The sequence below is a fragment of the Serratia sp. NCCP-200 genome (genome assembly GCF_059697885.1).
Genome location: NZ_BAAKUJ010000002.1, coordinates 575,616 through 632,196, shown reverse-complemented (window position 1 = coordinate 632,196; position 56,581 = coordinate 575,616). Strand labels below are relative to the sequence as shown.

Sequence of the window (56,581 nt, the reverse complement as noted above, 5' to 3'; positions counted from 1 at the left end):
ACCAGACTAAAATCGCCGATCAGCAGGCTTTCACTGGCCGTATGGTTGACCATGGCACTGGCCGCGGTGCGTAGGATTGCCAATTGTGAGTCTGGCGTTCCGGCCGCCGTGATCAACGGCAAACCCGGTACCGCAGCGGTACGGCCAATAATCTTCAGGCCAGCAACGGCTTGTGGCCGTGCCCGTTTCAACAGGGCAAAGCTGATGCAGTCGATGGCCGCAATATCCGCCTGCCCCTCCAGGATCATCTCTAGTGAGCGATAGTGGCTGCCAGAGGCGATCGCCTGACGGAAAAAATGCCCTTCCTGCGCCAGCGGTGCAATCAAGGCCCGCAGGCTGTTATACCCTGACTGTGAATCCTGGCTGTTATACGCCACCACGCGATCGCGGAAATCCTCCAGACGGTCAGCCGGTTCATCCTCACGCACCACCAGCCAACTGCTGTAGTTCGCCCCGCTGCACCCCTCCACGCGGTAATGGTAAGTCCCCACCAGCTGTACCTGTGGTAACACCGTCACCAATGGATAACCGCAGGTCTGGCTAAGTAGCAGATCCGGCCGTTGCCAGTGTTGCGGCAAATCCTGCGGCCAACTCAGCGTCTGGGGAACCTCCGCCATACCCAGTTGCCGCAGCTTATCGCGTAGCGCCTGCCAGAACGGTTCCACCTGTTGGTGGCTAACGCCGTACATCGGTAAAGAGACTATCGCCATGGAAGTTACCCCGCAGAAGATGAGACAGTCAGCCGTTGCTGGCGCCAGGCGGTGAGGTAGCGTACCCAGCGTTCGAACAGCATGTCGGTAATGATCGCCAACAACGCCACTACCACCGCTCCCTGGATCACATACGCCGTATTGAAGCCACTCAGGCCAATAATGATCGGCGTTCCCAGCGTTTTGGTGCCCACCGTTGAGGCTATGGCCGCCGTGCCGATATTGATAATCACCGAAGTGCGGATCCCCGCGACGATCACCGGTGCCGCCAACGGCAGCTCAACGCGCCACAAAATTTGCCAGCGGCTCATCCCCACCCCTTGAGCCACTTCACGCGTGCCCGCCGGAACCGACTCTATCCCGGTCAAGGTGCCTTGCAGGATCGGTAATAAACCATACAGCACCAGCGCAATAATCGCTGGCTGCTCACTAAAGCCCATTACCGGTACCGCCACCGCCAATACCGCAACCGGTGGAAAAGTCTGCCCAACGGCAACCACGGTCTCCACCAATGAGCGAAACTCCCTCCCGGCACCGCGAGTCACCGCAATGCCAGCGGTTACGCCAATCATTACCGCAATCAGGCTCGATACGGCTACCAGCGATAAGTGCGCAACAACCAGCGAGAAGAAGCTGTCCTGCTGATACACCGGCCGCTCCAACTGTGGGAACCAAGCGGCAAACAGGCCGTGCAGATGGTTCATGCCGAAGACCAACGCCACTAGCAGAGCAAATGTCCACGGTAGAGGATCGCGCCACCAGCGCGTGATATTCATGATAGCGCCTTGTGTGTAATCAAATCGCTGAAATGCAACACGCCAAGCGCTTGCCCCTGTTCGTCAACCACCGGCAAACGTTCGCAGCCTCGGGCAACAAACACCGACAGCGCCTCACGCAGGCTCATCATGGCCTGGATGGGTTCCCCTTCCGCCTCACCCGGCCGCACCCTTTCGGCTACCGTGCCCAACGCCAACAGCTTGATCCCCCTATCGCTGCGGCCAAAGAAGTCACGCACAAAATCATTCACCGGGTTGGTCAGCAACGCCAACGGAGTGCCCTGCTGCACCACTCGCCCCTGATCGAGCAGCACGATCCGATCGGCCAACCCCAGCGCCTCATCGATATCGTGCGTCACCAGTACGATGGTGCGGCCAGAAAGTTGATGAATACGGGCAATCTCAGCCTGCAACGAGGCCCGGGTCACCGGATCGAGCGCACCAAAGGGCTCGTCCATCAGCAACACCTCAGGATCGGCGGCCAGCGCCCGTGCCACCCCAACCCGCTGTTGCTGTCCGCCGGAAAGCTGATGTGGATAGCGTCGGCGGAACAGCTCCGGCTCCAGTTGCAGCAGCTCCATCAGCTCAGTCACCCGATCGCGGATCCGTGCTCTTGGCCACTTCAGTAACTGCGGCACCGTGGCGATATTCTCTTCTACCGTCCAATGGGGGAACAGGCCGATCGACTGGATGGCATAGCCCATTCGACGTCGTAAATCCTGCGGTTTGAACTTATGGATCTCCTCACCGGCGAACCTGATCTTGCCTTTATCATGCTCGATCAGGCGGTTGATCATCTTCAACGTGGTGGATTTGCCTGAGCCGGAAGTGCCGATCAGCACGGTAAACTCCCCTTCCGCCATGCTCAACGAGAGATCGTCCACCGCCGGTTTCCCCTGAAAAATCTTGCTTACCCGGTCAAAGTTAATCATCTGGCAGTCACTTCCAACATTGAAATTATGAATTTAAACAGCGAGTCGACGATCACCGCCATGGCGATCACCGGGATCACCCCGAGCAACACCAGATCCAGCGCGCTGCTGAGTAATCCTTGAAACACGATCGCGCCAAAACCTCCGGCACCAATCAGCGCTGCCACCACCGCCATTCCCACGGTTTGTACCGCCAGGATGCGCACGCCGGTCAGGAAAAGTGGCATTGCCAGTGGCAGCTGTACGCTAAAGAAAATCTGCCCGCGCGTCATTCCCATGCCGCTGGCGGACTCAATCACGCTGGCGGGCACGCTTTGCAAACCGGCGACCACGCTGCGCACCAGAGGCAACAGGGCATAGAGCACCAATGCCACAATCGCCGGGGCCATGCCGATACCGCTAATGCCTAAGTTCGCCAGCCAAGGTAGCGCCGCCGCCAGCCCGGCCAACGGGGCGATCAACAGGCCAAATAGCGCAATGGAAGGGACGGTCTGGATGATATTCAGCGTGGAGAAGATGGGACCCTGCCAGCGGGTTGAACGAAAACACAGCACGCCCAACGGCACACCAATCAGCAGAGCCGGTACCATGGTAGCCAGCAAGATGGTCAAATGTTGTAGTAATGCAGCGTCAAATACCTCTTGCCGGTTGTGGTACTCCTTCAGCAGGGAAAGCTGGTCCAACTGATGGGTAAACAGCAGCAGCGCGGCAGGTAGCAGCACCAAGACGTTACCCAGAATGCGCCACAGGTGCGAGGGGGTGATCCGCATCATCGCATCTGCGGCGATCAGGCCACTCAATGCTGCCATTAGCGCACAACCGCTGCTCCAGGAAGTACGTGCCAGCGGTGAGCCCTGCAATGCCAATTGCTGCGCGGTATAGCCGCTCAACCAAAAGATCATCGCCAATAGAACAGCGGCAACGCAGGCGGTCAGCCACGCCCGATTGCGCGTGGGGGTCAACAGGCTGAGCACGGCCAACGCCAATAATGGCAGCAGCAGCCACAGCGCGGGGCCATGCAACAGTGAAATCAGAGAGATACTCTTGCCAGACAGTAGGCGATTAGGAGCATAACTGAGGAACGGCAGGCCAAAGGCCGCAAGCAGCAGCAAAACAAACAGAGTCAGTAATACGCGGTTTTTCAAGACAATAATCAAAATCACTCCCCGGTACCCGGGTATCCCCTTGGTCTTTCAGGCGGTAATATTGCCGACTGGGTCGCTCACCGCTGCCCGGTCGGCGGGATCCAGGTTACTTAATCAACCCTTTCTGTTTCAGGTAATTGACCGCCACCTGTTTGGCATCCTGGCCTTCTACGGCGATCTGCGCGTTCAACTGCTGTAAGGTTGGGCCGTCGAGCATAGCGAATACCGGTTTGAGCAGTTCGGCGATATTGGCGTGCTGTTGCAGCGTTGCCTCACGAACAATCGGAGCCGGGGCGTAAATTGGCTGTACGCCCTGTGGGTCTTCCAACGTTTGCAGGCCCAGCGCGGCCACCGGGCCATCAGTCCCATACGCCATCGCCGCATTCACCCCAGAGGTTTGTTCCGCCGCCGCCTTGATGGTCACCGCCGTGTCACCGCCAGCCAGTGACAGTAACTGATCCTGATTAAGCTTGAAGCCATAAGCATTCTGGAAGGCCGGTAGCGCGTCCGGGCGTTCGATAAACTCTGCCGATGCCGCCAGTTTGAACTTACCTCCGTCGTTGATCCACTTGGCCAGATCTGCCAGAGTTTTCAGATGGTTGGCCTGCGCCACGTCCTGGCGAACGGCGATCGTCCAGGTGTTGTTAGCCGGGGCGGCATCCAACCAGACGATCTTGTTCTGGTCATAGTCGAGCTTTTTCACCTTCTCGAACCCGGCCTGAGCGTTTTTCCACGCCGGATCTTTTTCATCGGAGAAGAAGAAGGCACCGTTACCGGTGTATTCCGGGTAGATATCAATCTCGCCGGAAGTGATGGCACCACGTAATACCTTGGTGGTGCCCAATTGCAGTTTGTTGGTAGTTTTGATGCCGTTGGCTTCCAGCACCTGCACAATGATATTGCCAAGCAGCGAGCCTTCGGTATCAATTTTAGAACCCACGCGTACCGTATCGGCCGCCTGTGCAACACCGCAGGCTCCCGCCAGAACGGTCAAAGCCAATGCCAAAAAACGTGCGCGTAATGGGGTAATAGCCATGCTTTATCCTCTTTGATGATGCTTTCCGGCTATTTCGCCAGATCGATTGGAAAATCCTGCGCGGTATGGGTCCAGCCTATCACATGCTGCTTCTCGACTCTCTCCTGTTCAAACGGGTGTACTTCAACGGCAATCGGCGTCACGGCATGATCGACAAACCAGTTGCCATAGCCCTGCACCACAAACCCCTGGCTGCGTTGCCGGTAGGCCTGCTGCTCTGCCAGATAGACTTTTCGCAGCCCATACCAAGGCAAACCGGGTAAATCATGATGCACTAAATGATAGTTCAGATTGAGAAACAGCAGTCGCCAAGGCCAAGAGGCCTCATTAATAATAGAACGTGCCTGCGGAGCGTCCACCGCACGATGCTCATAAAACGAACGGATCTTGGTCAACCCCAGCGCCGGATAGCTCACCACCATCAGATAAAAGGTGGCAGAAATGCCCTGTGTTTGCAGCCAGGCAAGCAGAGTCACCAACAGTGCGCCGTGTACCAGCCACATCGACAAGGTCCGCAGATCTCCGGCCAGTATCGCTTTCAGGGCATTCGCCAGCGTAAAGGCAATATCCCATGCCGGGCCAAGCATGGCCCGCCCAACCAGGGTGTTACGCACCTTCGCCAACAGAGGCAGCAAAACAGGAAACCGTTGCCACTGCGCCCGGCTGAAATAGTAACTTTCCGGATCTTCGGCAGGTTGGGTCAGATGATCGTCGTGATGATGCTGAATATGGCTGTCGCGGTACAGCCCGTAGGGATACCACACCGCCAGGGGAAGCAGGCCGAACAGTTGGTTGAGCCGTGGCCAGCGAGTGGGATGGCCATGGATCAGCTCATGCTGCAACGAGAGATACCAGGTAGTCGCCAACGTCAGCAACGGTGCGCCCAGCCAGGGGCCGAGCTGCTGCCAGTAATGCACCACGCCGAACCAACTACTGTAAACCAGCAGCATAATGCCCCAGGTCGGCAGCTCCAACCGCCAGATCCATTGCCGGTTAAGTTGTTGGATCCAGACTCGTTGTTCGCCATGCAGATAGTGACTATGGGGTTTGGCTGAGGGCATTTTCCGGCTCGCTGAGGCTATTTTTCTCAGTATCAGCGATGCGGATCGGCGCTCAAAATAACAAAAGTGGTAAAGCAAAGTTAAAAATCAGCATCATGACGTTAGCTGCGTGGATGACAACCCTGGCGGGCAACAACAGGCTATGCGTTAACCTACCCTGCCTTGCCAACCTTCAGAGTCATTCCCCCGTCACGGCATAAGCTTGCAACCGCTCACGCCACCAGAGGCTGGCCAGCCCGCTGGCACTTTCTCGCCAGCCGAAGTAGGCGGTGTCGCTATCGCGCTCTGCCTCCACGCTTTTCGCGACCAACTGGCCGGTTTTCAGATAAGGTTCTGCCAGATAATGAGGCAGATAGCCACAGCCCAACCCGGCCAGCTGCGCCTGCAATTTGGCCTCAAAACTGAATACCGTCAGTTGATCCTGCTCATCCAGCACGTGCAGACTTTGCGGCGAATTCACCCGCGACGAGTCATGAACCACCACTGCGCGATGCTGGCGGATGCTGCTTTTCTGCAACGGTTCCGGCTGGGCTGCCAATGGATGGTGCGGGGCGACGGCAAACACATACTCCAACTGCCCTAGCGGGCTAAAAGCATAGCCCGCGCGCAAAGGCGGCTCACAAATCGCACCGATGATAATATCGGCACAGCCGTGTATCAGCGCCTCCCAGGAGCCAGCCAGCACTTCGTGGCTGAAACGCAGCCGGGTGTGGTGGTGATTACGGTAAAACTCATCAATCAGCGGTAGCAGCCTGGCAAAAGGGAACGATGCATCTACCGCCAGGGTGAGATCACTCTCCCAGCCACTTTCCACATAGCGCGCCTGCTGCTCCAGATCTTGCGCAGCGCGTAGCAATATCCGCCCCTTTTCCAGCATCAGCTTGCCGGTAGCGGTGAACTTGGCCCGGTGGCCGGATCGATCGAGCAGCGTGATCGCCAGATCGCTCTCCAGTTTCTGCACCATGTAGCTCAGGGCAGAAGGCGTTTTAAACAGCGCGGCAGCCGCTGCAGCAAATGACCCATGACGATCCAGTGCGTCCAGGATCAATAGCGCTTCCAGGTTTAGTCTCACCCCTTTCTCCCATAGATAAAAAAACTTAACAAGAAGGTAAAAATTCTACGCTATCTTTGAAAACGGCACCTACCTACCATTCATTCCATTGATACAGCGCATCCGTCTTATTCACGGTAATACAATTGGAAGGTACATTATGTCTAAGTTTCAACTGCTTGATCCGAAAAATTCCGCACTCATCTTTATCGATCATCAACCGCAAATGGCTTTTGGCGTGGCCAATATCGATCGCCAACAGCTGAAAAACAACGTGGTAGCGCTGGCCAAAGCCGGCAGCATCTTTAATGTTCCCACTATTTTTACCTCGGTCGAAAGCGAAAGTTTCAGCGGCTATATCTGGCCGGAATTGCTGGCGGTGCATCCAGAACTCACCCCTATTGAACGTACTTCAATGAATTCCTGGGAAGATGCAGCATTCGTTAAAGCCGTGGAGGCCACTGGCCGAAAAAAACTGGTGATCTCCGCCCTGTGGACCGAGGTCTGCCTGACCTTCCCGGCATTGATGGCACTGGAAGCCGGATATGAGGTTTATGTGGTTACAGACACTTCTGGCGGCACCTCGGTGGATGCTCATGAGCGCGCTATCGATCGCATGGTGCAGGCTGGAGCTGTTCCGGTGACCTGGCAACAGGTGCTGCTCGAGTTCCAACGCGATTGGGCACGCAAGGAAACCTACGATGCGGTGATGGATCTGGTACGTGAACACAGCGGTGCCTACGGGATGGGCGTTGACTATGCTTACACTCTGGTGCATCACGCTCCGGCTCGCAACGGCAAGTAAAACCGCGCAGGGCTCCCCTTGACTGACCGCAATACCCTCCCGGCCATGTGCCGGGATTTTTCAGGAGTTGGATCCATGTCCCATCAGCAACACGTTACGCTGGTGATCACTCACCATCTGGCACCCGGCCAGGAACCAGCCTATGAAGCCTGGTTAAAACGCATCATGCCCGATGCCGCCCGGTTTGACGGCCACCTAGGCGTTAACGTCATTCGCCCCTCCGGCAGTGAACAGGCTTATACGGTGCTGGTACGCTTCGATAATCTGGACAATTTATACCGCTGGATCCACTCGCCGCAGCGTCTGAAATATATCGAAGAAGTCACACCACTGCTGCTGGGGAGCGATCGTATTGAGATCCGCCCCGGAGCCGAGTTCTGGTTCACACCTGCCAGCGCCAACGTGCGGCCACCGGCCAAATGGAAACAGTTTTTAATCACCCTGCTGGTGATCTTCCCTTCGACCAATCTGGTGCCCTGGTTTTGGGGCAAGTTACTGCCGGGACTGAGCGGCACACTAGCCGGGCACTTGCTCAATGATGCCAGCGTTGTCGCCCTGGTGGTCTTCCTGTGGATGCCGTTGGTTACCCGTCTGTTTCACCAATGGCTCACCCGCCATTAAAGGAAAACGTTATGAGTCACACCGCATCATTGATCATCAGCAACGGTAAATTCCATACCGTCGATCGCGAAAATCCCACCGCTCAGGCCGTGGCGATCAAGGACGGTAAGTTTCTGGCCGTCGGTAGTGAGAGCGACGTCATGCAATACGCCGGGCCGGAAACCCAGATCATCGACCTACACGGCCATACGGCGGTACCCGGCCTGAATGATTCACACCTGCACCTTATCCGGGGTGGTTTGAATTACAACCTGGAGCTACGCTGGGAAGGCCTGCCTTCGCTCGCCGACGCCTTACGTATGCTCAAGGAACAGACGCTGCGTACGCCCAGCCCACAATGGGTCAGAGTGGTTGGCGGTTGGACCGAGTTCCAATTCGCCGAGCGCCGTATGCCTACGCTGGATGAAATCAACGCCGCCGCCCCAGACACGCCGGTATTTATTTTGCATCTGTACGATCGCGCCCTGCTTAACCGTGCTGCGCTGAAAGTGGTGGGCTACACCAAAGATACGCCAAACCCGCCAGGGGGCGAAATCCAACGCGACGGTAACGGCAACCCAACCGGGATGTTAATCGCCAAGCCCAATGCCATGATCCTCTACGCAACCTTGGCCAAGGGGCCGAAGCTGCCGCTGGAACAACAGGTAAACTCCACCCGCCAGTTTATGCGCGAACTCAACCGCCTGGGCCTGACCAGCGCGATTGACGCAGGCGGCGGTTTCCAGAACTATCCCGAGGACTATCAGGTCATCGCGGAACTGCACGATAAACAACAGTTGACCCTGCGTATCGCCTACAACCTGTTTACCCAACGGCCAAAGCAGGAGTTGGAGGAGTTCCAGCTGTGGACGGATATGCTCAAACCCGGCCAGGGAACGGACTTTTACCGCCATAACGGCGCGGGTGAAATGCTGGTGTTCTCGGCGGCCGACTTCGAAGACTTCCTGCAACCTCGCCCGGATTTGCCTGAAGGTACTGAGGATGAGCTGGAACGCGTGGTGCGCCATCTGGTGGAACACCGCTGGCCGTTCCGTCTGCATGCCACTTACGATGAATCCATCAGCCGGATGCTGAACGTGTTTGAGAAGGTTAACCGCGAGATCCCCTTTGCCAGTCTGCACTGGATTTTTGACCATGCAGAAACCATCTCAGAGCGTAATATCGAGCGGGTGAAAGCCCTCGGCGGCGGCATTGCCGTACAGCACCGCATGGCGTTTCAAGGGGAATACTTTGCCGAGCGCTATGGCATCGAAGCGACCAAACAGACGCCTCCGGTAGCTAAAATGCTGGCGGCAGAGTTGCCGGTTGGATTAGGCACCGACGCCACCCGCGTCGCCAGTTACAACCCTTGGACAGCGCTGTACTGGCTGGTTTCTGGCCGCACGGTCGGCGGTATGGCAATGTATGACGACCAGGCTCGTCTGGATCGTGAAACGGCATTGATGCTTTGGACACAGGGCAGTGCCTGGTTCTCTACCGAACAAGGCAAAAAGGGCCAGATCAAGGTGGGACAGCTGGCGGATATAGCCGTGCTGTCACAGGATTACTTCAGCGTACCGGAGGAGCAGATCAAGGGAATTGAGTCGGTCATGACCGTGGTGGATGGCAAAGTTGTCTATGCTGCGGGCAGTTTCTCGCCGCTCTCTCCGCCGCCGTTACCGATATTGCCTGAGTGGTCACCGGTGGTCAACGTATCGGGGCATTATCGCTCAGCACCGCCCGCAACCACCGGCAAGGTGGGTGCATTAAGCCAGGCACACCAGTGTTGCGGCCCTTGTGGCGTTCATGCTCACCAGCATGACATTGCCCGCCGTTCCAGCATTCCCATCGCCAACGAGAATGCCTTCTGGGGCGCATTCGGCTGTTCTTGCTTTGCGTTTTAATCGTTCAAGGGCCTTGCATGTTGCCTAGTGGGTGCAGCAAGCAAGGCCCTACGGGACAGCACCGCTAGCCGTCTCCCGGTAACAGAGTCAATCGCGATTGATATCCAGCCAGCGGCGCTGTTCGGCAGAGGCGGCAATCGCATCCAGCACGCAGGATACCTTCCAGCCTTCCTCAAAATCTGGCCACATCCGATCACCCGCGGCAATACCATTGACCAGATCGCGGATCTCCACCGTTTTCTGATCGTTAAAGCCGATGCCATGCCCGGCGCTGATACAAAACGCAGCGTAATCCGGGTGTTTCGGCCCTACCATGATGGTTTTGAAGCCCTGCCGCTCCGCCGGTTCGTCATGACGATACAGTTTCAGTTCGGCCATGCGTTCCTGAGTGAAACTCAGGGTGCCCTTGGTGCCGGTGACCACATAGGTCAGACCCATTTTGCGCCCGCAGGCAATGCGTGAGGTTTCTATGGTGCCCATCGCGCCATTGGCAAAGCGCACCAGCGCGCTGGCCTGATCTTCGTTTTCAACTTGGCACATCTTGGCCGGGTTGTGCGGATCGGGCCGCTGTTTGATCAGGGTTTGCATATCGCCCGATACCGCGACGATATCCCCCACCAGATAATGCGCCATGTTCACGATATGCGCCGCCAGATCGCCCAACGCCCCCAACCCAGCGGTGGCTTTGCGGCAGTGCCAGTCGATCGGCGTACGCGGGTCGGCCAGATAATCTTCATTATGCGTACCGTAAAAATGCACCACCTCGCCAATTTCACCGTTGGCGATGATTTCCCGCGCCAGCTGGCTGGTTGGGTTTTTCATATAGTTGAACCCAACCAGGGTTTTGACCCCTTTGGCGCGCGCGGCCTGCACCATCTCGGCGGCGTCTTGCGCATTCAGCGCCAGCGGCTTCTCGGAATAAACATGCTTGCCCTCTGCAATTGCCGCCAGGGCCATCTCTTTATGCAGGAAGTTCGGGGCACAGATATCCACCACGTCGATTGCAGGGTCGGCCACCAGTTCGCGCCAGTCACCGGTTGAACGAACGAAGCCAAACTCCGCCGCACGCTGAGCTGCCAGCTCGGGTGTGACCTCCGCCAACATCTCCAACACCAACTCCCCTTTCAGCGGGAACACCGTGCCAGCCTGTGCATAGGCGATAGCATGACAGCGGCCAATATAGCCGGTACCGATCAATCCAACGCGCACCTGTTTCATCGTTTTCTCCCTTGCCTATTTTTTGGAAAATAAAAATCATTATTTAGTTATATGAAATTTAAATTTCATTAACAAGCCGATAATCAACTTTGCCACGGATCCGTGACTGCCCTCATAAAACGCGGTGGATAAAGAACACAGGGTTAGCAAAATAGTGGGAAGGTACGGCTGGCATTAAGCTAAACCACGCTGCTATCATAAAGCCGAGCGTGTGGCCTTGATGCCACACTTTCGCCCCCTCAACAGAAGACTCCTCATGCCGCCGAAAATCTTGCTCAGTGCCTGCCTGGCCGGTTTCAACGTCCGTTATAACGCCTCCAGCAAAACCGTTATCGATACCACCTTACAACAGTGGCAAAAGGAGGGACGATTAGTGGTGTGCTGCCCCGAATTGGCCGCAGGTTTCTCTACGCCGCGCCCACCAGCAGAGATTGCGGCCGCAGCTAATGGCGCTGAAGTGATAGCCAACCGGGCCAGAGTGATCGACGCGCAAGGGAACGACGTTACCGACCAGTATCTGTTGGGTGCCCATCTGGCGCTGGATACCGCTCGCGTGCATGGCTGCCGCTTTGCCCTGCTGAGCGATCGCAGCCCTTCCTGCGGGAGCCAGACCATCTACAACGGCGCATTCAACGGCCAAACTCAACCTGGCAGCGGCGTCACCGCTGAGCTGCTACGCCAACATGGCATCGAAGTATTTTCCGAGCATCAGGTCGACGCGTTGATCGAGCGTGTCCGGCTAGTCGAGCTGGGCCAGGCGATGCGCTAGCCGCTGACGCAGATGGGCAATGCCCTGCGGGTGCCGCACAAATTCATCCGCAGGCATCATTTGCCAGCGCTGCCCCTCATTACCGAAGCGGATCGCCGCAATCTGTGCGAGGGTGATTTCCCCCACCATAAACCAGGTGGGCGGCGAACCAGGCGTGATCCCGGCGTAACGCTGCTGCCAGACAATTTGCAGTGCGGGCAATAGAATACCGAACTCCTCCTCGGTTTCCCGTTGCACACATTGCACCGGGGTTTCGTCCCCTTCACGTCCGCCGCCGGGCAAGTCCCAGCAGCCGGGCCAGGGGATTGCCGGGTTGTCATCGCGCAGGTAAACCAGCACCTGGCCGCCGTAGAGCAAGGCGATTTTCGCCCCGCCAAAGTCTTGGTCAATCATCTGCCCTGCCCCCTTTCAAACCGCAGCATACCAATATGCAAGATCGTTGAGGTATAGTGAAAACCTTCTTTGTCCTGACAGGCGAACAATAATCATGAACTCTGCTTTTTTAGTGACCGCGCAATGGCTTGAGCAACATATCAACGATGAGAATCTGACGCTGGTTGACGTGCGTATGGCGCCTGTCGGCCAGGTGCCGAAGCAAGACATGTTGGCCGAATTTGAGCGGGGCCATATACCCGGTGCGGTGTATTTCGATATTGACGACGTCGCGGATAAAAATACGACGCTGCCCCATATGCTGCCCACGGCAGAAGCCTTTGCCGCTGCCGTAGGTAAACTGGGCATCAATGACCAGCAGACCATTGTTTTCTATGATGGAGGCAATCAGTTCTCTGCCCCACGCGGTTGGTGGACGTTCCGTAATTTCGGCGCGCAGAACGTATTCGTGCTTGATGAAGGTTTGCAGGGTTGGACATCACGCGGTAACGCCTTGGAAACCGGCCCCGCGCAGCCTACTCCTGCCACCTTCCGCGCGCACTTTAATGCCGAAGCGGTGGTGGATATGCAGCAGGTGGAACAAGCGATGAACGACCAGTTGCAGATCCTCGACGCCCGAGCCGCACCGCGTTTCTATGCCCAAGCCCCGGAACCGCGCCCAGGCCTGCACCGTGGCCATATTCCGGGCAGCATCAATATTCCGTATGGCGATCTGCTGGAGAACGGACGTTTCAAATCACTCGAGGCGCTGAAAAAAACCTTCGATGAAAAAGGGGTCGATATCGACGCGCCCACCATCGTCAGCTGTGGTTCTGGCGTCACCGCCGCGGTGCTGGCCTTTGGCCTGCAATCACTGGGCGCCAAGCAGGTGAAACTCTATGACGGTGCCTGGAGCGAATGGGGTGCGCTGAGCGGCAAGCAGCCGATCGCCCAAGATGAGTCAACTGGTCACTAACAGAGAGGCTATCGTGTTCAGGATCCGTCAAGCGTTGCCCGCTGATTTAGCGACCGTGCGGGAAATCGGGATTGCCAGCTACCTCGCTCACTTTGCTGAACTTTGGCAAAACCAGCAGGAGTTGCAGGCGTTTCTGAGCAAGGATTTTGCCGAACAGGCGTTGGAGCCCTCATTGCAAGACCGCGATACCTGCTGGCTGCTTGCCTATGAGGGGGAGACGCCGGTAGGTTTTGCCAAGCTTAATTTCGACAGCCTGCATGCAACGACCGCAACCCTCGGGGCCGAGCTGCAGAAGATTTATTTCCTGCCGCAGTTTGCCGGACGCGGCTATGGGGAACGGCTATTTGCCGAAGTACAGCGACGAGCCGTTGAGAGAGGGCAACCCATCCTGTGGCTGGACGTGCTGAAAAGCAACGTGGCTGGCCAACGCTTTTATCAGCGGCAAGGCATGACGATCGTGGGTGAGGAGAGCTATACCAGCGTCAGCCAGTCCGTGGCCATGTGGGTGATGGCGAAAAACCTATAGCCACTTGGCGTTATGGGTAAAGGAGATAGTCAGCCAGCGGTGCGGGCTATCTTCACCAATAGCGTCGGCTATCTGGTCACGGATTTTATCCAGCTTGTGTACGCCGCTGTGTTCCATCTCTGGCGGGATCACGATGTGGATCTCAATAAACAGCCCACGGCCAACGCGGGTGGCGTAATTGGAATAATCCAGAAAGCCATACTCCAGCGTCAGCTGCGCCATGATGGATTCCACCTTGGCATCCAGGCTGTCCGGCGTCATCTGCAGCACTTCCTGAATGGCAGATTTTACCGTTTTGATCGGCACCGGGATCAAGACCAGCGTCAACAGTGCCAGCGCGACAGGGTCGGCATAGACGTTGAGGTATTCATAACGGGTTCCTTCCATTAGCCAGGAAAGAATAAAAGCCACCAATAACGCCGAACTGATGCAGGCCGACATCAGCCAGCTTTTGTTATCCAGCGCGATCAGTTCCGATTTAACCTGCTTATTCAGCCGGGTTTGCTTAACGTAGAGGGTAAAGCAGAAAAGGCTGACGGTAACGGCATAGACAATCGCCCAGCCCAACTCGAGTTCGCGCCCTCCGTCGGCAATGCCTTTGACAGCGTTCACAAAGGCATACAGACACAGCAACGTCAGTAAACTGCCATTAAATGCCAGCACCAGCGGTTCGACATGCCAGAACCCATACTGAAAACGGCGGCTATGGGGTTGCCCCAACAGGCGGGACACCAGCAGGGATAATGAACACATGCCCGCGTCCAACGCCGAGAACATGCCATCAAACACGATCGACATGGAACCGCAGACAATACCAAACACGATCCCGGCACTGGCGATAAACAACGTGCAGAAGATCGACCTGCGCAGTATTTTTTGTTCTATTGCCGTGCTGGTTAACACCGGTGGCAACGTGGTGGGTGCTGTCGTCATAATTCCCTTATTTCAGTCGGAAAGTTCGGGCATGTTTTACCGCCAGGCGGCATCATACTGAGTATGATCGACAAATGCAGGGGGCACAAAAAAAAAGCGCCCTCGATGAGGACGCCTGATGTCGTGATACGCAGGATTATGCGCCGCGTATGCGCTGGGTCAGCCCTTTCAGGAAGTAGCGCAGCATCTGATCGCCACATGGGCGATAGTTTTTGGTGCCTTCTTTGCGGAACAGCGCGCTCAGCTCAGGTTTGGAGATACGGAATTCCACCGCGGTAAAAATCTGGTGCAGATCGACATCTTTCAGTTCAAACGCCACACGCAGCTTTTTCAGCACCAGGTTGTTGGTGATCGGCAGCTCTACCGCCGGTGCCGGGAATTTATCGTCTTTGCCACGCTTGAAGAACACCAGGCCATTGAGGAAATGGGCCATCACTTCGTCGGGGCAGTTGGCAAAACCCGGCTCGCCTTCCTTGATCATGTAGGTCCCCATGGCTGCGACATCGACGTCAAAACCGTCCAGCTTGACGATCTCTACCATCTTCGCGTCATTAATAGCCAGCATGTAGCGCACGCTGCGCAGCACATCATTGTTAATCATGGAATAGCCTTTCGCTTGTCAATCAGGAGAGGCGTGCAGCGCTGCACACCTTGCATGGCGGCAGTATAGGGATCCGGCGGGGGTTTCTCAATGGAATTTCCACGGGTAAACCAGGGTTTACCCGCAGAGGTTAATGATTTTTCGGGTAAAGCGGAATTTCTTCGCCAACGATATATTTGTTACGCAGCATGGCAGAGATCTTGTCCATCAGCATCACGATCACCACCAGGATCAGGGTGATAAACATCACCACGTCCCAGTTCCACAGCCGCATGTTCTCGGCATAGACCAGGCCGATCCCCCCTGCCCCGACAAAACCGAGCACCGCCGCCGAACGGGTATTGGACTCGATCTGGTACAGGCTCAGCGCCAGGAAGGTCGGGAAGGATTGAGTGAAAATGCCATAACGGTGTTTTTGCAGCCCATTGGCACCCACCGCCGTCAGCCCACGGCTGGGGGATTTATCCACCGCTTCGTGGCCTTCGGCATACAGTTTGCCAAGCAGGCCGATATCCTGCATCACTATAGCCAGCACCCCGGCCAGCGGCCCCATACCAACGGCACGCACGAAAATCAGGCCCCAGATGGCCATATCGATGCCCCGCAGAATATCCAGCAGGCGGCGTACCAGCGTCGCAATTGGCCGTAGCACAGGCGAGGACATTACGTTGCGCGCGGCAAGAAACGACAGCGGTAAAGCGAGCAGCGTTGCCGTAATGGTGCCAGCAAACACGATCGCCAGGGTGATAAAGATCTGTTGGAAATAATAGCCAAACGGCCAGTTGGCAAAGTCGTGCCAGACAAACATACGCATAAAGTAGCGGCTAATCTGTTGGCAACCGTTGGCAAACTGCGGCCAGGAAATGCCAAACACCAGGAAGAAGAAGACGTAATACAACACAATCGCCACGGTAATCATGCCGAGGGTGCGCAGATAGCGCCCTTGGCGTGAGAAGATTTCCGGGTTTTGCTGCTTGAGTTGCTGCAAGTTGGTGGCAGAGATCGGCTGAACGGACATTAGGCTTTCCCCTCGACAACGCGTTTACGTAATTCACCGGAGGCGTAATCCAGCATCGAAACCACCACGATAATCAGCAGCAGCGTCATGCTGACCTGATCGTAACGATCGAGTTTGATATTGGTCATCAGTTCCTGACCTATTCCGCCCGCCCCTACCAGGCCGAGGATGGTCGACTGGCGGAAGTTGATTTCCAGCCGCATAAAGCTGTAGGACAGGAAGATGGGTTTGACTTGCGGCCACAAGCCGAAACGCATGCGCTGTAACGGCGTGGCCCCACAGGCGGCCAGCCCGCGCACCGGCTTATTGGAGGCGGTTTCGATCGATTCATAAAACAGCTTGGTCAGGCTGCCGATGGTGTGTAGCGCCAGCGCCATAAAACCGGGAATGGCACCGATGCCAAACGCCATCACAAACATCACCGCCCAGGCCAGCTCCGGCATGGTGCGCAAGAACGCCACCAGCGTACGAATGGCAAAGCGCAGCGTCGCCGGGCTGTGGGTATTATTGGCCGCCAGAAAGGCCAGCCCGCCCGCCACCAGCACGGAGAGGATGGTGGCCGCCAGCGCCAGCTGTAAGGTTTCCCAAATCAGCGGTAATTGGATATGCAACCGGTAGCCCCAATAGGCGAAGGAGCCTTCGGTATGGCCGTCGGCGAACAGCAGCGGCCAGTGCAGTACCGGGATGGTTTCTGCCAGATAGTCAAAGAAATGGGGGATCGACACCCAGACGGTATGCAGGTTGAACTCGGCAATATTGCCTGCGCCAAGATAAAGCGCTACCAGCCCGAGCGACCAGAGCAAGGTTTCACGCTTCTGCTTACTGCGGATCCGTTGGTAGTAGTGTGCAAAGTCGGTATTCAAAATCGCTTTCCATCTTCTTGTAGTGGAGAGTATTGTCCCCTCACCCCAACCCTCTCCCACAGGGAGAGGGGGCTAGCTCGGTGCTGTAATCAGGAACAGAGCTCGATCTTTGGCCCTTTCCCACGCAACTCGATTAGAAGTTGAAGGAACAGGTTCAGATATGCCATTCCCCTCACCCCAACCCTCCCACAGGGAGAGGGAGCTAGCTCGGTGCTGTAATCAGGAACAGAGCTCGATCTTTGGCCCTTTCCCACGCAACTCGATTAGAAGTTGAAGGAGCAGGTTCAGATATGCCATTCCCCTCACCCCAACCCTCCCACAGGGAGAGGGAGCTAGATCGGTGTTATGGGCAAGGATATGAAGCCAATCTGTAGCACGTCCAGGGTACATAATTAGCGACTCGGTCTGTCCCCTCTCCCTTTGGGAGAGGGTTAGGGTGAGGGGTCGGGAACGAAGTCGCCTCAGCGATCGCCCTTGGTCAGCTCACGCTTCATATCGATAATGGTCTGGTATTCCGCCAGCTTGACGTCACCAATGTGCTGCTTGCCGCCCATCGCCTTGATAAAGCACTGATGGTTGTCGGTATCCAGCTTCTTGATGGCGGTAACCACCTTGGCTTTGAAATCCGCAGGCAGGGAGTTGCTCACCAGGATCGGGCCATTCGGGATCAGCGGCGACTGCCAGATAATGCGGATCTGCTTCATCAAATCCGGATGATCCATACGGATCATCCGGTTGAAGGCTCCGCTGGTATAGCCGGTGTTGTAATCGCCGATCATCGAGGCCCAGGTGACCGCACCTTCAAACTGGCCGTTCAACACGCCAAGCACGTCCTGCTCATGGCCACCGGAGAAGGTGACGCTGGAGAAGAAGTTGTTGTATTTATTATCCGGCGTGCCGCCAAACAGCTTCTTGAACACCTGGTTTGGCACCAGGAAACCGGAGGTCGAATCCGGATCCGCAAAGCCGAAGGATTTCCCTTTCAGGTCTTCCAGCTTTTTGTAAGGGCTGTCGGCTTTCACCACCACCACTGAGTGATATCCGCGTGACTGATCGGTATCATCCACCGCGATCCCCACCAGATCGACCGCTTTGGGATCCTTGATATACACAGAAGCAAACGACGAAGGCGACATGCTCAACACCAGATCGATCTTGCCCCCGAGCAGGCCCTGGATCACGCCAGAGTAGTCGGAAGAGTTACGCAGCTTGGTGTCAACGTTCAGCTCTTTATCGAGAAAATCTTTCACACACTGGTTATCGCCAATCTGTTGGGTGGCGTTCTGCCCACCCAGGATCCCCAGGTTCAACTCTTTCGGCGCATCCGCTGCACCTGCATTAAATACCATCATTACGCCGGCCATCATGGTGGTCAGTGTGAATACTTTTTTCATTGCGCATGCCCTGTGTGTAAAGGTGACGTTCAAGTGATTAATGGATCTGATTGGCTTCTTCGCCATACAGCTGCTGCAAAATACGTTCGTTAAGCTGCGACGGGTGGCCGTCGAAAATGATTTTGCCCTGGGCGATACCAATCACCCGGGTGCAGTATTCCCTCACCAGTTCGACCGAGTGCAGGTTCACCATCACCGCGATATCGTTCTCGCTGACTTTCTGTAGCGCATCCATAATGCGGCGGGTGTTTTTCGGATCGAGAGAGGCGACCGGCTCATCGGCCAGCAGAATTTTAGGGTTTTGCATCAGCGCACGGCAGATGGCGACACGCTGCATTTGGCCGCCGGACAGGTTCTCGGCACGTTGCAGCGCATGCGGCAACATATTCAGCCATTGCAGCAGCTCGATAGCCCGCGCACGGTCAGCATCGTCGAACACTTTGAAGAAGGATTTCAGCGTCGAGGTGTGGCTGAGGCGGCCAAGCAGCACGTTGGTGATCACATCCAACCGGGGAACCAGGCAAAAATCCTGGAAGATCATGCCGCAGCGGGCGCGCCACTGGCGCATCTGGCGGGCCGAGAGTTGTGCGATATCCTGTGCCACCCCATCGTCCTCAAAATGCAGCATCTCGCCGCAGCTGGAAGGGATGGTGCCGTTAAGCGTATGCAGCAGGGTAGATTTACCGGCCCCGGAGCGGCCAATCACCGCCACAAACTCCCCGGCGTGCAGATCAAAATTGATGTCGTCGAGGACGCGTTGCTGAGATTGGTAAGCCTTACCCAGGCCTTTTACCGCCAATACCTTGCGTAGAGGGATTGGTTGCTGCCCTGGATAGTCGGTCGGTGCCAGTTTTAACAGTGCCTGCGCCATATGATTTCTCTGATTTCAGTGGCTAATCTTATGGGCACCTATTAACGAATAACTGTATGACACGCAGATGATGGTTTTATGGCCGGGAAATGACGTTCAACGCCATTTCCCGTGATTGGCAGGATTAATATAAAAGGGGGAGGTTTATCGGCGTTCTATTTCGCTCAATGCCGCACGCATCCCTTGGTCAAGAATAGCTTGCAGATCGGTGGTCACGGCAACAGTCAGCCCAGGAACGGCGTTGAGATTTTGTCCCCAGTGCGCCTCATCCGCCAGCACGTTTTCTACCAACGCCGCGAGCGTCATATCCCGGTGCTGAACCGCAGCCCACAGGGTTTCAAACCGCATCAGCCAATGGGCATCATCCTGCAACGCATAGCTACCCGCCTGTCGTTCGCCACGATAAAAGGCCAGCAACGCCGCCAAAGCAAAGGTCAACCGTTTCGGCAGCGCGGCATTTTTCTGTTGGCCTGCCAGCAGTTGCGGCAAAATACGCGTGCGGAATTTGGTCATGCCGTTCAGCGCAATCGACAGCAGCTGGTGCTGAATAAACGGGTTACGGAAACGGTTCTGTACCGCTTCGGCAAATGGCCGTAACTCTTCCTGCGGCAGATCGAGCACCGGCATAATCTCTTCGGCAATGGTGCGTGCCACATAGCCGCCGATCTGCTCGTCGCTCATGGCCTCGCCCACGGTATTCAAACCGGCCAGGAACGCCACCGGCACCAGCGCCGTATGTGCCCCGTTAAGGATCGCTACCTTGCGCTCTTTATAAGGTTTAATGTCATCGACGATGTGGACATTCAGATCCAACTTATCCAGATGCAGCTCTTGCGCCAGCCACTGCGGGCCCTGGATCACAAACAGATAGAAATGTTCCGCCGTGTCGAGGAAGCTATCTTGATACCCCAACTGCTGTTGCCACTGTTCTACTTCATCGCGCGGGTAGCCAGTGACGATACGATCGACCAGCGTTGAACAGAAGGTGTTGCAATCGTTCAGCCAATCGGTGAACGCCTGCGGTAACTGCCATTGCTGCGCATAGCGCAATACGTACTCTTTCAGCGCTTCGCCGTTGTAATCGATCAGCTCACACGGCAACAGCACCCAGCCCTTGTCTTTGGCACCGTCAAAATGGCTGAAACGCTCAAACAGCAGCCGCGTCAGCTTGGCCGGGAAACTGGCCGCCGGAGCGTCGGTAAACTTATCGTCTGGTAAATAACTGATCCCCGCTTCGGTGGTGTTGGAGAACACGAAGCGGATCGCCGGATCCCGTGCCAAGGCCAGATAGCTATCGTACTGGTGGTAAACGTTGATTTCCCGGTTGACCGAGCGGATCAGGCGCGGCTCGCAAACCGCTTCCCCCTGCTCGTTCAGCCCACGGATAATGGTGGTGTACAAGCCATCCTGAGTATTGAGCGAAGGCGGCTGCTGGCTGTCAATTGGCCGCACCACCACCACGCCGGCATTCAGCCCGGTATGCTGGTTTAGCAGATCGATTTGCCAATCGACAAAGGCGCGCAGGAAATTACCTTCACCGAATTGGATAATGCGATCGGGATACTGCGCGCCAGGAAATTCACTGCGATTGAGTTGTTTCATTATTGCTCCTTGCATCCGGTGATCCCCCAGGCCGTAAAATAATATCGGCAAGACCTGTGGAGTAATCGAGTTAGTTAAAATGAATCACGCCTTTAATCAGCTGTTTATTATTAATCACTTCCGCTTCATAAATATCTGCCAGCGTGGCAAATTCAAATTGATGGGAAAGCATCATCCCGGCCGTTATTTTTCCTGCAGCCATTAAGCGCCCAACTTTGATAAAGTCTTCTTTGGTCGCATTGCGGCTCCCCATCATGGTGGTTTCCTTTTTATGGAATTCCGGATCGGAGAACTGCAGATCGCCTTTGAACAGGCCGACAAAGGTAATGCTGCCACCATGGCGGATCAGGTTGACGCTATGGTTCATCGCATGCTGATTGCCGGTGGCATCAATGATTTTTGCCGCCAGCATGCCGGAGAATTGGGCTCTTAAAGCAGCATCAAAACCGGCGTCTGACGGATCTAACGTGGTCAGCCCAAGCATGTTTTCCACATGGTTCCGGCGCTCTGCGCTGGTATCAGCCACGATCACGGTTGCCCCGTCCGCCTTGGCGATAGCCGCGACTCCCAGGCCAATCGGCCCAGCGCCTACCACCAACAGATGATCGCCCTGTTCGATGGCCGCTCGGCGTACAGCATGGGCACTGATAGAGAATGGTTCAATCAGCGCCGCCGCTTGGGGCTCCACATCATCCACGGCCAGCAGGTTGCTCACCGGCACGCTTAAAAACTCGCTAAAACCGCCGTCTTGATGCACGCCAATCACCGAGATATTTTCACAGCAATTGGGCCTGCCGCTGGTGCATGCTCCGCAGTGATGACAGGAGACATAAGGGATCACCGCCACACGCTGCCCGACGCGCAATTCACTAACCTGGCTACCGACGCTGACAATCTCGCCGCATATTTCATGCCCCAGCACCCGCGGGTAGCTGAAGAACGGTTGCTGACCAGACCAGGCGTGGATATCGGTACCGCAAATGCCTACCGTCAGTATTTTCAGCACTGCCTCATCTGGCGCAGGTTGTGGCACCGGCCTCTGTTGGTAAACCAGCCGGGTCGGCTCCAGACAAACTAGCGTATTCATTGTGGTCATGATCCCTCCTCCTGTGATGTGGAGCTGTTATCCCGCAAAAAGAACAGGCGTATTGAGCTGATGTGGAGAATTTGTGAGTCAGCACAAATTAAACCGGTTTAAATGGGTTTTAAATACTTAAAAAACATCTAAACCCACAGAGGGATCTCATGAGCAGAACGCAAAACCTCCGCCAGAACGTGGTTAATCAGATGATCGACGGCATCATCAAGGGTCATATCCGCTCACCGCTGCCTTCCCAGGCGGGGCTGGCAGAAATGTATAACATCAGCCGCACCACGGTACGCCACATGCTTACGCACCTTCATCAACGTGGGGTTCTGGAGAAGGTCAATGATGATTATGTGATTGTGCGCATGCCGCTGGCGGAAGACGGTTTTGAATGCATGAGCCATTCGCTGGACGAGCAAGGCAAGCTGTTTGAAAAAGCGTTCTATCAGATGATTAACCAAAAACAGCTGCGCGCGGGGGATTCATTCACCGAATTGCAGCTTTCACGCACGGTTAACGTCAGCCCGGTAGTGGTGCGGGAATTCCTGCTGCGCTTCAGCCGCTTTGACCTTATCGACAACGTGCGCCGCGGCCAATGGAGCATGAAAAAGTTTGATTTGAACTATGCCGAGCAACTATTTGAGCTACGGCAAATGCTGGAAACCCACGCGCTGTCACGCTTTATCAACCTGCCCGCACAGGATAGCCGCTGGTTGCAGGCCAAGGAGTTGTTGAACCGCCATCGCGAGTTGCGCGACACCATCAGCGACAATTATCGGCTGTTCTCTCAGCTGGATCGTGACTTCCATACCCTGATCCTGTCGGCCGCCAACAATCCGTTTTTCAATCAGTCGCTGGAAATCATATCGGTGATTTTTCACTTTCATTATCAATGGGATGAAACCGACCTGAAGCAAAGAAATATTATTGCAATTGAAGAGCATATGGCCATTTTAAGCGCCCTGATCTGCCGCAGCGATCAGGAGGCCGCCCGTGAGCTGCACCGCCATCTTGATACTGCCAAACAGTCGATGATCCGTTCCATCAAACAGGATGCCTGCTGATTTTTATTGATAAAAAACCGATATAAACGGGATTTAAAACCGATTAAAAACAGCAAAATCGTAACCGCCGCACGGAACCGGTTAAAAAAAGCACCATGAGACATTTTCGCCGCCTAGGCTCAATGCCGAAAGACATACCGTTGTTAACACCGAACCTGGGCCATGCCCCGGAAGAATAATTATTATTAATACGGAATATAGAGGCGAGTGATGGAAAAGATAACCACCGTGAGCACTGGGAAAGAACCTGCGGACAGTTATTCAGATAGCATTAATCCTATACCCAAAGGCGGCATAGCGGAGCGCTCCGCAAGAATTAAAAAAATCCAGACGACGGCAATGATCCTGTTATTTTTTGCTGCCGTGATTAATTTTCTCGATCGCAGTTCTCTGTCCGTTGCCAACTCCACCATTCGTGAAGAAATGGGGCTGAGCGGCACCGAGATCGGCCTACTACTTTCCGCCTTTTCTCTGGCCTATGGGATTGCTCAATTACCCTGTGGACCGCTGCTGGATCGCAAAGGCCCGCGTATCATGCTGGGTCTGGGGATGTTTATCTGGTCTGCGTTCCAGACAATGTCGGGCATGATCCACAACTTTACCCAATTTATCTGGGTGCGTATCGGCCTGGGGATCGGCGAAGCGCCAATGAACCCTTGCGGCGTGAAAGTCATCAACGATTGGTTCAACATCAAAGATCGCGGCATGCCGATGGGGATCTTTAACTCGGCCTCCACCATCGGGTTAGCCATCAGCCCACCGATCCTCACCGCCATGATGCTAGTGTTAGGCTGGCGCGGGATGTTCATCACCATTGGTTTACTGGGCATTGCCTTGTCCATTGGCTGGTACATGCTGTATCGCAACCGTGAAGACATCAAACTCACCGAGCAGGAGCAAAGCTATCTCAACGCCGGTAGCGTCAGCGCGCGCCGTGAACCGATGAACTTCAAGGAATGGCGTTCGCTGTTCAAGAACCGCACCATGTGGGGGATGATGATCGGCTTTAGCGGCATCAACTACACCGCCTGGCTGTATCTGGCCTGGCTGCCGGGCTACCTGCAGACCACCTACCATCTGGATTTGAAAAGTACCGGTATGTTGGCGGCAATCCCGTTCCTGTTTGGTGCGGCGGGCATGCTGTCAAACGGCTTTGTCACCGACTTCCTGGTGCGCCGGGGCATGGCTCCGCTCAAGAGCCGTAAAATCTGTATCGTCGCCGGTATGCTGCTTTCCGCTGGTTTTACCTCCGTTGTGGCACAGGCCACCACCACCTCCAGCGCGGTGGCATTAATCAGTATGGCGCTGTTCTGTATCCACTTTGCCGGTACCTCCTGCTGGGGGCTGATCCACGTGGCGGTCACGTCCCGTATGACCGCCTCGGTGGGCAGCATTCAAAACTTTGCCAGCTTTGTGTTCGCTTCGTTTGCCCCGGTGATCACCGGCTGGATCCTGGATACCACTAATTCATTCAGCCTGGCACTGACCATTTGTTCCTGCGTTACCCTGATCGGGGCGCTGTCTTACGTGTTTATCGTCAAACACCCGATCACCGACAGCGCAGCCTGATCGTCAGACTTCCCCTCTCCAATCGGAGAGGGATACTCAATCCAAGGCAAAAAAATCCAGACCCAGAGCAGACTTGACCTGTGCCAAGGTGCCCTGGGTCACCTGGTTGGCCCTCTGGCTGCCCTCTTTCAGAATGCGCATCAGCTCACCCTTGTCGGCGCTGTACTCTGCCCGCCGGGTGCGGATAGGCTCCAGCAGCGTTTGCAGGCAATCCTCCAGCAGCCGTTTAATCTTCACGTCACCTAACCCACCCTGACGATAGTGATCCTTCAGCTGTGCCACCAGCGCCGCATCCTCGCAAAACGCGTCCAGATAGGTGAACACCATATTGCCTTCCACCTGGCCGGGATCGCTGACGTTCAGGTGGTTGGGATCGGTAAACATGCTCATTACCGCCTTGTGCACTTCGTCAGCGCTGGCCCCCAGCATGATGGTATTGCCGCGTGATTTCGACATCTTGCCCTGCCCGTCCAGCCCCGGCAGCCTTCCTACGAGGCTCAGCAACGGCTGGCACTCCACCAGCACCTCGCGATCGACGATACGGTTAAAGCGCCGGACAATCTCGTTGGTTTGCTCCAGCATCGGCAACTGATCTTCGCCGACTGGCACGTGAGTCGCCCCAAACGCGGTGATATCCGCCGCCTGGCTAACCGGGTAAATCAGGAATCCGGCAGGCAGGCTGCGTGTAAAGTCTTTCTCGATGATTTCGCTTTTCACCGTGGGATTACGTTCCAGGCGGGCAACGGTGACCAGATTCAGGTAATACATCGTCAGTTCTGCCAGCGCCGGAAGCGCCGATTGCAGACACAGCGTGGTCTTGACAGGATCGATCCCCACCGCCAGATAATCAGCCACCACGTTTAGCACGTTGGCACTGATTTTTTGCGGATTGCTACCGTTATCGGTCAGCCCTTGCAGATCGGCCACCATCACCGTTTGCTGATGATGATGCTGTAGCTCAACACGTTGGCGCAGTGAACCGACGTAATGACCCAAATGCAGTGAACCGGTGGCGCGATCGCCAGTCAGAATGGTGTAACTCATAGCCTTGCTCCTGGAAGTAAACAGACCGCCGGATCAACGCTATAAAAATGCCGCCAAAACCGGCGGCATTAAAAAAGAGGGATGAATACCCGTGCCGCCCTTAGAAAAGGCGCCACCAGCTAAAACAAGATGTGAACTGCGGGAAGATATTCATCCAGCTACGGTACACCCCGCTCAGAACCGCGTCAAGGGCGACATCTGGCTCAGAAACTCACTTCGGCTGTAGGCACGGCGCTGATCGCCACGCCAAAACTCTTGATACTCGACAAGGTGGCATTATGGTGAGCACGGATCTGTAGCCCACTGGCGTGGGGTTTGTCGTGGCTGGTATGTGCATCTGCCGCCAGCACCACCGGGTAACCCAGGCCAGCGGCCCGGCGGGTGGTGGTATCGACGCAGTAATCCGTGGAATAGCCGCAGATCACCAACTGTGTCACCCCTTCAGCAATCAGCAGTTTGCCCAGATTGGTACGTAAAAAGGAATCTGGCGTGGTTTTATCAACCCGGTGATCCCCCGGTTTTACCTGTAATCCCTGATGGATCTGCCAGGCTGCGCTGCCTGCTGATAGCTCTTCATGAGCTGTCTGATGCTGAATAAAAATCACCGGCACACCAGCCTGCCGGGCACGTTCACTCAGCTGATTAATCCGCGCGAGCACCTGCTCGGCCTCTGCTGGCGGGGGATTAAACAAGCCCTGCTGCACATCGATAACTAACAACGCTGACTTCATGGCTGGCTCCAAAAGCGATCGTTAAATAGACAGTACCCCGCCCTCGTTAAACGAGAGGTTGGCGTGGACGGAAGATATGGTCAACGCCCTGTTCACGCAGCCTTGTGACCAAATCGTGGCCACCGTTGGGCGTGGCCTGCGCCAATTCCCGCTCGGTGGCAAACACCGGGCTGGCCCAGAAAATATTCACCGTATCACCGTATTGTTTGGGCAATACCAAGTGCTCACTGTAGGGGTAAAATGACGAAGAGAGCACATAGCCTTCATAGCCCTGCGGAGCTACTGCCGACGCCAGCGTATGCCCTTCGCCAAACCAGGTGATGTTCGCCCAGGGCACATGGGCAAATCCCGCTAACGCGCTGGCCATCTGCACCGCGTTCTCTTCGGTCATATACTGCCCATCAATGGCGATTGCCATCTCCATCCGGCGGAACCTGGCGGCATCGTCGTTGAACAGAATCTCTACCCACGGCATCGGCCGGATGCTGGCACCCATGGTCAGGAAATAGTAAACCCCGTCGCGCTCATGCTGGGTGATGGCCATCGGCGGCCATTTGCCCTGATCGATAGCGTAATACTTCACCGAAGGGCCAAAGTGTTGTTCGTACTGTGCTTGGTAATCGCTCTGCATTTTTGGCCAAGGGTTACCCTCTTCCCGCTGCCAGCTACGCCAGAACTGCCGGGTATTTTCCGCCAGCGCATATTGCGTATTGGTAGATGCGGAGCCGAGCGGGTAGGCCAATGGGTTCTCTTTGATGCAGCTTGCCGAATAGCAGACCGAGTGATCGATATATAAACTCCAGCCGGGGATCACCGCTAGCAGTTGCCCGTGATACCACAGGGCAGCCCCGTCGTCGCTTTCCGTCCAGATCACCATCAGCCCTGCGGGATCCAATGGCGCTTCGCCTTCCAGATTACGGCAAAACTCGGCCGCCAACATGGGGGGAAGACCGGCTTCCATAGCGGCGCGATCTTCCTGCTGCGGAGCCGTAGCCAGGTTGCGCAGCCAGCAGGCGCGCACCTGAAAACGTTCACTGTACTCTTCCGTTGGGTAGATATAAAAATAGGCGGCCCGGCTATCTTGCTGAACCACCGCGACCAGCGTTTGATTCTCGTTATTCACTTCAGCAAGTACGTTTGACTCGTTCATATCACCTCAAGGGGTTGCTGGCGCACAAATAGGCTGCACGCTAAAAATAGAATATTTCTCTGGGCCAGTGTAGAACGCATCATCAATCGGGATCACGGGCAATAGTCTCAAAAGTGGCAGCGCTGGCTAACATTGCGCTGAAGCGCTCTTATTCATACGCCGCATCGCCCGATGGTAGGAGCCATTGCGTACCGAAGCCCGCAGCACCCACCCAACACCGCCAACGCCAATACGTACGCACCGCCGCCGGGTCACTCCAGGGGTAAATCCCAACTGTTGCTGTGCCCAATCCGGCAATAGATCGATCCCTGCCTGCATCACCAATGCACCGAATGGCCGCGCCAGTGCGCTGGGAGCCGGGGCCGCCAACAGAATGCGCGCCACTTCCAGCGTGCGTTCATCGCAGACCAACTGCGGGCGCATCTGTTGCAAATAATCTTCAACCGCCGCACAGGATTTTGGGACATCGCGCGCGCCCAAGGCTTCCGCGACGCGAGCCGCTTCACGGTAATAGGTATCCTGTTGAGCAAGAGACAGATGCGGATTGCGGTAACGCAGATGCGAGGCCAGGAAACGACTGCTTTCGGCGACATGGACCCAGGTGAGCAGATGCGGATCGCTGGCGGCATAAGGCTGGCCGTTATTGTCGGTGCCGTTGACCTGTAAATGGATGGCTTTGACTTTGGCGATCAGGCGTTGCGCCTCTGCACTGGGGCCAAACGTGGTGACAGAGATAAACTGGCTGGTACGACGCAGGCGGCCCAGCATATCCTCTCGGAAGTTGGAATGATCCCACACGCCCGCCAAGGCCAACGGGTGCAGCATCTGCAACAACAGCGCACTGACGCCGCCGCAAAGCATGGAGGTGAAGTCACCGTGCACTTGCCAGGTGACCGACTGCGGGCCAAACAGCCCCGGATCGCCAGCTGGATTTTCAAAATCAATCCCGCCGAGTGCCAGCCCGGTCAGGCTGAGCACCTGTTTCTCTATCGCTGCGCGTATCACTTCCATCCCCCCTGTCCACGGTCTATGGCGCAGTTTATCATAGTGAGGAGCTGAGACTGCTCAACTCGCTATGTGGATAGCTTAACGAACAATGACAATAGATTGAGAATTTCGATGATAACGATAAGAACACGCGTGGCTACAGATAACGCGCAGCTGGTAGAAATCTGGCAGCGTTCGGTGCGCGCCACCCATCACTTCCTGGCCGAAGAGGATATTGCGCGCCTGTATCCGCTGATCCTCAACGACTATCTCCCGGCGGTCAGCGTCTGGGTTGCCGAAGATGTTGGCGGGCAGCTATGCGGTTTTATCGGCCTGGATGGCAACAAAGTGGAAATGCTGTTTATTGATGCCGATCGGCGTGGCGAAGGTATTGGCAAGGCCCTGCTGGCTGAGGTTGAGCCCATGCATCAGGAACTGCTGCTGGACGTCAACGAGCAGAATCCGCAGGCATTGGCTTTTTATCAGCATTACGGTTTTGTGGTGACGGGCCGCAGCGAGCTGGATGGCCAAGGCAAGCCTTTCCCATTACTGCATATGATGCTTAATGGCTAGCAATCACACATGTCCGAACGTAGGGGCGCCGCATGCTGCGCCCCTTGTTTTCAGCCTGTTGGGCTTTCAACAGCCCCGATCAAACTTTATTGCCCACCTGGCTCAAACGCGGCCACACCATCATGGTGGTATCCAGCAACCGCAGCAGATCGTCACGGCTAGCCCCTTCACGCGCCTGGGCGGACATTCCGGCAATCATGCAAATAATGTACTTCGCCAATAACCCTGTATCCGTTTTTGCCAGCAACTCCCCCTGTTGTACCTTACGGTCAAAGCAGGCTTTCAGGCTGGTTTCCTGCGCAAAATGCTTGTTGCGCAGCATCTCGGCCAGATCGTTTGAAGAAGAGGACAAGGCGGCGTTGGCACAAACCATAAAACAGCCGCTAGGGTTTTCCGGATCGGTAAATACCTCTGCCGAGGTGCGCAGATAGGCTTCGACGATATCGGCGATCGGTAACTCCTGGGCCAGCAGGCGGTTGTAACATTCTACGTAGCGGCTCAGATAGCGCTCAACCGCGGCGCGAAACAGCCCCTCTTTGTTACCAAACTCCGCATACAGCGTAGGCGCTTTAGCCCCGGTCGCTTCCACCAGATCGGCCAACGAAGTGGATTCATAGCCATGGCGCCAGAACAGCTCAAGCGCCTGCTCAACGGCCTGATCGCGATCAAACTGCTTCGGCCTGCCGCGTGATTTCTTCGCGCATGCGTCTTCATTATTGATACTCATAGACCCCTCACTTTCCCGGTGGCCCAACACGGGCACAATCATTAAATTATCGATCGGTACAAAAAATAGTACGCCGCCGATGATAAGCGAGCAACTTTTAATTAGCGATCGGTAAGCAATGCGGCCAATGGCGCTCCTTACCGGGAAAAAAACAACATCCAATCCGGGTTGCGTCTGGCTACAAAGCAGGCGAGAGTCGTCACCCATATCAACTAAAAACATTAAATAACAATTAATTACATTAAAATAAAGCCATAAAACGCCTTACCCGGCAGCTTACGGCTTAAGTGGAATAGCACGAATTAATTAACGACCAATAAAAAAACATTTGCAATCGTTCGGGCTGGAGCCTAACATTAAGCTATCGACCGTTAAGTAATTAAACGAGATAACACAAAAACTTTTATTGCTCGTCTAGAGATAGGAAACCATTATGAAAAACCTGAAAATGACCCTCGCCGCCATCGCACTAGCTTCTGTCTCTTTCGGTAGCTTCGCCGCAGAGTTAGTCAGCAGCCAACCGGCCGATCTGCAACAATCAGGCGTGATCACCGTGAGTGGCGCTTCTGACCTGTCATCGCTGGAAAATAAACTGGCGGCAAAAGCGGATGCAGCCGGCGCCAAATCCTTCCAGATCATCGCAACAACCGGCAGCAACAAACTGCACGGCACCGCGATTATCTATAACTAATCGTTCAACGGTTTTATGCAAAGAGGCGGCCCTAGTGCCGCCTTTTGCTCGTCAGCCAAACCAGCCCAATAACTCGAACCACAGATAATCCAACGGGACCAACAGCCCAAAGGTTAACAGGGCCAGCAGCAGACACAGTTTCAGTCCTTCGCGCGGAGGAACTTTCCCCATCCCCATCGCCACCACAATCGGTGATGCCTGGTACGGCAGTAGCGGCGTGGCATAGCCAATCACCTGCGTCATCAATACCGTGGTTAGCGGTAAGCCGCTCCCCTCTGACAGAACCTGCGCCAGCGGCGTGAACAACGCGGGTACGCCATTGGCCGTCACCACAAAATTCAACAGCGTCGTAATACCGATCAACATGCCAAAAGCGGTAAATGGCCGATCCTGGGTTTGCGGTATGACGTTCAGCAATGCATTGCCTAACCAATCCCCCAACCCGGAGTGGCTCACCAAAGCCGTCAACCCAAGGATCCCCGCCACATAGAGACAGGTGCGAATGTTGACACCGGCCGCAAACTGCTCCCCCGTCAGGAAACCAATACGCGGCAACAGGCAAACGCAGGCAGCAGCCAGCCCCACCCAGGCGGGAGCGATGCCGTGCCAGCTGTCGGTGACCCACAATAGCACCGTGACGAGCAACAGAGCGATCAACCGCCACTCCGCCACGCTAAGTGCTCTCTGCTCGGCAGTTTTTTCCACCGGCTGCGGCTTGGCACGGAACAGCCAGCAGATGCATAACGTCAGCAATACGCCTTTTGCCACCCCCAGGATCGGCGCATGCAGCAGCAGGTAAGCCAGGTAGGTGAAGTGAATGCCATAGGCGCTTTCTGCCGCCCCGCTCATCACCAGATTAGGTACGTTGGCAGGCAAAATACTTGCCGAAAGCTGGAAGGTGCCAAACCCCACCGCCAACGCCAGGCCATAACGGCCACGCGATCCTTCCGCCAACCCGGCACGTTCGGCCAACGCCATGATGATCGGCATCAACAGGGTAATACGCCCCATATTCGACGGCATGACAAAGGCCAGCGCATAGCTAATGGCCACCACTCCGCCCACCAACCGCGGCCAGGATCCAGCCAGCAGCGGCAAAATACGATTGGCTAACCGATCGGCCAGCCCAGTAGAGCGAATGGCCGTTCCCAGCACAAAGCCGCTCAATACCAGCCAGAATGCCGATGAGGCAAAGCCGGAAAACACCACGGCCGTCGGCGCTAGCTGTAACACCATCACCGCAGCAAAAAACAGCAGCGCAACCAGATACTCCGGCAAACGCGACGTTGCCCATAAGGCGATCACCACCAAAGTCACCAGCGCGGAAACGCCCATCGGGTAATCCATCATCCCCACTCCCTGTCATCGTTAGTTTTTTGTTATCAACTGGTTATATCTTCACATATCGCAAACGCCCGAACGGTGAAACGGCTCACAGTTCACGGGCGGCGGCCAAATCGGCCATACTCTCCCCGCGCCAAGAGGCTACTCTGGTTGCAGGCTAACGCCACCTATTTTCCCTTTTGCCAAAAGTGGCCCATGCTTAGAGGGGTCGAGCATTTGGCACACGTTTACTGACGAACCGGGGTACTGACTGATGACGAAAAAGACCACGCTGTTACAGTTTTTCCATTGGTACTACCCGGATGGCGGCAAGCTATGGCAGGAGGTCGCCGAGCGTGCCCCTGCCCTGGCCGAGCTGGGCGTAACCGATCTCTGGCTGCCACCGGCCTATAAAGGGGCTGCGGGTGGCTATTCGGTGGGGTATGACAGCTACGATCTGTTCGATCTGGGGGAGTTTGATCAAAAAGGCACCCGCGCCACCAAATATGGCGACAAAGAGGCGTTGACGCAGGCCGTTAATAGCCTGCGCGAACAGCAAATCCGGGTGATCTATGACGTGGTGTTCAACCACAAGATTGGCGCCGATGAAAAAGAGCAGGTGCACGTCTATAAGGTAGATGAAGATAACCGTAACGATATCGCAGAGGTTGGCATCGACGCGCTGGCCTACACTCGCTTTACCTTCCCAGGGCGGCAAGGGACCTATTCCAAATTTATTTGGGACTACACCTGCTTTAGCGGCGTCGATTACATCGAGCAACCGGATGACAAAGGCATCTTCAAAATTGCCAATGACTACGGCGAAGAGGGTTGGAACGATCAGGTTGACGACGAAAATGGCAACTTTGACTATTTGATGGGCGCTAACGTGGAGTTCCGTAACCAAGCCGTCGTCGAGGAGCTAAAATACTGGGCACGCTGGTTGATGGAAATCCTGCCTTGCGACGGGTTCCGGTTGGATGCCACCAAACATATCCCAGCCTGGTTCTTTAAAGATTGGGCAGATCACGTGCGCGATGCGGCACAGCGCGATCTGTTTATCGTGGCCGAATACTGGTCACACGATCTGGCGGCATTACAACAGTATTTAGTACTGGTCGATGGTAAAGTGATGCTGTTCGACGTGCCGCTACAGCTGAAATTCCATCTGGCGTCAAAACAGGGCGATAGTTACGATATGTCGCAGCTGTTTACCGATACGCTGGTCGCCGTCGATCCTGCCCATGCGGTAACTCTGGTGGCAAACCATGACACTCAGCCGTTGCAATCGCTCGAAGCGCCGGTCGAGCCCTGGTTCAAACCGCTGGCCTACGCCCTGATACTGTTGCGTGAACAAGGCGTTCCTTGCCTGTTTTACCCGGATCTGTACGGTGCCAGCTATAGCGATCAAGGCGATGACGGCCAGGAATACCAGATTGACATGCCGGTGATTGCCGAACTGGAGAAACTGATCCAGGCGCGTCAACGCTTTGCCAACGGCGAACAGCACGACTATTTTGACGATCCGCACTGCATCGCCTTCAGCCGCAGTGGCACTGCCGAGCAACCGGGTTGCGTGGTGGTGATGACCAACGGGGCCGAAAGCAATAAAACCGTCGCACTGGGCGAAAATTTTGCGCATAAATCCTGGCGTGACTTCCTCGGCAACCGCGAGGACGATATCATGACGGATGAGCACGGCAGTGCAGCCTTCCCGGTCAACGGCGGCAGCGTTAGCGTCTGGGTCATGGCCGAAGCAGAGTAAGGACCTCCGGGGAGGCAATGTACCACCCCGGCGGCAAAACCCATTTTTGCCTTTTTGGTCTGATTTTTCATTAAGACCATAAGCAAATATTCACAGCGGAGCCTAAATAGGGTACAAGGCTGCATGAAAATTCCAAAACGACTCCAGCCATTGGTAGATGATGGTTTAATCGACGACGTCATCCGCCGTTTGAAAAGTGGCAAAGAAGCCGACGTATTTATCGTGCGTTGCGGTAAAGAGATCCGCTGCGCCAAAGTGTACAAAGAAGCCGATAAACGCAACTTCAAGCAGGCCGTGAACTACCAGGAAGGCCGCAAGGTGCGCAATAGCCGCGACGCCCGCGCCATGAGTAAAGGCTCCAAATTTGGCCGCCAACAGCAGGAAGAGGCCTGGCAGAATACCGAAGTGGACGCGCTATACCTGCTGGCCAAGGCCGGCGTACGTGTGCCACAGCCGGATATCTGCCTGGACGGTGTACTGCTGATGGAGCTGATCACTGATGAAGAAGGTCTGGTAGCCCCACGCCTGAGTGACGTCACGTTAACGCCTGAACAGGCGTTGAACGATCATGCCTTGATGATGAACTATGCCGTGCGCATGCTCTGTGTTGGGCTGGTTCACGGCGATCTGTCAGAGTTCAACGTGCTGATGGATAAAGACGGGCCGGTGATTATCGATCTGCCGCAGGTGGTAGATGCCGCCGCCAACAACCACGCCAAAAGCATGTTTGAGCGCGATATCAACAATATGACTCACTATTACGGCCAGTATGCGCCGCAGCTGCTGGGCAGCAAGTATGCCAAAGAGATTTGGGCGCTGTACCAGGAAGGCAACCTGACGCCGGAGACGGAGTTGACCGGTAAGTTTGTTGAAACCAGCAAGCGGGCCGACGTTGACTCGGTGCTGGAGGAGATCCAGGCGGCCAGTGATGAGCACCAGCGGCAACTGATGGCGCGTAACGAAGAAGAAGATTGATATTCAGCATCAAAATGACCCCTCACCCTAACCCTCTCCCACAGGGAGGGGGACCGTTCGAGCCACAGATTAATTCCTGTGCCTCACTTAGACTTTGTATTAGCGGAAACTTAAATCCCCACAGATTGACTTCTGAACCTGATTTCAACTCCGTCCAGCACCCTCTCCCTGTGGGAGAGGGTTGGGGTGAGGGGCCTCAAAGCCAACGCCTTACCCGACGGCAAAACGCCTCGTAGTCTAGCCCAAAGTTGGTACGTAGGAACGCCTCTTCGCGCGGGATCTGCACACGATCCAGGTAGGCAAAAAACAGCCCCCACCATAACCAGACGCCGATACCGCCCAGCAATAGCCCCCAGGCCGCCAACAGCAGGATCTGCCCCAGATACACCGGATTACGGCTGAAACGGAAAACTCCGTTAACCAGCAACGCGCTGACCCGCTGAAATTTTTGTGGATGCAACGTGGTGCCAGCCCGGTGAAAAGCATAACTGGCACTAAACATAATCATCACAGAAGATACCGCCAATACGCCTGCGGCCAAGAGAATAAGCAGGCTATCTTGCCAATCCCCCTCGGTTAGCCAGCGGGTTGCCGCCATCCCCGTAGCACAAACCGCCATCACCACCGGCGGCAAAGCCAGCCGCTGCAACCACGCTACCATTTTCCTATTCCCTCTCGACCACGCAATGCTATTTGCGCTATAACAAACTCTCCCCGTAACGACGCCAGAGAAGAGACGATGAGCCAATATGCCCCACAATTCTGGCGCGATGAACGCCTGCCGTTCGTTGAGGCCCGCGCCGTCGAAGATGGCCGCAAGCTCTGTTATGCGCTGCACAGCCACGAGTTCTTCTGTATTGGCACCATCACCGCCGGTACCAGCACCTATGTTAACGGCGACCAACACCTACAGGTTAAAACCGGTGACGTGGTGATCATCAACCCGCAGCAGGCGCACGGCTGCAATCCTATTGGCGACCAACGCTGGGCCTATACCATGTTTTATATTGACCAGCACTGGTTGGCAACGCTACAGCAGGACTCTGACGCAGGCTTCGTGCCGTTCAAGCAGATTATGAGCCAGGATAAGACACTGTTTAACGGCCTGAATCAGCTGTATGGGGTACTGACCGATCCGCTCTGTTGCCATCTGGAAAAGCAGATTGCCCTGGTGGATTACTTCAGTAACCTGCCACAGTTACTCGGCGAATCTCCGGTTCCACAGCAGGATATGACCCCTAAATTGGAAATAGCTGCGGCGTTTATCCGCACTCATTGTACCCAGTCGCTGACGTTAGAGGCGATCTGCCAAGCATCGGCCCTCTCCCCTTCTTACCTGATCCGCGCATTTAAGAACCGCTACGGTATGACGCCTCATGCCTACCTGGTCAATCAACGCGTCCAGCACGGCCAGCGGCTACTGAAACAGGGCTTCTCGATTGCCGCCGCCGCCAACGAAAGCGGGTTTGCCGATCAGGCGCACTTTCAGCGCACCTTCAAACAGCTGCTGGCAGCCACCCCCGGCCAGTATCAGATCCCCTCGGCCAGCAAGTAACAGGCGCTGAACGCCAGCAGCAGCGCCATCAAGCGGTTAAAACGCCGCAGATTGTGCGCCCGTTGCAACAAGCTGCTCAGCATAGCTCCGGCGTAGGCCCAACAGGCTATCGACAGGTAGCAAATCACAAAATAGAGCCCGGCAAATTGCCACAGCAGCCGCATCTCCCCATCACCGACAAAGGCCCCCATGCTGGCGACAGAAGCTAACCAGGCCTTGGGGTTCAGCAATTGCAGCAAGGCACCATACCAATAAGAAGGGGTTTGTTGCCGATTGCCCTGGCTCAGTTTCCCGTCATCCGCTGCGAGTTGATAGGCCATATAAAGCAGAAAGGCCACGCCGCCCCAGAGGATCGCAGTAGTCAGCCACGGCCATAAGGTAAGCACTTCATGCATTCCCAAGCCAATCGACACCAGTAATAACGTGAAACCCAAGGTCGCACCGGTTACATGCCGCAGGCTGGACGTAAAGCCGAACTGCGCCCCACAGCTAAGTGCCACGATGTTTACCGGACCGGGAGTAATAGAGGAGGCCAACGCAAAAGCGGCCATAGAAAGGTAAAGCGTCATAGTCAGCACCTGTAGAAGAAAATTACAGGTGCCAGCGTGCCGGGTTACAGCGGAAGTGTATTGAAGGAAATTGCCCTGCTGCGCTTTTAGAATCATCGTCATCATTAACCAGACTCATAGCATGGGGACTTAACAACAAATCACTCATCTATTTAAGCTTAACGGACATTTTTCCAAGTGATGCGCTTAATGTTTCCGCTTTCGAAATAACGTTATAAGGGTCAACAGAAGCCGCCCCTGAAGGGGCGGCAAAGTGAAGAGAGCAGAGTTGATGAGAAGCGACCACCGCTAAAGGTGAAATATTACTTAAACCAACCAAACACGGTATTGATCAGCAGCGATGAAATGGTGAAGTCCGGGTCGGCAAAGGTCACGCCATTGGCACCCAGGCCCGCGAACAGATGCAGCGTCAGCGCCGGGAATACGCACAACAGCAGGCCGTTGATGGTGCTGGCGATGATAGCCCCACGGAACCCACCGGTGGCGTTACCAAAGATCGCCGCCGCACCGCCGGTAATAAAGCTGGCCATAATACCGGGCACGATAATCGGCAAACCGATAAACGGGAAAATCAGGATACAAATCAGCTCTACCAGGAAACTGACCAGGAAGCCGATCAGGGTGGCATTAGGCGCTTTGGTAAACAGCACCATCACATCCACTGCCGGCACAGCTCCAGGGGCGAACACTTTGGCAAACCCTTTGAACGCTGGCACGATCTCTGCAGTAAACATGTTGACGCCAGCCTTGGCCATATACAGGCCGCAGGCAAAAATCGCCGACTGTTCCAACACAAAGATCAGCACGTTTTTATCCGCAGCCCCGGCACCATAAACCATGACCATGGCATCCTTAACCTGCGGTTGTGTGGCGAAGATGCTGGAGATGACCAGCAGGATTAACATCGTTAACAGCGTAGCGACGTTAGGCTCGCGGATAAAGTCAAACTTGTTGCTGATCACCACGTGTTCGGTATCGTGCTTTTTATTACCGAACCATTTCCCCATATAAGAACCGATAATATAGGAGGAGATCGCCGCATGGGAAATGGCATAATCATTCGAACCAATAATATCCCGGCTGAACTTGCTCAATATATACGGCGATATCGCCATGTAACAACCAATGAAGATTGAAGCGATAGTCACGATAGCAACCTGGCTATAGCCCAGTTCGGCCAGCACCGCCGTCAGCGCAAAGGCCATAAACAGCACCAGGTGCAGGGAAAGATAGATATTTTTAAAGCGGGTAAAACGCGCCAGCAAAATATTCAGCAACATGGAGAACAGCAGGATAATCGCAGCTGTCGCTCCCAGTTTATCGATGGTCGCCGCCATAATGGCTTCGTTGCTTGGCACCACCCCAACAATATTAAATGCGTTAGAAAACAGCGAACTAAATGCGGTCAGCACTTTCATCAGAATGCTACCACCGACCTTGATCATGGTGAAACCGATGAAGGAGAGTAAGGTCCCGGTGATAATCCTTGAAATCGGTGCTCGTTGAAAAATCAGCCCCAGGAAGGCGACGATCGCAATGATCACCGATGGTGTTTTTACCAAACTAAGCAATATGTCCACGATATCCCTCATTATTTACATTATTTATGCAGGAAGGACGAATTTCTTGTTACCCAATAGATCCCAAGCCGCAGTTTGCTAGGGCAAAACAATGCCCTGGCCTACGGTGCTTTAGCTTGAAAGGTGAAGGGAGCAATGAGCCTTCGATGGACACAGTGATACCATGCAGGATTTTTTTTTACTGCTGGCACATGATTGATTCGAGATCTTAATCACGAAAAATGAAACATTGTTTTATATTTGTGAAACACCTTTTCATTTTTAGTTCTTGCCGATGAGAAGCCTTGTGACAGATTTGGCCATGATGTGTCTGACTGGCAATCAGGCCTGTGCTCCATGCCCTGGTTCATTTATTTTGACGTGTCATTTACCCACCGCTATCTCAGTGCCAAACTGCGGGTCTTTATCGACTGGGCGGTGAACGATTCCACTAGCCTGTCTGCATGCGGTTTGTGGTAATATTGAGCGCAATATCATTCTGATCCTGTAGGTGCCCACATGGCATACATTCCAAAAAACTACGCGAGACTGGAAACCGGTTACCGCGAAAAAGCACTGAAAATCTTCCCGTGGGTCTGCGGGCGCTGTTCACGCGAATTTGTTTACTCCAACCTGCGTGAACTGACGGTGCATCACATCGATCATGACCACAGCAATAACCCGGAAGACGGTAGCAACTGGGAAATGCTGTGCCTGTACTGCCACGATCATGAACACTCAAAGTACACCGAGGCCGATCAATATGGCTCCACAGTGGTGGCAGGTGAAGATGCGCAGAAAGACGTAGGGTTAGCCACACATAACCCCTTCGCCAATCTGAAAAACATGATGAAAAAGTAGCGTTATTCCCCAAGCGGGGCCGCAGCATGCATGCGGTTCCGCCACATCCCTACCTTAATGACTTCACAAAACACCAACCTGTTAAGCTATTAACTTAGTTAAATTCAACGCCTATGTTAGCCCTTTTTTTCAGCTAAAAAATCACTAAGTTAGTAAGTTGCCAAGCAAATAAACCCACAAGTTAGGACTTTCACTACTTGGCAAGCCACGGCCAATGGGGCATATTGTCGTCACACGCACTTGTTAACTCATTTAACTACCAACCTAACAAGCGCATTAACTTATTAAGTTAGCTACTTAATAAATTATCCGCTTGGCAACTTGAGAGATGGCAGCATGATTGTTTTGATTGGTTCGCAGAAAGGCGGCGTCGGCAAATCGACCATGGCGGTAAACATCGCCGGATATCTGATCCTGAAACAGAAGAAAACGGCTATTATCGTCGATGCCGACGACCAGAAATCCATCATGACCTGGTTCAACGACCGTCAGAATGTTGAAGGGCTTCCGCAGATCCCGGTGGTGGCAGCCTCAGGCAAGATTAAAGAAACCCTGCTGGAACTGAACCGTCACTACGATTATGTGATTGTCGATACCGCTGGCCGCGACAGCGCAGAATTACGCTCCGGGCTGCTGGCCGCCGATCTGTTTATCTCCCCGTTGCGCCCTTCGCAGATGGACCTGGATACCATCGGCTACCTATCCGAGATGTTCTCCACCGCCCAGGAATACAATGAAAAGGTAAAAGGCCACATTGTGCTCAACCTGTGCCCAACCAATATCTTCATTAATGAAGCCAACGAAGCAGCCGAAGTGCTAAGCGAATACCCGGAACTGAAGTTGGTGAGCAACCGTCTGTGCGATCGCAAAATTTATCGCGATGCCTGGGGCGAAGCGCTAACCGTGCATGAAGCGCACAATGAAAAAGCGCAGCACGAAATCGAAAGCCTGGTAACAGAGGTGATCCTGTGAAAAAACGTACGCCAACCCACCGCATGTCGGAAGATGAATTTATCAACAGCGCCACTTCACATACGTTGATTGTTCCCGCCCCTCCAGCCGTTGCCGAAAAGCCCCAGGGCCGTAAGCGCATTTATAAAGCACTGTCCGTCAGCCTGACGGATAACCACGTGGAGATGATCGACGAAGTGATCGGTCATGCGGCGCGTAACGGCATCGTACGCATCACCCGTTCTGATGTGATCAAGTTGGCCATCGACACTTTGGCCGACAAGAGCGAGGCGCAGTTGCTGGCCTTGCTAAAGAAGATCTGAATAACTTAATAACCTACCAGCTTATTAAACCAATAAGCTGGTGGCGCAGACGATAAATTAACAACCAGGTAATTTGATAGCTTATTAAGTTAATAAGTTATTAACTAAACCCCATTGATATTACTAAAATTAATCTGTCAGTAATAAACTAACCTGCCGAGTTACCCCTTGCGGGAAAGGGCTACAGTGAGTGGGACTTAACGGGCCGCAGATTGAATACGGCCCTGAAACATTAGCGGTTAACGGAGCGGGCAATGCGGGTATAGGTGTGGCGTACGCCGCGGATCGCCACGCTGTAGGCAAAGATATTCTCCGGCAACGCCAAGCCAAGATAGCCGGTATCACCGATATGATGCAGATCGGCCCCTGCCATTTTGCTCATCAGAGCAATCTGGCGAATGGTTTGCACATCGGCCCCCTCCTGAGATGTGCCGATGGCGGTCATCGCCAGCGCGCCCTGTTGCTGAGTAAACGTAATCAGCGAGGCGACCTTTTCCTGCGACATTCCAGGGATGGTGCCCGGTGCTGGCAGCAGTACGATATCAGCTCCGTTTTCTACAAACAGTGCGATATCTTGTTCAGTGATCAACTGACTGCCGCTTTCACGCACAATCCCGGCACCGTGCATTTTGCCGGTCACCAGCACCAGCTTATCGCCCACTTCGTCACGAATGTGCTTCAGCGCCTCTGCGATGGCCTGGTTGCTGACGCCGTTATTCGGGTTACCGGTCAAAACCACCATGCGAGCGCCAAGCTCATACAACTTTCGGGCGTTTTCCGCCGTGGCCGCGCGCCCCGCCGTCATCTGCCAGAACTCATTATGCGTGGTGGCAAACGCCGGGTCGACGGCTTCCAGATTGACCCCGATGACGCGCCCGGTCAGCCGTTGCAGTTCGCGTATGGCATTCTCAGGCGGCACATCACCAGGCAGCCCGGCAATGTGCGGCTGATTGACATCAAACAGGTTCAGCAGCAGGATGTCGGCCCCCTGGCTGGCAGCCAGCTCGGCATTGGTAACGTTATTGAGCAGCGGCTGAGTGACCGCGATGGTCTCACTGACCAGAATGCGCCCTTCGCTGGCACGGATGGCGTAGATCAGATCGTCTTTGCTGATGTTGGCCAGATCGCTGGCGCTACAGTCCAGATATCTTTTCATGATGGGATCTCCGATGATGGGTACTCATAGAAAAGGGAGAGCAGATCTTTGAGCTGGTAAAGACCCCCTCACCCTAACCCTCTCCCCCAGGAGAGGGGATTTAACGTGCCACAACGTAACTCTAGTATTTGATCTTCGCTCTAGATTTAAAGTGCCAAAAATTGACTCCGGCACCTGACAACGGTTCCATACCTGCTCCCTCTCCCTGTGGGAGAGGGTTGGGGTGAGGGGCCAGTAACAAAAGTAAACGCTCACAAACTTATTTCAGGATAAAGCTCTGCTGTTGCAGGTTGTCCGAGTCCAGGCCAACAAACACGTTGAATTTACCCGGCTCCGCGCCCCATTTCAGGCTGGCGTTATAAAACTTCAAATCGTCCTCGGTAATCGGTAATTCCACCCGCTGTTCCTGCCCGGCACGCAACGTCACCTTCTTGAAGTTACGCAGCTCCTTGATCGGGCGGCTGACCGAGGCGGTTACATCCTGCACATACAGTTGCACCACGGTGGCACCGTTATATTTACCGGTATTTTTCAGCATCACGCTGGCGGTAATTTTGCCATCGCGCGCCATTTCCGGGCTGGAAAGCTTGAAGTCAGACAGTTCAAACTGGCTATAGCTCAGGCCAAAACCGAACGGATACAGCGGACCATTTGGCGAGTCGAAGTAGCGTGAGGTGTACTTGCCTGGGTTTTCCTTGCCGAACGGTCGGCCAGTGTTGAGGTGGTTGTAGTAAATCGGGATCTGCCCCACCGAACGCGGGAAGGTCATTGGCAGCTTGCCGGAAGGGTTGTAGTCACCAAACAGCACGTCGGCGATGGCGTTACCGCCTTCGGTGCCGCTGTACCAGGTTTCCAGCATCGCATCTGCCTGTTCACTTTCCCAGCTCAATGCCAACGGACGGCCATTCATCAGCACCAGAACCAGCGGTTTACCCGTGGCTTTCAGCGCCGCGATCAGGTCACGCTGGCTTTGTGGAATGGTGATATCCGCCCGGCTGGAGGCTTCATGAGCCATCCCCTGCGCCTCACCCACTACCGCCACCACCACGTCGGCCTGTTTGGCGATCTTCACCGCTTCATCAATCATCTGTTGTGGCGGACGCGTGTCAAAGGCCACCGCAGGTTCATACTCGTTCAGATAATCAATAATGCTCTTGTCCTGAGTAATATTGGCCCCTTTGGCGTACAGGATGCTGGCCTTATCGCCCACCGCATTCTGCAACCCTTCACGCACGGTGATCGACTGCTTCACCACGCCTGCGGCTGACCAACTCCCCATAATATCGCGCTGGCTGTCGGCCATCGGCCCGATCAGCGCAATGGTACCCTGCTTTTGCAATGGCAGCGTCTGCTTGTCATTTTTCAGCAGCACCATCGTTTTACGGGCAATCACACGGGCTTCCGCACGGTGCAGACGGCTTTCGGCATTGGTATCCTGCGGGTCGGAACCAACCGGGCCAAGGTGGTTATACGGATCTTTAAACAGGCCCATATCATATTTGGTGTTCAGCACGTCGCGGCAGGCTCGGTCGATCTCACTTTCAGAAACCAAACCCTCCTTCACCAACCCCGGCAAGTATTGGTCGTAATACTCGTCGCTCATGCTCATGTCGACGCCGGAGGTGATCGCCAAGCGCACCGCGTCGCGCGCGTCCGCGGCCACGCCATGCTTAATCAACTCTTTAATCGCGCCGTGATCGCTAATGGTGATGCCTTTAAAGCCCCACTGGTCGCGCAGGAGATCTTTCAGCAACCATGGGTTGGCCGTCGCCGGTACGCCGTTGATTGAGTTCAACGAAACCATCACGCCACCGCTGCCAGCATCTACCGCCGCCTTATACGGCGGCAGGTAATCCTGATGCATACGCAACGGGCTCATATCGACGGTGTTATAGTCACGGCCACCTTCAACTGCACCATACAGGGCAAAGTGCTTCACGCTGGCCATCACCGAACCCGGCTTGGACGGATCGCCATTCTGGTAGGCATCCACCATCACTTTGGCAATCTTCGATACCAGCCAGGTATCCTCACCGAACCCTTCGGAGACTCGGCCCCAACGCGGATCGCGGGTAATATCCACCATCGGCGAGAAGGTCATGTTCAGGCCGTCATCGCTGGCTTCCTGCGCTGAAACACGTCCGCTCAGGGCGATAGCCTCCAGATCAAAACTCGCCGCCAGCCCCAGGCTGATCGGGAATACGGTACGCTGGCCATGTACCACATCATAGGCAAAAAACAGCGGGATCTTCAGGCGGCTGAGCTGCATGGCCTGATCCTGCATGACGCGGATATCTGGCCGGGTCACGGTGTTGAAGATCGCCCCGATCTGGCCTTTGCTGATGCCTTCACGAATGGCCTCTTTCGGGTTATCTGGCCCAACGCTGATCAAACGCAGCTGGCCGATTTTCTCTTCCAGCGTCATCTGCTTCATCAGGTTGGAGACAAAGGCATCACGCTCCTGAGCATAGATCCCTTGGGTCACACTGCTTTCCTGCGCAAAAACCGGGCTGATAGCCAGGCCGGACAACATACTCACCACACAAAGCCATTTCATAGTTTGATTCTCAGGCACGTCCCCGCCGGCAATGTCGGCCAGGAGGCATTAATAGATGTGAGCACGCAGTTTGCCATACTCTTTTTGTTTGCAGAATCAATTCGTCTGCGTTGTTGTTAGCAGATGATGCAGCCTGCTCCGGCTGGCTTGCGCCTCTGCCCCCAGCCACTCCACCAGCCGGGTTAAGGCCGCAGGCACCACCGCATGTTCGGGGTAAACCAGATAATAGGCGGCACCGCTGACCACGCTGATCGGGAACGGCGTAATAATGCGATTGGCCTGAATATCCTCCTCTAGCAGGCACAAATCGCCAATGGCGATACCACAGCACTGTAATGCGGCGCTCATCGCCAGATCGAGCGTATCAAAATGCTGTGACTTGGCAGAGGGCAACGCCGTCTGCCCCGCCGCTTTCAACCATAGCAACCAATCACGGCGATCGCGCGTAGGATGCAGCAAGGTTGTCTCCGCCAGATCGGCAGGTTCTGGTGGCCGATCCAGGCCAGGCAGATAGTTCGGCGTGCAGACCGGCGTCAGGATCTCATCAAACAGGTGGTGCACCACCAGCCGTTTGCCCTGAGGTTTGCCAAACACCACCGCCGCATCAAAATGCTCGCTGCCAAAATCCAGCCCGTGCGATACCGACGCAGTCAGTTCGATATGCATCTCTGGCCGTTCATTCTGCAGGCGAATAATGCGCGGCAATACCCAGCGCATCGCACAGGTTGGGCATTTGACGCGTAGCGTACCCGGCTGCTCCCCGGCCTTGTCCAGCGCTTGCGCCAATTGCTCTAACGCCAGTTGTACCGGTGCCAACAGCAGCGCGCCCTGTGGCGTCAGCGTTAACCCACGCGCGCGGCGGCTAAACAGCGGATAACCCAGTTGCTGTTCCAAACCCAGGATCTGGCGGCTAACCGCGCCCTGCGTCAGGTGCAGCGTCTGGGCGGCATGGGTGAAATTGAGACGCTCAGCGACCACCACAAAGGTTTTCAGCACGTCGAGCGACGGCAGCGATGTTTGCATAATAAATCCCGATACCTGCATTTATTTTCAATATCAGCCATGATCTGGCTGCATGGCAAGCATGACGAATTTTCTCTTGTTAGCCCATCCTAACTGATGCTTAATCATTCGACACTCGATTCTTTTGCCAGGAGCCCCCCATGCACAGCGCCTGCTCGCAACGTTCGAAACTGCCGGACGTTGGCACTACCATTTTCACCGTGATTGGCCAACTGAGCGCCGAACATCAAGCCCTGAATCTGTCGCAGGGTGCCCCCAATTTTGCCTGTGATGTGCAACTGGTTGAGGGCGTTGCCCAAGCCATGCGTGCAGGTCATAACCAGTACGCCCCGATGAGCGGCGTAGCGGCACTGCGTCATGCACTGGCAGAAAAAGTTGAGCGTCTGTATGGTGCCCGCTATGACGCCGACGACGAAATTACGGTGATCGCCAGCGCCAGCGAAGGGTTGTACTCCGCCATCAGCGCGCTGGTCCATCCCGGCGATGAGGTGATCTATTTCGAACCCGCCTTCGACAGCTACGCCCCGATTGTGCGTCTGCAAGGGGCAACCCCGGTTGCCATCAAGCTTTCGCTGCAAGATTTAACCATCGACTGGAATGAGGTGGCGGCGGCAATCAACAGCAAAACGCGGATGATCATCGTCAACAGCCCGCACAACCCTACCGGCAGCGTATTCGATGAACACGATATCGAGCGCTTGACCGCCCTGACCCGCAATACCGATATCGTCATTCTTTCCGATGAAGTGTATGAGCACGTGGTGTTTGATGGTGGCATTCACCACAGCATGGCCTGCCATCCTGCTCTGGCAGAGCGCAGCGTGATCGTATCTTCCTTTGGCAAGACCTATCACGTCACCGGTTGGCGCGTCGGTTACTGCATGGCACCGGCAGCGCTGATGGACGAAATCCGCAAGGTGCACCAATTTATGGTGTTCTCTGCCGATACCCCGATGCAATACGCCTTTGCCGCCGCCCTGAATAATCCACAGAGCTACCTGGGGTTGGCGGAGTTCTACCAGCAAAAGCGCGATCTGCTGGCAGCCGCGTTGCAAAAATCACGCTTTGAGTTACTGCCCAGCCGTGGCAGCTTCTTTATGTTGGCCCGCTTTAGCGGTTTCAGTCATGAAAGCGACAACGACTTTGCGGTCCGTTTGATCCGCGAAGCCAAGGTGGCCACCATCCCGCTGTCGGCGTTCTACAGCGACGGCACCGATACCGGCATTATCCGGCTTAGTTTCTCGAAAGATAATGACACCCTGCTGGAAGGCGCTCGCCGTCTGTGTCAGGTGTGATCCATTGATTTTTACCATGGGGAAGCAACAACAATGAAAAAAGCACTGAAAACGCTGATCGCGGCGGGATGTTTACTGGCAGCCGGTTCCACACTAGCGGCAGAGAATAGCCTGCGTTTTGGGCTTGAAGCCCTGTATCCGCCTTTCGAGTCCAAATCCGCCAGCGGCCAGTTGGAAGGGTTTGATATCGATCTGGGTAACGCCGTGTGCGCCGCCGCACAGGTCAAATGCAGTTGGGTAGAAACTTCGTTCGACAGCCTGATCCCGGCGTTGCAGGCCCGCAAATTTGACGTGATTAACTCGGCGATGAACGTCACCGAGCAGCGCAGGCAGGCGATTGCGTTTACCGATTCGATCTACCAGGTGCCAAACCGCCTGATTGCCAAGGCCGACAGCGGCCTGCAACCCGATGCCAAATCGCTGGCGGGTAAGCACGTCGGCGTGTTGCAGGGTTCCATTCAGGAAAACTATGCCAAGGCACACTGGGCACCGGAAGGGGTTGATGTCGTATCTTATCAGGATCAAAACCAGGTCTATCTGGATCTGACCGCTGGCCGCCTGGATGCCACCTTGATCATGGCCCCTGCCGGGCAGAGCGGTTTCCTGGCGCATCCAGATGGTAAAGGCTTCGCGTTTGTTGGCGATGCGGTACAGGACGATAAAATCCTGGGCGAAGGGATCGCCTTCGGCCTGCGTAAAGACGACACCGCGACGCTGAAAAAGCTCAACGAGGCCATTGCCAAGGTGAAGCAGCAAGGCACCATTGGCGAACTCTCCAAGAAGTACTTTGGCGATATCGATGTCACGGTGAAGTAAACCGTTGTCTTCTGGCACTCTTCAACTCGGAGAGTGCCAGGAAAACGCCATTTACTTGCTGTCAAACACCGAACTGTTCAGCCCGCGATCCTGCTGATGCCGCTCCAGCGCCAGTTCAATCAACATGGTGATCAGTTGGCTATAGCTCACCCCGCTGGCTCCCCACAGTTTTGGATACATGCTGATATTGGTGAAACCGGGCAACGTATTAATTTCGTTGATAATCACGTTATTGTCCGGCGTCAGGAACACGTCGACGCGCGCCATACCCAGGCAATCCAGCGCCTTGAAGGCTTGCAATGCCACCTCGCGGATTTTATCGCTGACGTCCTGATCGATCGCCGCCGGTACCACCACCTGCGCGCCTTGCTCATTAATGTATTTAGTGTCGTAAGAGTAGAATTCATCGCTCAGGACGATTTCGCCACAGCAGCTTGCCTGCGGATTGTCGTTGCCCAATACCGCACATTCGATCTCACGGCCAACAATAGCCGACTCCACCAGCACTTTATGGTCGAAGCTAAATGCCAAGGCGATGGCCTGTTCGAACTCAGCCTGGTCATGCACCTTGCTGACACCAACGGAGGAGCCCTGGTTCGCCGGTTTAACAAACAGCGGTAACCCCAGGCTCTCACTTAATTGAGCAAAGCTGTACTTGTTGCGGTTGGAACGCGTCAGCGTGACGAACGGCGCTACTGACAGCCCGGCATCCCGCAGCAGACGTTTGGTGACGTCTTTGTCCATGCTGACGGCGGAGCCCAGCACACCCGCCCCCACGAACGGCATATTCGCCATGCGCAGCAGCCCTTGCAGTGAACCATCCTCCCCCAAGGTGCCGTGGACGATCGGGAACACCACATCAAGCTGCCCCAAAGCACCGGCGCCGTCGGCTTCAATCAGTTGCTGTTTCTCATACCCAGGGACCAGCGCCACGTTTTTATTCGAGTGGTTCAGCGCGATCAACGCCGGGTTTTCCGCATTCAGCAGGAAGTTGGAGGCATCGTTAAGGTGCCATTGCCCCTGCTTATCAATGCCCAACAGCGTGACGTCAAACTTCTCTTTGTCGATGGCATCCAGAATATTTTTTGCCGACTGCAGCGAAACCTCATGCTCCGCCGATTTGCCCCCAAAGATCACCCCAACACGTAGTTTAGTCACGCCTTAAATCCTTCTTAAAAAAGTCATGGCAACAAAGCCGACGATCACAATAAACGCATTGTGCGACCCCGGCAATGACCATTGGGCCTAAAATGCCTGCGCCACAGAATGCCAAACCCACAGCATCCAAAACGTATACACTCCGTATATTGTTCACTTACGGAGTCGGCTATGGGGATTGTAAAAATCTCGGAGACGCTACATGACGATCTCAGGCTCGCCAGCCTGGCCATGTCGCGTTCTATCAACGCACAGGCAGAACACTGGATCAGGATCGGCATGCTGGCAGAGCTGAACCCAGAGCTAACCTATCCGCAACTGGTAAAGAAAATGATGAAAGATAATGCGCTGACGCTGAAGGAGATTGTTGGGTGAAAGATATTGTGATTAAAACGCCGCAGGAGATTGCCATCATGCGCCACTCCGGCGCGCTGCTGGCCAAGGTGTTTGCCATGCTCGATGAGGTGATCCGCGAAGGCATCACCACCATGGAGATCAATGACCGTACCGAAGCCTTTATCGTCAATGAGCTGAAATCACGCCCTGCCAGCAAGGGCCAGTATGATTTCCCCTACGTGCTTAATACCTCGATCGACGAGGTGATCTGCCACGGTATCCCGTCGGCCAGCAAAATTCTGCGCTCGGGGATGATCGTCAATGTCGATATCACTTTGGAAAATAATGGTTTTATTGCCGATTCCAGCAAGATGTATTGCATCGGTCAAACCACCCCGCTCGCCAAGCGCCTGGTCAACAATGTCTACGAGTCAATGTGGCAAGGTATTCGGGCTGTGAAACCCGGTGCTACGCTGGGTGACATCGGCCACGCCATACAGCAACATGCAGAACAGGCGGGTTATAGCGTAGTACGGGAATATTGTGGGCATGGCATTGGCCGTGAAATGCACGAAGGCCCAGCGGTGCTACACTTCGGCCTGCCCGGCACCGGCACGGTGTTGCAGGAAGGGATGGTGTTTACCATCGAACCGATGATTAACCAGGGCGACCACCGCATCAAACAGAAGAAAGATGGCTGGACCGTGGTCACCCGTGATAAAAAACTTTCCGCCCAATGGGAGCACACCGTGGCTGTGACCGCTGACGGCGTGGAGATCCTGACGTTGCGTGCAGAAGAACGTGAGGCGGGATATCAGGAACGCTATTAAACATTAAACCCCGTTGCAACCCGGCGGGGACATGGAGATGGGCATGACGCAGGCATTTATCACTCAGTTGAAGAGTATCGTTGGCAACGCGCAAGTGCTGACCGGCGAGCGTAGCACCGAACGTTATCGCAAAGGTTTCCGCTCCGGCGGTGGCAAGGCATTGGCCGTAGTGTTCCCCACCCGTCTGCTGCAACTGTGGCAGATCCTGCAAGCCTGCGTTGCCGCCGATAAGATTGTCATTATGCAGGCGGCCAACACCGGCTTGACCGAAGGCTCTACCCCCAGCGGCCAGGATTATGACCGTGATATTGTCATTGTCAGCACCCTGCGGCTCGATCATATTCAGGTGTTGGATAACGGCAAGCAGGTGGTCGGCTTCCCTGGCAGCACGCTCAATAAGCTGGAGAGGTTACTGAAACCTTATGGCCGTGAACCGCACTCGGTGATCGGTTCTTCCTGTATTGGCGCTTCGGTGATCGGGGGAATATGTAACAACTCCGGTGGGGCGCTGGTCAAGCGCGGCCCAGCCTATACCGAAATGGCGCTGTACGCCAAGCTGGATGCCGATGGCCAGTTACGGTTGGTCAATCATCTGGGGATTAACCTGGGCGATACTCCGGAAGAGATCCTTACGCGGTTGGAAAAGGGCGATTACCGGCCAACGGATGTTGAACATGGCGAACTGCGCGCTTCGGATAACGAATACGCCAGCCGGGTGCGCGATGTGGATGCCGATACCCCTTCCCGCTTTAATGCCGATAAACGCCGCCTGTTCGAGGCTTCCGGCTGTGCCGGGAAGCTGGCGGTGTTTGCAGTGCGTCTGGACACCTTTGCCAAAGAAGACAAGGAACAGGTGTTCTATATCGGCACCAACGACACCGCGGTATTGACCGAGCTGCGCCGCCATATGCTGAGCCAGTTTGAAAATCTGCCGGTAGCCGGGGAATATATGCACCGCGATATTTTCGATATCGCCGAGGTGTATGGCAAAGACACCTTTATGATGATCGACAAGCTGGGCACCGATCAAATGCCGCGTTTCTTCACCCTGAAAGGCCGGGTGGATGCCACACTGAACAAACTGCCACTGATACCGCACAACCTCACCGATAACCTGATGCAGAAGCTGAGCAAGCTGGCCCCTAACCATCTGCCGCCGCGCATGAAAGAGTATCGCCAACGCTTTGAACACCATCTGCTGCTGAAAATGGCAGGCCCAGGCGTGGAGGAAGCCCAGCATTATCTGCAAAGCTATTTTGCCCAGGCCAACGGTGACTTTTTCGTCTGCACGCCTGAAGAAGGTAAGAAAGCGTTCCTGCACCGCTTTGCCGCAGCCGGTGCCGCCGTGCGCTATCACGCGGTGCATGCCGATCAGGTCGAGGACATTCTGGCGCTGGATATCGCCCTGCGTCGCAACGATACCGAGTGGTTCGAAACCCTGCCGCCAGAGATCGACAACCAACTGGTGCACAAACTGTATTACGGCCACTTTATGTGCCACGTGTTCCACCAGGATTACGTGGTGAAAAAAGGCGCGGACAGCCATGCGCTGAAAGAACAGATGTTGGCGATCCTCAATCAGCGTGGTGCGGAGTATCCGGCCGAGCACAACGTCGGCCATCTGTATCATGCCAAGCCGGATTTGCAGGCGTTCTATCAGGATGCCGATCCCACCAACAGTTTTAATCCCGGTATTGGCAAAACCAGTAAGCAAAAAAACTGGGGTAACAACATTCAGTAACATTTTATTCTATCCCCTCACCCCACCCCTCTCCCACAGGGAGAGGGGGCTGGTAGAGCCTGCCCTTTTGGGAGTAAAGGATCATCTCAGCACATTCGTATTTAGCCTCTGCATGCGGGGCACTGACAGGGAGAGGGAGCTGGTAGAGCCTGCCCTTTTGGGAGCAAAGGGTCATCTCAGCACATTCGTATTAAGCCTCTGCATGCGGGGCACTGACAGGAAGAGGGAGCTGGTGGATCCAGCCCTTTTGGGAGCAAAGGATCATCTCAGCACATTCGTATTAAGCCTCTGCATGCGGGGCACTGACAGGGAGAGGGAGCTGGTAGATCCTGCCCTTTTGGAAGCAAAGGATCATCTCAGCACACTCGTATTAAACCTCTGCATGCGGGGCGCTGGCGCGTTATCGCTCTTTATGCCCCTGTTCTTCTGCCCTGTCGTCTAGACTTAATGTTCCGAATAAGGCGTCTGTCAGGCGTCAACATGAGCGACGAAAGGAGCACTTCATGCCATACCAGACAGTAAACCCCTTTAATAATCAGCTAATTAAAGAATATACCCCGCATAACGACGATCAGGTGGAGCTGGCGCTGGCCCAGGCCGATGCGCTGTATCATTCCGACTGGGCCAAGGGTGAAATCATCCAGCGCCTACCCGTGTTGCATAAGCTGGCCGATCTGATGGAGAGCCGGGTGGAGGAACTGGCGAACATTGCCAGCGTTGAGATGGGTAAGCTGATCGAGCAAAGCCGTGGCGAAGTAAAACTGTGTGGCCAGATTGCCCGTTACTACGCCAATAATGCGCAAAAATTCCTGGCCCCGGTAAGCTATGAGTCCAGCCTGGGTGAGGCCTGGGTCGAGCATCATCCTATCGGGGTGTTGATGGCTGTCGAACCTTGGAACTTCCCTTTTTACCAACTGATGCGTGTGTTCGCCCCTAACCTGGCGGCCGGTAACCCGGTATTGGTCAAACATGCCAGCATAGTGCCACACTGCGCCGAAGCGTTCGAAAAGCTGGTGCATGAGGCCGGGGCGCCCAAAGGCGCTTATACCAACCTGTATATTTCCCAGGCGCAGGTGGCCAACATCATCGCCGACGATCGGGTGCAGGGCGTGGCACTGACCGGTTCGGAAAAAGCGGGCAGCATCGTGGCAGCTCAGACGGCCAAGAAGCTGAAAAAGGCCACGCTGGAACTGGGAGGTAACGACGTTTTTGTCGTGCTCGACGATTGCGATCTCGAGAAGGCCGTTAAAGTCGGCGCCCAGGCGCGACTGAACAATGCCGGGCAGGTCTGCACCGCCGCCAAACGTTTTATCGTGCAGGAGAAAGTGGCGAAAGCGTTCCTGCAACAGCTCACGGAGCATTTCAAGAATGTGAAAATGGGCGATCCACTGGATGAAACCACCACCTTAGGGCCGCTATCTTCCAAGTCGGCTCTGGAAGGGTTAACCGAGCAGGTCAATGAGGCGGTGAAACAAGGGGCCAAACTGCACATGGGCGGCAAGGCGTTACAGCACGAAGGTAACTTCTTTGAACCTACCATTCTCACGCATATCAGCCGCGATAACCCGGCCTATTTCACCGAGTTCTTCGGCCCGGTGGCGCAGGTCTATGTGGTGAGCGATGACGAGGAGATAGTGAAACTGGCCAACGACTCCCACTACGGGCTTGGCGGGGCCATCTTCAGCACGGATATTGAACGAGCCAAAAAGCTGGCCTCACGCATTGAAACCGGCATGGTGTATATCAACTCCTTGACCGATACCGCGCCTGAGCTGCCGTTTGGCGGAGTGAAACGTTCCGGCTTTGGCCGCGAGCTGTCAGATCTGGGGATTAAGGAGTTTGTGAACCAGAAGCTGGTGGTGGTAAGCAACAGCTAGCCTATTAAGAAAAGCCCCCCATACCGCAGGGTATGAGGGGCAACAATCACACTAACTTCAGAATAACCAGGAACCATACCCCCACAGCAGTACTGTCAGCCCAAGTAGCAGTTCAAGCAACAGGATGCCCATAGCCAACGTCGAGCTGGAGAAGATAAACCCCTCTTTGCGATCGATATTCAGGAAATGCGGAATGCCGAGATACAGCAGATAGCCCGAATAAGCCAGGCCAATAACCCCTACGAACAGACACAGCCAAACCACCGGGTACAGCGCCACTAATCCGCTGAGGAACATCGGAGTAGCAACATAGCCCGCAAAGACCATACACAGATGCAGGCTTGGCCGTGACTCATAACGCCGCGCCATCCAGTGGATCACCTTGCCCATGATCGCCACGCCAGCCAGCATCAACAGATAAAACGCGACGGCGGTGTAGAAAGCGGTGAACATATCCAGGCGGATTGCCTGCCCTTGACCAGAGAGCCAGCCTAGCTGAGTGGTACCGATAAATGCGCTGACCACCGGTATCAACGCCATTAGCAGCACGTGGTGGGTATACAGGTGCGAGACGGATTCATTCTCGCTTTTGATCTGTTTCAACTCGACGTTGGGATGGGTCAGTAGACCCCAGACATGATTGACCATGAGACACCTCCTCACTTCGCCGCCAACCGCGATCGGCGAACGGAAAACACACCACTGGCGGTTCAGACACCGCGCAAGGGTTGCGGCTATCAGGCTCTCTGCCCTGCATCAATTATAGTCTTTGGCTGAAAAAACGTACGCTGTCAGCGGCCTGTGGGTTACTCTGCACTATAATCAATATGTTGCGTTATTTGATGGAGGGAGACCATGACAACCAAGATCCGCACCCGCCAAAGCGGGATTAATAACGTCCAGGCCGGACAGAACGTGATGGTGATAGAACCCAGCAACCTGTATGGCTGCCAGTTGGGGGACGACGTGTTTGTCGGCCCGTTTGTCGAGATCCAGAAGAACGTTTGCGTGGGCGCGCGCAGCAAGATCCAGTCGCATAGCTTTATCTGTGAATACGTGACCTTGGGCGAAGATTGCTTTATTGGCCACGGCGTGATGTTTGCCAACGATCTGTTCAAAGGGGGCACCCCAAATGCCGACCCGGCAAGCTGGGGGCACACGCAGCTCGGCAACCGAGTTTCTGTGGGTTCTGGCGCCACCATACTGGCCGTGGAAATCTGCGATGACGTGGTGATTGGTGCTGGTGCAGTAGTCAGCAAAAACATCACCCGCAAAGGTATTTATGCGGGCAACCCCGCCAGGCTGCTAAGGGAGCTGGAATAATTGCATCAGGCGATCGGCATCGAAATTATCAGCGAACTCCCCTTCGGTTACCTGGAATACGGTGATTTTTCCTTTGCCGTCTCCTGTTACGCCCAGCCCTGTTTTGATAAGCCAGTCGAGCTGTGGCCGACCCAGCCAGTGGCTCCTTTCAATAAAGTCTACCCGCTGGCCCCGTTCCTCAATGACGATGGGGAAACCTTCCTCGCTCGTTACCAGGGGGAAGCGGTGGGGCATATCACACTCAGCAAAAACTGGAACGACTATACGCTGATCGAGGAGATTGCCGTTAGCCGCCAAGCTCGCCGCCAAGGCGTAGCCACGGCGCTATTGCATGCCGCACGTCATTGGGCACGGGAGCAGGACACCGCCGGGCTGATGCTGGAAACGCAAAACAATAATCTGACCGCCTGCCGCTGCTATCAACGCTATGGTTTTGTGCTGGGTGGCATCGATCATTTACTCTATCGTGGGCAACCGGACATTGCCGATCATGAGATCGCGCTGTTCTGGTATCTGCCGTTCAATAATGAAGTGGGCTATTGATTTACCCCTTTTTGGGTGACGTTAGGTTTATCTTGCGCACGCCATACTGGCCAAAGCAATGATCGCTTGGGAGAGAGGGATGCGTGGCTTGGCCCTGATAATATTGAGTACGACGCTGATGGGTTGCAGCGGTAAACAACCGGTCAAAATCCCGGTAGAATCACTACCGCAACAGGTGAAACCTCTGACAATGGCGATAGTAATGGACGATTACACAGTAAACAAACTGCAAGCAGCGCTGGCTCTGCATGCGGCGGTACCGGAAATCGATAAAGGGCGGGCTATTGAACTGCTCTCGCAGACTTTCCTGGAAACCCCTTACGTAGCCAACCGGCTGATCGGTTCCGCCACCACTGCGGAACAATTGGTGATCGATTTCCGTGGGGTAGATTGCTTTACCTATCTGGATTACGTGCAGGCGCTCAGAACCGCCACCAGCGAAAACGAATTCGTCGAAAATGTGATTCAGACGCGCTATATCAATGGGGACGTCAGTTTCCCGCAGCGCAAGCATTTCTTCACCGATTGGGCGCACACCCGCAAGATACTTGCCGACGACGTCACCGCACAGCTCAGCCCGCATGCCGTCACCGTGGTCAAACAGCTCAACCGCAAAGCGGATGGCGAGCTCTATCTGCCTGGCATCGCGGTCACCGAACGCAGCGTCACCTATATCCCCAGCGAGTTTATTGATGAGCAGGTGATAAAGCAATTACAGCCCGGCGACTATATCGGCATCTATACCAGGCTACCTGGGCTGGACGTTACCCATACCGGCTTCTTTATCATGACCCAAAATGGGCCGGTGCTGCGCCATGCATCCTCACGCCCGGAAAACTACAAAGTGATGGACTCGGCGTTTGCCAGCTATGTGCTGAATACGCCGGGCATCGTGGTGTTACGGCCACGCTGATCGCCACGTTATGAGCTATAAGAAATTGTGCTTAACCAGGATTTGACTTGGCTACGGCCATAGGTTTAGCTGTTGGCACAACACTGACCGATCTTATTGTTTTTACAGGGAGTCACTCATGGCAATTGTTTGGCGCTGCACCGCTTTGGCCGCAGCATTAGCAGCAACGTTGTTATTACAAGGGTGCGATCAGAAGGCCGATCAAAACCATATCAAGGTTGGCGTCATTAACGGTGCTGAGCAGGACGTGGCAGAGGTCGCCAAACGGGTGGCCAAAGAGAAATATGGCCTGGACGTGGAGCTGATTGGCTTTAGCGGTTCGTTGCTGCCCAATGATGCCACCGAC

At 55.0% G+C, this 56,581-nt stretch carries 59 protein-coding genes (2 of these 59 only partly in view); 28 read left to right on the top strand and 31 right to left on the bottom strand.

Features of this window, described 5'->3' with window-relative positions; all coding sequences use genetic code 11:
- The 7 genes from AC6HVW_RS08305 to AC6HVW_RS08275 all read right to left on the bottom strand — a co-directional run.
- Positions 1-710: the 5' portion of a phosphate/phosphite/phosphonate ABC transporter substrate-binding protein gene (locus AC6HVW_RS08305; RefSeq protein WP_137751136.1), read on the bottom strand. It extends 73 nt beyond the left edge of the window; the window shows 710 of its 783 coding nt (coding positions 1-710); it begins with the start codon at positions 708-710; its stop codon lies beyond the left edge, outside the window.
- Between the two features lie 5 nt (positions 711-715).
- Complete coding sequence (locus AC6HVW_RS08300; protein WP_059200245.1) at positions 716-1,486, bottom strand: ABC transporter permease; 771 nt, start codon at positions 1,484-1,486, stop codon at positions 716-718.
- A complete protein-coding gene (locus AC6HVW_RS08295) occupies positions 1,483-2,418 on the bottom strand; it encodes an ABC transporter ATP-binding protein (RefSeq protein WP_021805151.1) in 936 nt (311 codons plus the stop codon). The genes AC6HVW_RS08300 and AC6HVW_RS08295 overlap by 4 nt, the downstream gene beginning before the upstream one ends.
- On the bottom strand, positions 2,415-3,569 hold the full coding sequence (locus AC6HVW_RS08290) for an ABC transporter permease (protein WP_175415649.1): 1,155 nt from the start codon (positions 3,567-3,569) through the stop codon (positions 2,415-2,417). The genes AC6HVW_RS08295 and AC6HVW_RS08290 overlap by 4 nt, the downstream gene beginning before the upstream one ends.
- Before the next feature lie 100 nt (positions 3,570-3,669).
- Positions 3,670-4,599, bottom strand: a complete 930-nt coding sequence (osmF, locus tag AC6HVW_RS08285) for a glycine betaine ABC transporter substrate-binding protein OsmF (RefSeq protein ID WP_497569330.1) — start codon at positions 4,597-4,599, stop codon at positions 3,670-3,672.
- Positions 4,600-4,628: 29 nt separating this feature from the next.
- Complete coding sequence (locus AC6HVW_RS08280; protein WP_071683245.1) at positions 4,629-5,660, bottom strand: fatty acid desaturase; 1,032 nt, start codon at positions 5,658-5,660, stop codon at positions 4,629-4,631.
- Positions 5,661-5,838: 178 nt separating this feature from the next.
- Entirely contained in the window at positions 5,839-6,732 is an 894-nt protein-coding gene (locus tag AC6HVW_RS08275) for a LysR substrate-binding domain-containing protein (protein ID WP_071683244.1), read from the bottom strand.
- 139 nt (positions 6,733-6,871) lie between these two features.
- On the opposite strand from AC6HVW_RS08275, the gene AC6HVW_RS08270 reads away from it, so the two are divergent.
- The 3 genes from AC6HVW_RS08270 (at position 6,872) to AC6HVW_RS08260 (ending at position 10,020) form a co-directional block, all read left to right on the top strand.
- Positions 6,872-7,516, top strand: coding sequence for a hydrolase (locus tag AC6HVW_RS08270; protein WP_071683243.1), 645 nt, complete (start codon positions 6,872-6,874; stop codon positions 7,514-7,516).
- Positions 7,517-7,591: 75 nt separating this feature from the next.
- Entirely contained in the window at positions 7,592-8,137 is a 546-nt protein-coding gene (locus tag AC6HVW_RS08265; RefSeq protein ID WP_059200241.1) for an antibiotic biosynthesis monooxygenase, read from the top strand.
- Positions 8,138-8,148: 11 nt separating this feature from the next.
- Complete coding sequence (locus AC6HVW_RS08260) at positions 8,149-10,020, top strand: amidohydrolase (RefSeq protein WP_497569329.1); 1,872 nt, start codon at positions 8,149-8,151, stop codon at positions 10,018-10,020.
- A gap of 87 nt (positions 10,021-10,107) precedes the next feature.
- Here AC6HVW_RS08260 and AC6HVW_RS08255 read toward each other — a convergent pair whose 3' ends face one another.
- Positions 10,108-11,238, bottom strand: a complete 1,131-nt coding sequence (locus AC6HVW_RS08255; RefSeq protein WP_071683241.1) for a Gfo/Idh/MocA family protein — start codon at positions 11,236-11,238, stop codon at positions 10,108-10,110.
- A 256-nt stretch (positions 11,239-11,494) separates the two neighbouring features.
- On the opposite strand from AC6HVW_RS08255, the gene AC6HVW_RS08250 reads away from it, so the two are divergent.
- Positions 11,495-12,007 (top strand): 2-thiouracil desulfurase family protein, encoded by a 513-nt coding sequence (locus AC6HVW_RS08250; protein WP_071683240.1) that lies wholly within the window; start codon positions 11,495-11,497, stop codon positions 12,005-12,007.
- Here the strand turns inward: AC6HVW_RS08250 and AC6HVW_RS08245 are convergent.
- Positions 11,978-12,400, bottom strand: coding sequence for an NUDIX hydrolase (locus tag AC6HVW_RS08245; protein ID WP_497569328.1), 423 nt, complete (start codon positions 12,398-12,400; stop codon positions 11,978-11,980). The two genes, AC6HVW_RS08250 and AC6HVW_RS08245, sit on opposite strands and share 30 nt — an antisense overlap.
- A 94-nt stretch (positions 12,401-12,494) precedes the next feature.
- On the opposite strand from AC6HVW_RS08245, the gene sseA reads away from it, so the two are divergent.
- Together sseA and AC6HVW_RS08235 are read left to right on the top strand one after the other, a co-directional pair.
- Positions 12,495-13,355: a 3-mercaptopyruvate sulfurtransferase gene (gene sseA, locus AC6HVW_RS08240; protein WP_071683238.1), complete on the top strand. Its 861-nt coding sequence runs from the start codon at positions 12,495-12,497 to the stop codon at positions 13,353-13,355.
- A gap of 13 nt (positions 13,356-13,368) precedes the next feature.
- A complete protein-coding gene (locus AC6HVW_RS08235) occupies positions 13,369-13,881 on the top strand; it encodes a GNAT family N-acetyltransferase (protein WP_081367097.1) in 513 nt (170 codons plus the stop codon).
- On the opposite strand, the gene AC6HVW_RS08230 is transcribed toward AC6HVW_RS08235, so the two are convergent.
- The 8 genes from AC6HVW_RS08230 to AC6HVW_RS08195 form a co-directional block, all read right to left on the bottom strand.
- On the bottom strand, positions 13,876-14,814 hold the full coding sequence (locus tag AC6HVW_RS08230; protein WP_071683236.1) for a cation diffusion facilitator family transporter: 939 nt from the start codon (positions 14,812-14,814) through the stop codon (positions 13,876-13,878). The genes AC6HVW_RS08235 and AC6HVW_RS08230 overlap by 6 nt on opposite strands.
- Positions 14,815-14,950: 136 nt before the next feature.
- Positions 14,951-15,415, bottom strand: a complete 465-nt coding sequence (locus AC6HVW_RS08225) for a YehS family protein (RefSeq protein WP_021180467.1) — start codon at positions 15,413-15,415, stop codon at positions 14,951-14,953.
- 130 nt (positions 15,416-15,545) lie between these two features.
- Positions 15,546-16,433, bottom strand: a complete 888-nt coding sequence (gene phnE / locus AC6HVW_RS08220) for a phosphonate ABC transporter, permease protein PhnE (RefSeq protein ID WP_071683235.1) — start codon at positions 16,431-16,433, stop codon at positions 15,546-15,548.
- Positions 16,433-17,296 (bottom strand): phosphonate ABC transporter, permease protein PhnE, encoded by an 864-nt coding sequence (phnE, locus tag AC6HVW_RS08215; RefSeq protein ID WP_071683234.1) that lies wholly within the window; start codon positions 17,294-17,296, stop codon positions 16,433-16,435. The genes phnE (AC6HVW_RS08220) and phnE (AC6HVW_RS08215) overlap by 1 nt, the downstream gene beginning before the upstream one ends.
- Before the next feature lie 461 nt (positions 17,297-17,757).
- Positions 17,758-18,690, bottom strand: coding sequence for a phosphonate ABC transporter substrate-binding protein (gene phnD / locus AC6HVW_RS08210; RefSeq protein WP_071683233.1), 933 nt, complete (start codon positions 18,688-18,690; stop codon positions 17,758-17,760).
- 37 nt (positions 18,691-18,727) lie between these two features.
- Positions 18,728-19,561 (bottom strand): phosphonate ABC transporter ATP-binding protein, encoded by an 834-nt coding sequence (gene phnC / locus AC6HVW_RS08205; protein WP_021805168.1) that lies wholly within the window; start codon positions 19,559-19,561, stop codon positions 18,728-18,730.
- Between the two features lie 144 nt (positions 19,562-19,705).
- Positions 19,706-21,163, bottom strand: a complete 1,458-nt coding sequence (locus AC6HVW_RS08200) for a tagaturonate reductase (protein WP_071683232.1) — start codon at positions 21,161-21,163, stop codon at positions 19,706-19,708.
- Positions 21,164-21,233: 70 nt separating this feature from the next.
- Positions 21,234-22,259, bottom strand: coding sequence for a zinc-binding alcohol dehydrogenase family protein (locus tag AC6HVW_RS08195; RefSeq protein ID WP_071683231.1), 1,026 nt, complete (start codon positions 22,257-22,259; stop codon positions 21,234-21,236).
- A gap of 149 nt (positions 22,260-22,408) precedes the next feature.
- Here AC6HVW_RS08195 and AC6HVW_RS08190 point away from each other — a divergent pair, with 149 nt between their 5' ends.
- Both AC6HVW_RS08190 and AC6HVW_RS08185 read left to right on the top strand, forming a co-directional pair.
- Positions 22,409-23,314: a GntR family transcriptional regulator gene (locus AC6HVW_RS08190; RefSeq protein ID WP_071683230.1), complete on the top strand. Its 906-nt coding sequence runs from the start codon at positions 22,409-22,411 to the stop codon at positions 23,312-23,314.
- A 339-nt stretch (positions 23,315-23,653) separates the two neighbouring features.
- Entirely contained in the window at positions 23,654-24,883 is a 1,230-nt protein-coding gene (locus tag AC6HVW_RS08185) for an MFS transporter (RefSeq protein ID WP_371822123.1), read from the top strand.
- Positions 24,884-24,919: 36 nt separating this feature from the next.
- Here AC6HVW_RS08185 and trpS read toward each other — a convergent pair whose 3' ends face one another.
- From trpS to AC6HVW_RS08165, 4 genes are all read right to left on the bottom strand, one after another.
- A complete protein-coding gene (gene trpS, locus AC6HVW_RS08180; RefSeq protein WP_071683229.1) occupies positions 24,920-25,927 on the bottom strand; it encodes a tryptophan--tRNA ligase in 1,008 nt (335 codons plus the stop codon).
- 203 nt (positions 25,928-26,130) lie between these two features.
- The gene (locus tag AC6HVW_RS08175) at positions 26,131-26,658 is read right to left on the bottom strand and encodes a cysteine hydrolase family protein (protein ID WP_071683228.1); all 528 of its coding nucleotides are present in this window, start codon (positions 26,656-26,658) and stop codon (positions 26,131-26,133) included.
- 46 nt (positions 26,659-26,704) lie between these two features.
- Entirely contained in the window at positions 26,705-27,808 is a 1,104-nt protein-coding gene (locus AC6HVW_RS08170; protein ID WP_071683227.1) for a suppressor of fused domain protein, read from the bottom strand.
- A gap of 126 nt (positions 27,809-27,934) precedes the next feature.
- Positions 27,935-28,819 carry an oxygenase MpaB family protein gene (locus AC6HVW_RS08165; RefSeq protein WP_071683226.1) on the bottom strand — a complete coding sequence of 295 codons (885 nt, stop codon included), beginning with the start codon at positions 28,817-28,819 and terminating at the stop codon, positions 27,935-27,937.
- 108 nt (positions 28,820-28,927) lie between these two features.
- Between AC6HVW_RS08165 and AC6HVW_RS08160 the strand changes: the two genes are divergently transcribed.
- Positions 28,928-29,368, top strand: a complete 441-nt coding sequence (locus AC6HVW_RS08160) for an acetyltransferase (protein WP_071683225.1) — start codon at positions 28,928-28,930, stop codon at positions 29,366-29,368.
- A 79-nt stretch (positions 29,369-29,447) separates the two neighbouring features.
- On the opposite strand, the gene AC6HVW_RS08155 is transcribed toward AC6HVW_RS08160, so the two are convergent.
- Positions 29,448-30,095: a TetR/AcrR family transcriptional regulator gene (locus AC6HVW_RS08155; protein ID WP_071683224.1), complete on the bottom strand. Its 648-nt coding sequence runs from the start codon at positions 30,093-30,095 to the stop codon at positions 29,448-29,450.
- Between the two features lie 433 nt (positions 30,096-30,528).
- Here AC6HVW_RS08155 and bhsA point away from each other — a divergent pair, with 433 nt between their 5' ends.
- Positions 30,529-30,786 (top strand): multiple stress resistance protein BhsA, encoded by a 258-nt coding sequence (gene bhsA, locus AC6HVW_RS08150; protein WP_021805178.1) that lies wholly within the window; start codon positions 30,529-30,531, stop codon positions 30,784-30,786.
- A 51-nt stretch (positions 30,787-30,837) separates the two neighbouring features.
- Here the strand turns inward: bhsA and AC6HVW_RS08145 are convergent, their stop codons facing one another.
- Positions 30,838-32,136, bottom strand: coding sequence for an SLC13 family permease (locus AC6HVW_RS08145; RefSeq protein WP_071683223.1), 1,299 nt, complete (start codon positions 32,134-32,136; stop codon positions 30,838-30,840).
- 247 nt (positions 32,137-32,383) lie between these two features.
- Between AC6HVW_RS08145 and amyA the strand changes: the two genes are divergently transcribed.
- Together amyA and AC6HVW_RS08135 are read left to right on the top strand one after the other, a co-directional pair.
- Complete coding sequence (gene amyA, locus AC6HVW_RS08140; protein ID WP_497569327.1) at positions 32,384-33,874, top strand: alpha-amylase; 1,491 nt, start codon at positions 32,384-32,386, stop codon at positions 33,872-33,874.
- Positions 33,875-33,997: 123 nt separating this feature from the next.
- On the top strand, positions 33,998-34,849 hold the full coding sequence (locus AC6HVW_RS08135) for a PA4780 family RIO1-like protein kinase (RefSeq protein ID WP_021805181.1): 852 nt from the start codon (positions 33,998-34,000) through the stop codon (positions 34,847-34,849).
- A gap of 196 nt (positions 34,850-35,045) precedes the next feature.
- On the opposite strand, the gene AC6HVW_RS08130 is transcribed toward AC6HVW_RS08135, so the two are convergent.
- Positions 35,046-35,510, bottom strand: a complete 465-nt coding sequence (locus tag AC6HVW_RS08130; protein WP_071683221.1) for a methyltransferase family protein — start codon at positions 35,508-35,510, stop codon at positions 35,046-35,048.
- A 78-nt stretch (positions 35,511-35,588) separates the two neighbouring features.
- Here AC6HVW_RS08130 and AC6HVW_RS08125 point away from each other — a divergent pair, with 78 nt between their 5' ends.
- Positions 35,589-36,404, top strand: a complete 816-nt coding sequence (locus AC6HVW_RS08125; protein WP_071683220.1) for an AraC family transcriptional regulator — start codon at positions 35,589-35,591, stop codon at positions 36,402-36,404.
- On the opposite strand, the gene AC6HVW_RS08120 is transcribed toward AC6HVW_RS08125, so the two are convergent.
- On the bottom strand, positions 36,380-36,973 hold the full coding sequence (locus tag AC6HVW_RS08120) for a LysE family translocator (protein ID WP_071683219.1): 594 nt from the start codon (positions 36,971-36,973) through the stop codon (positions 36,380-36,382). The two genes, AC6HVW_RS08125 and AC6HVW_RS08120, sit on opposite strands and share 25 nt — an antisense overlap.
- A 302-nt stretch (positions 36,974-37,275) precedes the next feature.
- Positions 37,276-38,553: a PTS ascorbate transporter subunit IIC gene (locus tag AC6HVW_RS08115; RefSeq protein ID WP_071683218.1), complete on the bottom strand. Its 1,278-nt coding sequence runs from the start codon at positions 38,551-38,553 to the stop codon at positions 37,276-37,278.
- A gap of 336 nt (positions 38,554-38,889) precedes the next feature.
- Here AC6HVW_RS08115 and AC6HVW_RS08110 point away from each other — a divergent pair, with 336 nt between their 5' ends.
- From AC6HVW_RS08110 to AC6HVW_RS08095, 4 genes are all read left to right on the top strand, one after another.
- Positions 38,890-39,012, top strand: coding sequence for a hypothetical protein (locus AC6HVW_RS08110; RefSeq protein WP_256221184.1), 123 nt, complete (start codon positions 38,890-38,892; stop codon positions 39,010-39,012).
- A gap of 39 nt (positions 39,013-39,051) precedes the next feature.
- The gene (yajD, locus tag AC6HVW_RS08105; protein ID WP_021180444.1) at positions 39,052-39,393 is read left to right on the top strand and encodes an HNH nuclease YajD; all 342 of its coding nucleotides are present in this window, start codon (positions 39,052-39,054) and stop codon (positions 39,391-39,393) included.
- Between the two features lie 336 nt (positions 39,394-39,729).
- Positions 39,730-40,365 carry a division plane positioning ATPase MipZ gene (locus AC6HVW_RS08100; RefSeq protein ID WP_071683217.1) on the top strand — a complete coding sequence of 212 codons (636 nt, stop codon included), beginning with the start codon at positions 39,730-39,732 and terminating at the stop codon, positions 40,363-40,365.
- Positions 40,362-40,667: a hypothetical protein gene (locus tag AC6HVW_RS08095; RefSeq protein WP_021180442.1), complete on the top strand. Its 306-nt coding sequence runs from the start codon at positions 40,362-40,364 to the stop codon at positions 40,665-40,667. Before AC6HVW_RS08100 ends, AC6HVW_RS08095 begins: the two co-directional genes overlap by 4 nt.
- 232 nt (positions 40,668-40,899) lie before the next feature.
- Here the strand turns inward: AC6HVW_RS08095 and AC6HVW_RS08090 are convergent, their stop codons facing one another.
- From AC6HVW_RS08090 to AC6HVW_RS08080, 3 genes are all read right to left on the bottom strand, one after another.
- A complete protein-coding gene (locus tag AC6HVW_RS08090) occupies positions 40,900-41,823 on the bottom strand; it encodes a DUF7916 family protein (protein ID WP_081367095.1) in 924 nt (307 codons plus the stop codon).
- Positions 41,824-42,082: 259 nt separating this feature from the next.
- The gene (gene bglX / locus AC6HVW_RS08085) at positions 42,083-44,380 is read right to left on the bottom strand and encodes a beta-glucosidase BglX (protein WP_186486086.1); all 2,298 of its coding nucleotides are present in this window, start codon (positions 44,378-44,380) and stop codon (positions 42,083-42,085) included.
- A 96-nt stretch (positions 44,381-44,476) separates the two neighbouring features.
- Positions 44,477-45,403, bottom strand: a complete 927-nt coding sequence (locus AC6HVW_RS08080) for a LysR substrate-binding domain-containing protein (RefSeq protein ID WP_071683290.1) — start codon at positions 45,401-45,403, stop codon at positions 44,477-44,479.
- Positions 45,404-45,543: 140 nt separating this feature from the next.
- Between AC6HVW_RS08080 and AC6HVW_RS08075 the strand changes: the two genes are divergently transcribed.
- Positions 45,544-46,698 (top strand): pyridoxal phosphate-dependent aminotransferase, encoded by a 1,155-nt coding sequence (locus AC6HVW_RS08075; RefSeq protein ID WP_179249671.1) that lies wholly within the window; start codon positions 45,544-45,546, stop codon positions 46,696-46,698.
- A 33-nt stretch (positions 46,699-46,731) separates the two neighbouring features.
- Positions 46,732-47,514 carry an ABC transporter substrate-binding protein gene (locus AC6HVW_RS08070; RefSeq protein WP_071683213.1) on the top strand — a complete coding sequence of 261 codons (783 nt, stop codon included), beginning with the start codon at positions 46,732-46,734 and terminating at the stop codon, positions 47,512-47,514.
- A gap of 51 nt (positions 47,515-47,565) precedes the next feature.
- Here the strand turns inward: AC6HVW_RS08070 and ddlA are convergent, their stop codons facing one another.
- On the bottom strand, positions 47,566-48,672 hold the full coding sequence (gene ddlA / locus AC6HVW_RS08065; RefSeq protein WP_071683212.1) for a D-alanine--D-alanine ligase: 1,107 nt from the start codon (positions 48,670-48,672) through the stop codon (positions 47,566-47,568).
- Between the two features lie 171 nt (positions 48,673-48,843).
- On the opposite strand from ddlA, the gene AC6HVW_RS08060 reads away from it, so the two are divergent.
- The 5 genes from AC6HVW_RS08060 to AC6HVW_RS08040 all read left to right on the top strand — a co-directional run bounded on the left by AC6HVW_RS08060 (position 48,844) and on the right by AC6HVW_RS08040 (position 53,456).
- Entirely contained in the window at positions 48,844-49,047 is a 204-nt protein-coding gene (locus tag AC6HVW_RS08060) for a ParD-like family protein (RefSeq protein WP_021180435.1), read from the top strand.
- Positions 49,044-49,838: a type I methionyl aminopeptidase gene (gene map, locus AC6HVW_RS08055; protein WP_021180434.1), complete on the top strand. Its 795-nt coding sequence runs from the start codon at positions 49,044-49,046 to the stop codon at positions 49,836-49,838. The genes AC6HVW_RS08060 and map overlap by 4 nt, the downstream gene beginning before the upstream one ends.
- 43 nt (positions 49,839-49,881) lie before the next feature.
- Entirely contained in the window at positions 49,882-51,579 is a 1,698-nt protein-coding gene (gene dld / locus AC6HVW_RS08050; protein ID WP_497569326.1) for a D-lactate dehydrogenase, read from the top strand.
- On the top strand, positions 51,500-52,021 hold the full coding sequence (locus tag AC6HVW_RS08045; protein WP_497569377.1) for a hypothetical protein: 522 nt from the start codon (positions 51,500-51,502) through the stop codon (positions 52,019-52,021). The genes dld and AC6HVW_RS08045 overlap by 80 nt, the downstream gene beginning before the upstream one ends.
- A 61-nt stretch (positions 52,022-52,082) precedes the next feature.
- The gene (locus AC6HVW_RS08040) at positions 52,083-53,456 is read left to right on the top strand and encodes an NAD-dependent succinate-semialdehyde dehydrogenase (protein WP_071683209.1); all 1,374 of its coding nucleotides are present in this window, start codon (positions 52,083-52,085) and stop codon (positions 53,454-53,456) included.
- Positions 53,457-53,513: 57 nt separating this feature from the next.
- Here the strand turns inward: AC6HVW_RS08040 and AC6HVW_RS08035 are convergent, their stop codons facing one another.
- Positions 53,514-54,104 carry a Yip1 family protein gene (locus AC6HVW_RS08035; RefSeq protein ID WP_071683208.1) on the bottom strand — a complete coding sequence of 197 codons (591 nt, stop codon included), beginning with the start codon at positions 54,102-54,104 and terminating at the stop codon, positions 53,514-53,516.
- 207 nt (positions 54,105-54,311) lie between these two features.
- Here AC6HVW_RS08035 and AC6HVW_RS08030 point away from each other — a divergent pair, with 207 nt between their 5' ends.
- The 4 genes from AC6HVW_RS08030 to AC6HVW_RS08015 form a co-directional block, all read left to right on the top strand.
- Entirely contained in the window at positions 54,312-54,779 is a 468-nt protein-coding gene (locus AC6HVW_RS08030; RefSeq protein WP_037375107.1) for an acyltransferase, read from the top strand.
- On the top strand, positions 54,780-55,322 hold the full coding sequence (locus AC6HVW_RS08025) for a GNAT family N-acetyltransferase (RefSeq protein ID WP_418354685.1): 543 nt from the start codon (positions 54,780-54,782) through the stop codon (positions 55,320-55,322). It abuts the gene before it with no gap.
- A gap of 79 nt (positions 55,323-55,401) precedes the next feature.
- Positions 55,402-56,235, top strand: a complete 834-nt coding sequence (locus AC6HVW_RS08020; protein ID WP_071683207.1) for a DUF1460 domain-containing protein — start codon at positions 55,402-55,404, stop codon at positions 56,233-56,235.
- A 118-nt stretch (positions 56,236-56,353) separates the two neighbouring features.
- Positions 56,354-56,581, top strand: the start of a protein-coding gene (locus AC6HVW_RS08015) for a MetQ/NlpA family lipoprotein (RefSeq protein ID WP_021180425.1). 585 nt of this gene lie beyond the right edge of the window; the window shows 228 of its 813 coding nt (coding positions 1-228); it begins with the start codon at positions 56,354-56,356; its stop codon lies off the right edge, out of view.

Excerpts from the sequence above, each read along its gene's own strand:
- dld (WP_497569326.1), top strand. The coding sequence starts at position 49,882 with ATGACGCAGGCATTTATCACTCAGTTGAAGAGTATCGTTGGCAACGCG.
- osmF (WP_497569330.1), bottom strand. The coding sequence starts at position 4,599 with ATGGCTATTACCCCATTACGCGCACGTTTTTTGGCATTGGCTTTGACC.
- AC6HVW_RS08070 (WP_071683213.1), top strand. The coding sequence starts at position 46,732 with ATGAAAAAAGCACTGAAAACGCTGATCGCGGCGGGATGTTTACTGGCA.
- AC6HVW_RS08125 (WP_071683220.1), top strand. The coding sequence starts at position 35,589 with ATGAGCCAATATGCCCCACAATTCTGGCGCGATGAACGCCTGCCGTTC.
- AC6HVW_RS08120 (WP_071683219.1), bottom strand. The coding sequence starts at position 36,973 with ATGACGCTTTACCTTTCTATGGCCGCTTTTGCGTTGGCCTCCTCTATT.
- AC6HVW_RS08245 (WP_497569328.1), bottom strand. The coding sequence starts at position 12,400 with ATGATTGACCAAGACTTTGGCGGGGCGAAAATCGCCTTGCTCTACGGC.
- AC6HVW_RS08045 (WP_497569377.1), top strand. The coding sequence starts at position 51,500 with ATGCCGATCCCACCAACAGTTTTAATCCCGGTATTGGCAAAACCAGTA.
- AC6HVW_RS08300 (WP_059200245.1), bottom strand. The coding sequence starts at position 1,486 with ATGAATATCACGCGCTGGTGGCGCGATCCTCTACCGTGGACATTTGCT.
- AC6HVW_RS08200 (WP_071683232.1), bottom strand. The coding sequence starts at position 21,163 with ATGAAACAACTCAATCGCAGTGAATTTCCTGGCGCGCAGTATCCCGAT.
- AC6HVW_RS08160 (WP_071683225.1), top strand. The coding sequence starts at position 28,928 with ATGATAACGATAAGAACACGCGTGGCTACAGATAACGCGCAGCTGGTA.
- AC6HVW_RS08295 (WP_021805151.1), bottom strand. The coding sequence starts at position 2,418 with ATGATTAACTTTGACCGGGTAAGCAAGATTTTTCAGGGGAAACCGGCG.
- AC6HVW_RS08195 (WP_071683231.1), bottom strand. The coding sequence starts at position 22,259 with ATGACCACAATGAATACGCTAGTTTGTCTGGAGCCGACCCGGCTGGTT.
- AC6HVW_RS08135 (WP_021805181.1), top strand. The coding sequence starts at position 33,998 with ATGAAAATTCCAAAACGACTCCAGCCATTGGTAGATGATGGTTTAATC.
- AC6HVW_RS08075 (WP_179249671.1), top strand. The coding sequence starts at position 45,544 with ATGCACAGCGCCTGCTCGCAACGTTCGAAACTGCCGGACGTTGGCACT.
- amyA (WP_497569327.1), top strand. The coding sequence starts at position 32,384 with ATGACGAAAAAGACCACGCTGTTACAGTTTTTCCATTGGTACTACCCG.
- AC6HVW_RS08280 (WP_071683245.1), bottom strand. The coding sequence starts at position 5,660 with ATGCCCTCAGCCAAACCCCATAGTCACTATCTGCATGGCGAACAACGA.
- AC6HVW_RS08255 (WP_071683241.1), bottom strand. The coding sequence starts at position 11,238 with ATGAAACAGGTGCGCGTTGGATTGATCGGTACCGGCTATATTGGCCGC.
- AC6HVW_RS08250 (WP_071683240.1), top strand. The coding sequence starts at position 11,495 with ATGCCGCCGAAAATCTTGCTCAGTGCCTGCCTGGCCGGTTTCAACGTC.
- AC6HVW_RS08270 (WP_071683243.1), top strand. The coding sequence starts at position 6,872 with ATGTCTAAGTTTCAACTGCTTGATCCGAAAAATTCCGCACTCATCTTT.
- AC6HVW_RS08260 (WP_497569329.1), top strand. The coding sequence starts at position 8,149 with ATGAGTCACACCGCATCATTGATCATCAGCAACGGTAAATTCCATACC.
- phnD (WP_071683233.1), bottom strand. The coding sequence starts at position 18,690 with ATGAAAAAAGTATTCACACTGACCACCATGATGGCCGGCGTAATGATG.
- AC6HVW_RS08030 (WP_037375107.1), top strand. The coding sequence starts at position 54,312 with ATGACAACCAAGATCCGCACCCGCCAAAGCGGGATTAATAACGTCCAG.
- AC6HVW_RS08145 (WP_071683223.1), bottom strand. The coding sequence starts at position 32,136 with ATGATGGATTACCCGATGGGCGTTTCCGCGCTGGTGACTTTGGTGGTG.
- AC6HVW_RS08225 (WP_021180467.1), bottom strand. The coding sequence starts at position 15,415 with ATGATTAACAATGATGTGCTGCGCAGCGTGCGCTACATGCTGGCTATT.
- bhsA (WP_021805178.1), top strand. The coding sequence starts at position 30,529 with ATGAAAAACCTGAAAATGACCCTCGCCGCCATCGCACTAGCTTCTGTC.
- sseA (WP_071683238.1), top strand. The coding sequence starts at position 12,495 with ATGAACTCTGCTTTTTTAGTGACCGCGCAATGGCTTGAGCAACATATC.
- yajD (WP_021180444.1), top strand. The coding sequence starts at position 39,052 with ATGGCATACATTCCAAAAAACTACGCGAGACTGGAAACCGGTTACCGC.
- AC6HVW_RS08040 (WP_071683209.1), top strand. The coding sequence starts at position 52,083 with ATGCCATACCAGACAGTAAACCCCTTTAATAATCAGCTAATTAAAGAA.
- AC6HVW_RS08130 (WP_071683221.1), bottom strand. The coding sequence starts at position 35,510 with ATGGTAGCGTGGTTGCAGCGGCTGGCTTTGCCGCCGGTGGTGATGGCG.
- AC6HVW_RS08190 (WP_071683230.1), top strand. The coding sequence starts at position 22,409 with ATGAGCAGAACGCAAAACCTCCGCCAGAACGTGGTTAATCAGATGATC.
- AC6HVW_RS08100 (WP_071683217.1), top strand. The coding sequence starts at position 39,730 with ATGATTGTTTTGATTGGTTCGCAGAAAGGCGGCGTCGGCAAATCGACC.
- AC6HVW_RS08265 (WP_059200241.1), top strand. The coding sequence starts at position 7,592 with ATGTCCCATCAGCAACACGTTACGCTGGTGATCACTCACCATCTGGCA.
- AC6HVW_RS08020 (WP_071683207.1), top strand. The coding sequence starts at position 55,402 with ATGCGTGGCTTGGCCCTGATAATATTGAGTACGACGCTGATGGGTTGC.
- AC6HVW_RS08080 (WP_071683290.1), bottom strand. The coding sequence starts at position 45,403 with ATGCAAACATCGCTGCCGTCGCTCGACGTGCTGAAAACCTTTGTGGTG.
- trpS (WP_071683229.1), bottom strand. The coding sequence starts at position 25,927 with ATGAGTTACACCATTCTGACTGGCGATCGCGCCACCGGTTCACTGCAT.
- AC6HVW_RS08170 (WP_071683227.1), bottom strand. The coding sequence starts at position 27,808 with ATGAACGAGTCAAACGTACTTGCTGAAGTGAATAACGAGAATCAAACG.
- AC6HVW_RS08090 (WP_081367095.1), bottom strand. The coding sequence starts at position 41,823 with ATGAAAAGATATCTGGACTGTAGCGCCAGCGATCTGGCCAACATCAGC.
- bglX (WP_186486086.1), bottom strand. The coding sequence starts at position 44,380 with ATGAAATGGCTTTGTGTGGTGAGTATGTTGTCCGGCCTGGCTATCAGC.
- phnE (WP_071683235.1), bottom strand. The coding sequence starts at position 16,433 with ATGTCCGTTCAGCCGATCTCTGCCACCAACTTGCAGCAACTCAAGCAG.
- AC6HVW_RS08185 (WP_371822123.1), top strand. The coding sequence starts at position 23,654 with ATGATCCTGTTATTTTTTGCTGCCGTGATTAATTTTCTCGATCGCAGT.
- AC6HVW_RS08175 (WP_071683228.1), bottom strand. The coding sequence starts at position 26,658 with ATGAAGTCAGCGTTGTTAGTTATCGATGTGCAGCAGGGCTTGTTTAAT.
- AC6HVW_RS08155 (WP_071683224.1), bottom strand. The coding sequence starts at position 30,095 with ATGAGTATCAATAATGAAGACGCATGCGCGAAGAAATCACGCGGCAGG.
- AC6HVW_RS08230 (WP_071683236.1), bottom strand. The coding sequence starts at position 14,814 with ATGACGACAGCACCCACCACGTTGCCACCGGTGTTAACCAGCACGGCA.
- AC6HVW_RS08110 (WP_256221184.1), top strand. The coding sequence starts at position 38,890 with ATGCCCTGGTTCATTTATTTTGACGTGTCATTTACCCACCGCTATCTC.
- AC6HVW_RS08060 (WP_021180435.1), top strand. The coding sequence starts at position 48,844 with ATGGGGATTGTAAAAATCTCGGAGACGCTACATGACGATCTCAGGCTC.
- AC6HVW_RS08165 (WP_071683226.1), bottom strand. The coding sequence starts at position 28,819 with ATGGAAGTGATACGCGCAGCGATAGAGAAACAGGTGCTCAGCCTGACC.
- AC6HVW_RS08035 (WP_071683208.1), bottom strand. The coding sequence starts at position 54,104 with ATGGTCAATCATGTCTGGGGTCTACTGACCCATCCCAACGTCGAGTTG.
- phnC (WP_021805168.1), bottom strand. The coding sequence starts at position 19,561 with ATGGCGCAGGCACTGTTAAAACTGGCACCGACCGACTATCCAGGGCAG.